This is a genomic window from Streptomyces sp. NPDC047028 (assembly GCF_040644095.1).
Taxonomy (GTDB): domain Bacteria; phylum Actinomycetota; class Actinomycetes; order Streptomycetales; family Streptomycetaceae; genus Streptomyces.
Window position 1 is genome coordinate 57,672 of record NZ_JBEYVS010000005.1, and the last position, 56,493, is coordinate 114,164.

48 protein-coding genes (2 of these 48 running past the window's edge) are annotated in these 56,493 nt (G+C 72.9%); 22 read left to right on the forward strand and 26 right to left on the reverse strand.

Going from position 1 to position 56,493, the window contains the following annotated elements; all coding sequences use genetic code 11:
• Nucleotides 1-2,210, forward strand: the 3' portion of a protein-coding gene (locus tag ABZ854_RS06685; protein WP_361205322.1) for an RICIN domain-containing protein. 34 nt of this gene lie to the left of the window's left edge; 2,210 of the gene's 2,244 nt are visible here — the last part of the coding sequence; the start codon falls outside the window, past its left edge; its stop codon occupies nucleotides 2,208-2,210.
• Nucleotides 2,211-2,226: 16 nt separating this feature from the next.
• On the opposite strand, the gene ABZ854_RS06690 is transcribed toward ABZ854_RS06685, so the two are convergent.
• Complete coding sequence (locus tag ABZ854_RS06690; protein WP_361205325.1) at nucleotides 2,227-2,814, reverse strand: DUF2087 domain-containing protein; 588 nt, start codon at nucleotides 2,812-2,814, stop codon at nucleotides 2,227-2,229.
• Nucleotides 2,815-2,848: 34 nt separating this feature from the next.
• Nucleotides 2,849-5,260 carry a SpoIIE family protein phosphatase gene (locus ABZ854_RS06695; protein WP_361205328.1) on the reverse strand — a complete coding sequence of 804 codons (2,412 nt, stop codon included), beginning with the start codon at nucleotides 5,258-5,260 and terminating at the stop codon, nucleotides 2,849-2,851.
• Nucleotides 5,261-5,751: 491 nt separating this feature from the next.
• Here ABZ854_RS06695 and ABZ854_RS06700 point away from each other — a divergent pair, with 491 nt between their 5' ends.
• A complete protein-coding gene (locus tag ABZ854_RS06700; protein ID WP_361205330.1) occupies nucleotides 5,752-6,060 on the forward strand; it encodes a chaplin in 309 nt (102 codons plus the stop codon).
• An 80-nt stretch (nucleotides 6,061-6,140) separates the two neighbouring features.
• Here the strand turns inward: ABZ854_RS06700 and ABZ854_RS06705 are convergent, their stop codons facing one another.
• From ABZ854_RS06705 to chpG, 8 genes are all read right to left on the reverse strand, one after another.
• Nucleotides 6,141-7,007 carry a tyrosinase family protein gene (locus ABZ854_RS06705; RefSeq protein WP_361205333.1) on the reverse strand — a complete coding sequence of 289 codons (867 nt, stop codon included), beginning with the start codon at nucleotides 7,005-7,007 and terminating at the stop codon, nucleotides 6,141-6,143.
• A complete protein-coding gene (locus tag ABZ854_RS06710) occupies nucleotides 6,991-7,491 on the reverse strand; it encodes a tyrosinase family oxidase copper chaperone (RefSeq protein ID WP_361205336.1) in 501 nt (166 codons plus the stop codon). Before ABZ854_RS06710 ends, ABZ854_RS06705 begins: the two co-directional genes overlap by 17 nt.
• 97 nt (nucleotides 7,492-7,588) lie before the next feature.
• Nucleotides 7,589-8,107: a hypothetical protein gene (locus ABZ854_RS06715; RefSeq protein WP_361205339.1), complete on the reverse strand. Its 519-nt coding sequence runs from the start codon at nucleotides 8,105-8,107 to the stop codon at nucleotides 7,589-7,591.
• 190 nt (nucleotides 8,108-8,297) lie between these two features.
• Nucleotides 8,298-8,882 (reverse strand): vitamin K epoxide reductase family protein, encoded by a 585-nt coding sequence (locus tag ABZ854_RS06720; protein ID WP_361205342.1) that lies wholly within the window; start codon nucleotides 8,880-8,882, stop codon nucleotides 8,298-8,300.
• On the reverse strand, nucleotides 8,882-9,373 hold the full coding sequence (locus ABZ854_RS06725; protein ID WP_361205345.1) for a DUF5949 family protein: 492 nt from the start codon (nucleotides 9,371-9,373) through the stop codon (nucleotides 8,882-8,884). The genes ABZ854_RS06720 and ABZ854_RS06725 overlap by 1 nt, the downstream gene beginning before the upstream one ends.
• Nucleotides 9,374-9,527: 154 nt before the next feature.
• A complete protein-coding gene (locus tag ABZ854_RS06730) occupies nucleotides 9,528-9,818 on the reverse strand; it encodes a hypothetical protein (protein WP_129309113.1) in 291 nt (96 codons plus the stop codon).
• A gap of 122 nt (nucleotides 9,819-9,940) precedes the next feature.
• Nucleotides 9,941-10,762 carry a hypothetical protein gene (locus ABZ854_RS06735; protein ID WP_361205349.1) on the reverse strand — a complete coding sequence of 274 codons (822 nt, stop codon included), beginning with the start codon at nucleotides 10,760-10,762 and terminating at the stop codon, nucleotides 9,941-9,943.
• A gap of 183 nt (nucleotides 10,763-10,945) precedes the next feature.
• Nucleotides 10,946-11,185: a chaplin ChpG gene (chpG, locus tag ABZ854_RS06740; protein ID WP_361205352.1), complete on the reverse strand. Its 240-nt coding sequence runs from the start codon at nucleotides 11,183-11,185 to the stop codon at nucleotides 10,946-10,948.
• A gap of 214 nt (nucleotides 11,186-11,399) precedes the next feature.
• Between chpG and ABZ854_RS06745 the strand changes: the two genes are divergently transcribed.
• The 9 genes from ABZ854_RS06745 (at nucleotide 11,400) to ABZ854_RS06785 (ending at nucleotide 21,836) form a co-directional block, all read left to right on the forward strand.
• A complete protein-coding gene (locus tag ABZ854_RS06745; protein ID WP_361205355.1) occupies nucleotides 11,400-11,921 on the forward strand; it encodes a hypothetical protein in 522 nt (173 codons plus the stop codon).
• 52 nt (nucleotides 11,922-11,973) lie between these two features.
• Nucleotides 11,974-13,140 (forward strand): glycosyltransferase, encoded by a 1,167-nt coding sequence (locus ABZ854_RS06750; protein WP_361205358.1) that lies wholly within the window; start codon nucleotides 11,974-11,976, stop codon nucleotides 13,138-13,140.
• Nucleotides 13,137-14,579, forward strand: coding sequence for a sugar transferase (locus tag ABZ854_RS06755; RefSeq protein ID WP_361205361.1), 1,443 nt, complete (start codon nucleotides 13,137-13,139; stop codon nucleotides 14,577-14,579). The genes ABZ854_RS06750 and ABZ854_RS06755 overlap by 4 nt, the downstream gene beginning before the upstream one ends.
• Nucleotides 14,580-14,582: 3 nt before the next feature.
• A complete protein-coding gene (locus ABZ854_RS06760; RefSeq protein WP_361205364.1) occupies nucleotides 14,583-15,959 on the forward strand; it encodes an O-antigen ligase family protein in 1,377 nt (458 codons plus the stop codon).
• A gap of 302 nt (nucleotides 15,960-16,261) precedes the next feature.
• The gene (locus ABZ854_RS06765; RefSeq protein ID WP_361205723.1) at nucleotides 16,262-17,872 is read left to right on the forward strand and encodes a lipid II flippase MurJ; all 1,611 of its coding nucleotides are present in this window, start codon (nucleotides 16,262-16,264) and stop codon (nucleotides 17,870-17,872) included.
• Nucleotides 17,856-18,626 (forward strand): polysaccharide deacetylase family protein, encoded by a 771-nt coding sequence (locus tag ABZ854_RS06770; protein WP_361205367.1) that lies wholly within the window; start codon nucleotides 17,856-17,858, stop codon nucleotides 18,624-18,626. Before ABZ854_RS06765 ends, ABZ854_RS06770 begins: the two co-directional genes overlap by 17 nt.
• Nucleotides 18,623-20,026, forward strand: coding sequence for a glycosyltransferase (locus ABZ854_RS06775; RefSeq protein ID WP_361205370.1), 1,404 nt, complete (start codon nucleotides 18,623-18,625; stop codon nucleotides 20,024-20,026). The genes ABZ854_RS06770 and ABZ854_RS06775 overlap by 4 nt, the downstream gene beginning before the upstream one ends.
• Entirely contained in the window at nucleotides 20,023-20,670 is a 648-nt protein-coding gene (locus ABZ854_RS06780; RefSeq protein WP_361205372.1) for a lipopolysaccharide biosynthesis protein, read from the forward strand. Before ABZ854_RS06775 ends, ABZ854_RS06780 begins: the two co-directional genes overlap by 4 nt.
• Before the next feature lie 104 nt (nucleotides 20,671-20,774).
• Entirely contained in the window at nucleotides 20,775-21,836 is a 1,062-nt protein-coding gene (locus ABZ854_RS06785) for a GNAT family N-acetyltransferase (protein ID WP_361205726.1), read from the forward strand.
• A 185-nt stretch (nucleotides 21,837-22,021) separates the two neighbouring features.
• On the opposite strand, the gene ABZ854_RS06790 is transcribed toward ABZ854_RS06785, so the two are convergent.
• Entirely contained in the window at nucleotides 22,022-23,317 is a 1,296-nt protein-coding gene (locus tag ABZ854_RS06790; RefSeq protein WP_361205375.1) for a glycosyl hydrolase, read from the reverse strand.
• A gap of 147 nt (nucleotides 23,318-23,464) precedes the next feature.
• Between ABZ854_RS06790 and ABZ854_RS06795 the strand changes: the two genes are divergently transcribed.
• Nucleotides 23,465-24,730 (forward strand): NAD(P)-binding domain-containing protein, encoded by a 1,266-nt coding sequence (locus ABZ854_RS06795; RefSeq protein WP_361205378.1) that lies wholly within the window; start codon nucleotides 23,465-23,467, stop codon nucleotides 24,728-24,730.
• Nucleotides 24,731-24,748: 18 nt separating this feature from the next.
• Here ABZ854_RS06795 and ABZ854_RS06800 read toward each other — a convergent pair whose 3' ends face one another.
• Together ABZ854_RS06800 and ABZ854_RS06805 are read right to left on the reverse strand one after the other, a co-directional pair.
• On the reverse strand, nucleotides 24,749-25,792 hold the full coding sequence (locus ABZ854_RS06800) for a hypothetical protein (protein ID WP_361205381.1): 1,044 nt from the start codon (nucleotides 25,790-25,792) through the stop codon (nucleotides 24,749-24,751).
• A gap of 112 nt (nucleotides 25,793-25,904) precedes the next feature.
• On the reverse strand, nucleotides 25,905-26,132 hold the full coding sequence (locus ABZ854_RS06805) for a chaplin (protein WP_361205384.1): 228 nt from the start codon (nucleotides 26,130-26,132) through the stop codon (nucleotides 25,905-25,907).
• A 681-nt stretch (nucleotides 26,133-26,813) separates the two neighbouring features.
• Here ABZ854_RS06805 and ABZ854_RS06810 point away from each other — a divergent pair.
• Complete coding sequence (locus ABZ854_RS06810) at nucleotides 26,814-27,236, forward strand: rodlin (protein ID WP_361205387.1); 423 nt, start codon at nucleotides 26,814-26,816, stop codon at nucleotides 27,234-27,236.
• Between the two features lie 226 nt (nucleotides 27,237-27,462).
• Nucleotides 27,463-27,870, forward strand: coding sequence for a rodlin (locus tag ABZ854_RS06815; protein ID WP_361205390.1), 408 nt, complete (start codon nucleotides 27,463-27,465; stop codon nucleotides 27,868-27,870).
• A gap of 73 nt (nucleotides 27,871-27,943) precedes the next feature.
• Here ABZ854_RS06815 and ABZ854_RS06820 read toward each other — a convergent pair whose 3' ends face one another.
• The 3 genes from ABZ854_RS06820 to ABZ854_RS06830 all read right to left on the reverse strand — a co-directional run bounded on the left by ABZ854_RS06820 (nucleotide 27,944) and on the right by ABZ854_RS06830 (nucleotide 33,650).
• A complete protein-coding gene (locus ABZ854_RS06820; RefSeq protein WP_361205393.1) occupies nucleotides 27,944-29,887 on the reverse strand; it encodes an AMP-binding protein in 1,944 nt (647 codons plus the stop codon).
• A gap of 251 nt (nucleotides 29,888-30,138) precedes the next feature.
• The gene (locus ABZ854_RS06825) at nucleotides 30,139-31,002 is read right to left on the reverse strand and encodes an ABC transporter permease (protein ID WP_361205396.1); all 864 of its coding nucleotides are present in this window, start codon (nucleotides 31,000-31,002) and stop codon (nucleotides 30,139-30,141) included.
• The gene (locus ABZ854_RS06830) at nucleotides 30,999-33,650 is read right to left on the reverse strand and encodes an alpha/beta fold hydrolase (protein ID WP_361205399.1); all 2,652 of its coding nucleotides are present in this window, start codon (nucleotides 33,648-33,650) and stop codon (nucleotides 30,999-31,001) included. Before ABZ854_RS06830 ends, ABZ854_RS06825 begins: the two co-directional genes overlap by 4 nt.
• A 114-nt stretch (nucleotides 33,651-33,764) precedes the next feature.
• Here ABZ854_RS06830 and ABZ854_RS06835 point away from each other — a divergent pair, with 114 nt between their 5' ends.
• Entirely contained in the window at nucleotides 33,765-34,190 is a 426-nt protein-coding gene (locus tag ABZ854_RS06835) for a GNAT family N-acetyltransferase (protein ID WP_361205402.1), read from the forward strand.
• Nucleotides 34,191-34,194: 4 nt separating this feature from the next.
• On the opposite strand, the gene ABZ854_RS06840 is transcribed toward ABZ854_RS06835, so the two are convergent.
• The 6 genes from ABZ854_RS06840 to iolC all read right to left on the reverse strand — a co-directional run bounded on the left by ABZ854_RS06840 (nucleotide 34,195) and on the right by iolC (nucleotide 42,165).
• Nucleotides 34,195-35,592, reverse strand: a complete 1,398-nt coding sequence (locus ABZ854_RS06840; protein ID WP_361205405.1) for an APC family permease — start codon at nucleotides 35,590-35,592, stop codon at nucleotides 34,195-34,197.
• A 388-nt stretch (nucleotides 35,593-35,980) separates the two neighbouring features.
• On the reverse strand, nucleotides 35,981-37,483 hold the full coding sequence (gene mmsA / locus ABZ854_RS06845) for a CoA-acylating methylmalonate-semialdehyde dehydrogenase (protein WP_361205408.1): 1,503 nt from the start codon (nucleotides 37,481-37,483) through the stop codon (nucleotides 35,981-35,983).
• 17 nt (nucleotides 37,484-37,500) lie between these two features.
• Nucleotides 37,501-39,411 (reverse strand): 3D-(3,5/4)-trihydroxycyclohexane-1,2-dione acylhydrolase (decyclizing), encoded by a 1,911-nt coding sequence (gene iolD / locus ABZ854_RS06850; protein ID WP_361205411.1) that lies wholly within the window; start codon nucleotides 39,409-39,411, stop codon nucleotides 37,501-37,503.
• A complete protein-coding gene (iolB, locus tag ABZ854_RS06855; protein ID WP_361205414.1) occupies nucleotides 39,408-40,259 on the reverse strand; it encodes a 5-deoxy-glucuronate isomerase in 852 nt (283 codons plus the stop codon). The genes iolD and iolB overlap by 4 nt, the downstream gene beginning before the upstream one ends.
• Nucleotides 40,260-40,270: 11 nt before the next feature.
• The gene (locus ABZ854_RS06860; protein ID WP_361205729.1) at nucleotides 40,271-41,155 is read right to left on the reverse strand and encodes a deoxyribose-phosphate aldolase; all 885 of its coding nucleotides are present in this window, start codon (nucleotides 41,153-41,155) and stop codon (nucleotides 40,271-40,273) included.
• Between the two features lie 59 nt (nucleotides 41,156-41,214).
• On the reverse strand, nucleotides 41,215-42,165 hold the full coding sequence (iolC, locus tag ABZ854_RS06865; RefSeq protein ID WP_361205417.1) for a 5-dehydro-2-deoxygluconokinase: 951 nt from the start codon (nucleotides 42,163-42,165) through the stop codon (nucleotides 41,215-41,217).
• 125 nt (nucleotides 42,166-42,290) lie between these two features.
• Between iolC and ABZ854_RS06870 the strand changes: the two genes are divergently transcribed.
• Both ABZ854_RS06870 and ABZ854_RS06875 read left to right on the forward strand, forming a co-directional pair.
• Nucleotides 42,291-43,208 carry a sugar phosphate isomerase/epimerase gene (locus ABZ854_RS06870; RefSeq protein WP_361205420.1) on the forward strand — a complete coding sequence of 306 codons (918 nt, stop codon included), beginning with the start codon at nucleotides 42,291-42,293 and terminating at the stop codon, nucleotides 43,206-43,208.
• A gap of 261 nt (nucleotides 43,209-43,469) precedes the next feature.
• A complete protein-coding gene (locus ABZ854_RS06875) occupies nucleotides 43,470-43,664 on the forward strand; it encodes a MerR family transcriptional regulator (RefSeq protein WP_129309088.1) in 195 nt (64 codons plus the stop codon).
• A gap of 123 nt (nucleotides 43,665-43,787) precedes the next feature.
• On the opposite strand, the gene ABZ854_RS06880 is transcribed toward ABZ854_RS06875, so the two are convergent.
• Nucleotides 43,788-44,801 (reverse strand): hypothetical protein, encoded by a 1,014-nt coding sequence (locus ABZ854_RS06880; protein ID WP_361205423.1) that lies wholly within the window; start codon nucleotides 44,799-44,801, stop codon nucleotides 43,788-43,790.
• Nucleotides 44,802-45,056: 255 nt separating this feature from the next.
• On the opposite strand from ABZ854_RS06880, the gene ABZ854_RS06885 reads away from it, so the two are divergent.
• Together ABZ854_RS06885 and ABZ854_RS06890 are read left to right on the forward strand one after the other, a co-directional pair.
• Nucleotides 45,057-45,695: a papain-like cysteine protease family protein gene (locus ABZ854_RS06885; RefSeq protein WP_361205426.1), complete on the forward strand. Its 639-nt coding sequence runs from the start codon at nucleotides 45,057-45,059 to the stop codon at nucleotides 45,693-45,695.
• A gap of 5 nt (nucleotides 45,696-45,700) precedes the next feature.
• On the forward strand, nucleotides 45,701-46,615 hold the full coding sequence (locus ABZ854_RS06890; protein WP_361205732.1) for a hypothetical protein: 915 nt from the start codon (nucleotides 45,701-45,703) through the stop codon (nucleotides 46,613-46,615).
• 159 nt (nucleotides 46,616-46,774) lie between these two features.
• Here ABZ854_RS06890 and ABZ854_RS06895 read toward each other — a convergent pair whose 3' ends face one another.
• Nucleotides 46,775-48,994: an MMPL family transporter gene (locus tag ABZ854_RS06895; RefSeq protein WP_361205429.1), complete on the reverse strand. Its 2,220-nt coding sequence runs from the start codon at nucleotides 48,992-48,994 to the stop codon at nucleotides 46,775-46,777.
• 179 nt (nucleotides 48,995-49,173) lie between these two features.
• Between ABZ854_RS06895 and ABZ854_RS06900 the strand changes: the two genes are divergently transcribed.
• From ABZ854_RS06900 to ABZ854_RS06910, 3 genes are all read left to right on the forward strand, one after another.
• On the forward strand, nucleotides 49,174-49,812 hold the full coding sequence (locus tag ABZ854_RS06900; protein WP_129309084.1) for a TetR family transcriptional regulator: 639 nt from the start codon (nucleotides 49,174-49,176) through the stop codon (nucleotides 49,810-49,812).
• Nucleotides 49,813-49,972: 160 nt separating this feature from the next.
• On the forward strand, nucleotides 49,973-50,212 hold the full coding sequence (locus ABZ854_RS06905) for a heavy-metal-associated domain-containing protein (RefSeq protein ID WP_361205433.1): 240 nt from the start codon (nucleotides 49,973-49,975) through the stop codon (nucleotides 50,210-50,212).
• 128 nt (nucleotides 50,213-50,340) lie between these two features.
• Nucleotides 50,341-52,617, forward strand: a complete 2,277-nt coding sequence (locus ABZ854_RS06910; RefSeq protein WP_361205435.1) for a heavy metal translocating P-type ATPase — start codon at nucleotides 50,341-50,343, stop codon at nucleotides 52,615-52,617.
• A gap of 596 nt (nucleotides 52,618-53,213) precedes the next feature.
• Here ABZ854_RS06910 and ABZ854_RS06915 read toward each other — a convergent pair.
• Entirely contained in the window at nucleotides 53,214-54,503 is a 1,290-nt protein-coding gene (locus tag ABZ854_RS06915) for a citrate synthase (protein ID WP_129309081.1), read from the reverse strand.
• A gap of 133 nt (nucleotides 54,504-54,636) precedes the next feature.
• Nucleotides 54,637-56,493: the 3' portion of an ATP-dependent RecD-like DNA helicase gene (locus ABZ854_RS06920; RefSeq protein WP_361205438.1), read on the reverse strand. It continues 465 nt past the right edge of the window; 1,857 of the gene's 2,322 nt are visible here — the last part of the coding sequence; its start codon lies off the right edge, out of view — the gene reads right to left on this strand; it ends in the stop codon at nucleotides 54,637-54,639.

The window sequence follows — 56,493 nt, forward strand, 5'->3', positions numbered from 1 at the left end:
CCGGCGCGGTCGTCGCCACGGCACTCGCCGTGACCGTCGGCAGCGCCCTGGCCGCCCCCGCCTCATCCGCGGCCGCCGCGAGCGGCCCCACCTACACGGTCGGCGTCGGGGCGAAGGGCTCCTGGACGCACCCCGACGACACGCCGGCCTCGCCGTACATCGACAAGGACGGCACGTTCCACTTCGCGCAGGCCCACTCCCTGTACGGCGCGAGCGACAGCCGGCAGTGGACGTTCTTCACCGGCACCACCATGGACGACGCCACCCGCACGCCGGCCATCAGCGACGCGGTGAACCCGGCCAACCCCGACGACAAGAACAACGACACCACCTGGCGGTGCGACAACAGCCCCACCGGCCGCTCGGCGACGTACGCCCCCACGGGCTCGAACTACGCGCGGCGGAACTACTGCGACCTGACCAACGTGTGGGTGGACCCGGACTCCGGCGACTGGTACGGACTGGTGCACAACGAGTTCACCCCGCAGCCCTTCGGCGACGGCCTCCACTTCGACGCCATCGATTACGCCGTCTCCACCGACCAGGGCAGGACGTGGACCATCAGGAACCACGTCATCACCTCGCCGTACAGCACGAAGCGCGGTGACACGACGGCCTTCCCGCAGCAGACGTTCGACTACGGCGACGGCGACCCCCGGCTGTTCGTGGACACCGCGTCGGGCTACTTCTACGTCTTCTACGGCTCCCGCATCGTGGACAAGAACGGCGGCTGGAAGGCGTTCCACGAGCACGCGGCCCGCGCCCCGATCTCCGGGAAGATGGCGCCGGGCACCTGGCAGAAGTGGTACGACGGCGCCTGGACCCAGCCCGGTGTCGGCGGCAGGGAAAGCAACATGGTGCCGGTCGACGCGACCCACCCCACCGGCTACACCCCCGCCGCCGACGAATACGACCCGGCGAACACCGGGACCGCCGCCCAGCAGATCGCGGCCGGCAAGATGCCGCCGACCTCGCCGCTGTTCGTCATGGACGTCACCTACGACGCCTACCTGGGCCTGTACATCGGTGAGCCGCAGGGCGTGGACCAGAGCGGCGACGCACCGCAGCGGTTCTACGCCACGGACGACCTGGCCACGCAGAAGTGGAAGCTGCTCGGGGACACGGGCAACGGCTACGGCACGGCGTCCTGGTACCGCTGGTTCCTGGACAGCGCGAACAGGACCGCCACGAGCATCGTCGGCAAGTCGTTCCGCTCGTACTGCTCCTTCGGCTGCTCGGGCGGCTCCTCCGGCGAGTACGTCGACGTCAGCATCGGCACCTCCGCGCCGGCCGCTCCGGTCGACACGAGCAAGGCGTACCGGATCGCGAGCGGCGACGACCGGGTCCTCGCCCAGGTCTCCGGCAGCACCGCGACCACGTCGTCGGCGACCGCGTCCGGCTCGGACCTGCAGTCGTGGATCTTCGCCTCCAACGGCGACGGCTCGTACCGCATCGCCAACGCCGCCACGGGTGACCTGCTCGGCGTCGACTCCACCAGCACGGCGCAGCGCGCCTGGGGTGCCCGACCGACGGTGACCGCCGCCGGTTCCGGCGGCCCGAGTGTGGGCCGGCAGTGGTGGGTGATCCCCGGCACCACGGCCGGCGGCGCCGCCACCGGCGCCTACCGGCTCGTCAACCGCTACAGCGGCCTGGTGATCGGGCTGTCCGCCGACTCCGGCCGGCTCGCCGAGACCACCCCGGCCCGCTTCTGGACCGACACCAGCGGCAGTTCCGTCGGGGACGCGCGCACCGCGGCCGAGCAGACCCTGACGCTCACCGCCACGGGCCCGGCGCCGTCGTCGCTCGACGGCACCCACACCCTGGTGACGGGCGGCAAGGCACTGGACGACCCGGGCCACAGCACCACCGCCGGCACCCAACTCATCACCTGGACCGCGAACGGCGGCGCCAATCAGCAGTGGCGGTTCACCCGGCAGTCCGACGGCTCCTACGAGCTGAGGAACACCGAGTCGGGACTCTGCGCCGACGTCGAGGGCGGTTCGACGAGCCCCGGGGCCAAGGTCATCCAGTGGACCTGCACCGGAGGCGGCAACCAGCACTGGCGGGTCGAGCGCCTGCCGAACGGCGCCTGGACCGTGGCCTCGGTGCACAGCGGACTGCTCCTGACCACCGCTTCGACGTCCGACGGCGCCGCGGTGACCCAGGAGGCGGACAGCGGTTCCGCGCGTCAGCAGTGGACGATCGGCTGACCACCGGGCCGTGTCGTCAGGCGGCCTCGGGGCGCCGGTAGACGCCCTCGCTCCGGTGCAGATGGTGCAGGTCCACCAGATAGCGCCGGAGCGTCACATGGTCGATGTCGTCGGACTCGTCGCACCAGGCGCGCAGCCGCTCGTTGACGACCCGCTCCGGGTACTCCACGCCCGGTTCGAAGGTCTCCTCGGCGATGTACCGCAGCACCAGCTTCTTACGGGTCCACTGTGCCGGCAGCCGGACCAGCCGGCCGCCCCGGACGAAGGTGTTCAGCACGGCGTCCCTCCCGTCGGCCGGCCGGTCCTCGGCGGAGCGCGCCGGCCGGGCCAGCTCGCGGAAGAGGCCGTAACCGACGGCCAGCCCCCCGTCGGCGCCGTCCGTGCCGGTCACGGCGCCCTGTTCGCGCAGCCGGAGCAGCGCCAGTGCGGTGTCCTTCGCACCGAGCCCGGCCGCCTCGGCGACCCGCGCCGCGCTGTCCGCGCCCAGCGCCACCGCGGCGAGGGCGCGCAGCCTGCGCTCGTCGGCGAGCAGCCCGATCACCTGCCGGGACCGCTCGGCCACGTCCGCACCGGTTTCCGTAAGCCTGTCCGTATCGGCGTCCATGGCGCGGGAGTCTAGGACGGCGGGCCCGGAGATCTCACGGCATTTTCCGGGCGGTGCCGGTGGGTCGACGGCGCTGCCCGAGGCCCGCGCCGAGGGCCTGCTCGGTCCAGATGGTCTTGCCGTGGACGCCGTAGCGGCTGCCCCAGCGGTCGGCGATCTGGGCGACCAGGAAGAGGCCGCGCCCGCCCTCGTCGGTGCTTTTGGCGCGGCGCAGCCGGGGCTGGGTGTTGCTGGGGTCGGACACCTCGCAGACGAGGACGCGCTCGCGGATCAGCCGGAGGGTGACGGGCTCGCCGGCGTAGCGGATGGCGTTGGTGACGAGTTCGCTGACGATGAGTTCGGTGGCGAACACGTGCTCTTCGAGCCCCCAGGCGCCGAGTTGGGCGCGGATGTCGTCGCGGGCGTCGTGCACGGCCGCCGGGTCGGCGGTGTACCGCCATTGGGCGGTGTCCTCGTCGGGTACGGCGCGGGTGCGGGCGAGGAGGAGGGTGATGTCGTCGTCGGACTCGCGGGCGGGCGGCTGGTGCTCGATGATCCGGGTGCCGATCTCCTTGAGGCCGAGGCCGTCGGCGCACAGGGTCCCGAGGCTCCGTCTCAGCCGTTCCGGGCCCTCGGCCAGTCCCCGGCCGACCAGTCCGTCGGTGTAGAGGGCGAGCACGCTGCCGGGCGGCAGGGTGACGCTGCACACCTCGAAGGGGTTGTCGCCGACGCCGAGGGGCGGGCCCGGCACCAGGTCGGCGAACTCGGCGTCGTGGCCGGGCCGGACGATGGCGGGCGCGGGGTGTCCGGCGGACGCCATCTGGCAGACCCTGCTGACGGGGTCGTAGACGAGGAAGAGGCAGGAGGCGCCCACGGTGTCGGGTTCCTCGGCCTCGGCGCCGATGCGGATGACCAGGTCGTCGAGGTGGGTGAGGAGTTCGTCGGGGGCGAGGTCGAGGTCGGCGAGGGTCTGCACGGCGGTCCGCAGGCGGGCCATGGTGGCCGTGGCCCGCAGCCCGTGGCCGATCACGTCTCCCACGACCAGGGCGAGGCGCAGCGAGGACATGGGGAAGGTGTCGAACCAGTCGCCGCCGACGCTCGCCGTGCCGCTCGCCGGCAGGTAGGTGCCGTCGGTCTCGGCGGCCGCGCTCTCGCCGGCCGACGGCGGCAGCAGGCTGCGCTGGAGGACGACGGCGGTGTGGTGTTCCCGGGTGAAGCGCAGCGCGTGGTCGATGGCCAGGGCGGTGCGCGCGCACAGGTCCTTCAGCAGCTGGGTGTCGCCCGCGTCGAAGGGCTCCGGGTCGGTCGTGCGGTAGACCAGGACGTATCCGAGGATGCGGCCGCGCCGGTAGACCGGGCAGCCGAGGGAGGAGCGCATGCCGTCCGGCATCAACTTGGCGAGCAGGTGCGGGTCGTCGCCGAGCAGCCGGCGGGTGGTCGCGGCATCGGAGACGACGACCTCCTCGCCGACGGCGACCCCCTGGAACTCCGGGCGGTCCGGGATCTCCGGCAGGAACTCGCCGACCTGGACCATCGCGCCCGGCCACTCGCCGTCGGCGGCCCGTACGGCGACCCTGCGCAACTGGTCCGCCTGCGGTCCCTGGTACCCGGCCAGCGGCTCCCAGCCCTCCAGGACGTCCTTCCTGAGGTCCACGGAGGCGTAGTCGCCGAGGGCGGGCACCAGCAGGGACGCCAGGTCTCGGGCGCAGTGCACGACGTCGAGGGCGCCCCCGATGCCGACGGCGCCCTCGTAGGCCAGGCTGAGCCGGCGGTGGGCGCGGTACTGCTCGGTGAGCTCTGTGGCGACGACCACGACGCCCGAGGGCCTGCCCCTGGCGTCGGTGATGCGCAGGCAGGTGAGGGACACCATCCGCTCGGAGTCCGGCGGGCCGATCCGGTACTCGGCGCCGACGACCGGGGCGCCGCCGGCCAGGGCGCGGCGGACGAGGTAGCGGGCGCTCGCGCCCCCGCTGGCGTCCCGCAGCTCCTCCAGCCAGTCGGTCCCGGCGGGCCACAGGGCCTCGAAGGTGCCGTTGGTACGGACCGTGCGCAGTCCGGTGTCGAGGAACGCGGCGCCCATGTGCTCCTGGTCGAGCAGGGCACGCGCCAGGGCGGAGTCCTCGTCGAGGGGGGCCGGTGAGTCCGGCGGTACGGCGACGAGGAACGCGCTGCCCCCTTCGGGCCCCCGCTCGACGCGTACGTCGGCCTCGACCAGCTCACCGGAACGGTGCCGCAGCCGGCGCGTACGGGGGTGGTGGTACGGCGCCGGGGCCGGGGCGGGGGCGCGGGTTCCCGGTGGTGCCAGGAGGTCACGGGCGGGGGTTCCGGTGATCTCGGCCTCGGGCCAGCCCAGGAGTTCCGCCGCGGAGCGTGACCACCAGACGATCCTGCCGCGCCCGTCGACGAGCGCCGCCGGCACACCGTCGAAGGCCGTCGCCCCCCGGCCGGCGTCCGCGGGCCGCGTCACATCGCGCCCCCTCGCCCGATGAGGCACACGCGTCCAAAAGCGCGCGAGCGGGACCGCACCCGATTCAGCTCCACCTGCCCAGGATGCGCCATACCGAGCCACCGGGCACGCGGAGCCCGACGGCCTCCGACGGTCCCGGCGCGTCCGGCGATTCCACCCCGGCCGGCCCCGCGACCTGCAACGAGCCCGACCCCAGCAAGCGCGTGGAGTCCGCCCGGCCGGCCCGGTGACCTCCAACGATCCCGACCCCGTCGAGTCCGCCCCGGCCAGCCCGGTGGCCCCGGCAAGCGGGGCCTCGTCGATTCCGCCCCGCCTGGCCCCGGCACGGCGGCGAATCACCGGTCCGTGCCCGCCGCACGGGGGACACCCCGGCCCGTTGAAAGGGTGATGCGCGGCTGATCACCCGTGACCACGCCCGCTCGGAGCCGTTGAAGGGGAAGTGCGGTGGCTGGATTCGCCCCCGCGCTTTCCAGCTACTGAAGGAGAACGTGATGTCTCGCATCGCGAAGGCAACCGCCGTTGCTCTCGGCACCGGTGCCGTGGTGATCAGCGGGGCCGGTCTGGCGATGGCCGACGCGGGCGCCCACGGCCTGGCCGCCGGCTCGCCCGGTGTCGCGTCCGGCAACCTGGTCCAGGTTCCGGTGCACGTCCCGGTCAACGTCTGCGGGAACACCGTGGACGTCATCGGTGCGCTGAACCCGGCGTTCGGCAACGTCTGCGCCAACGTCAGCGGCGACGACGAGGGCGGCATGCCCGGCACCCCCGGTACCCCCGGCGCCCCCGGCGGCTACGGCAACTGACCCTGTCGTACGGACAGGCGCGCAGCAGAGCCCCGGCACCTTCAGGTGCCGGGGCTCTCGCGTCGCCCGGGACGGACGGTTCACGCGTAGCGGTAGATCCGGCTCAGGTCCTCCAGTTCGTCCGGGGTGATGTTCCACGGCGGGAGTTTCTCGTGCCGGGCGACGACCCGTCCGTGCTGCTTGTCGTGGACGCCGGGCGGTTCGGCCGGCAGGTAGCGGTGCTCACGGTGCGCGTGCTGCCAGCGCTGCCACTGCAGGTCGATGAAGGCGTGGTGCAGCCAGAACGCGGGGTCGTTGACGGAGGCGCCGCTCACCATGGCGCCGCCCACCCAGCGGTGCACGAGGTTGTGGTTGCGCCACGAGACGCTGCCGTGGCCGGTCCCCCAGCCCTCCAGCGTGTTGCGGAAGCCCCGGGTGACGGTGGAGTCCCAGGGCGAGACGTCGTAGGCGCTCTGGTCGAGCGCCTTTTGCAGTTCGCGCCGGGTGGGCAGTTGGAGGGGGGCGGCGGCGCGGCCCAGGTCCCGGGTGAGGAACTTGCCGTCGGTGAGGCCCACCTTGATGGGCCAGTGGCCGGCCGAGTAGGCGAACGGGCCGCTCATCACCTGCCGGTCCGAGCGCCGCCCGTTGCCGCCGAGCAGGTCGTTCGTCCAGGGCACGGAGGTCGTCGTGCGGTCCCGGGTCCAGTCCCAGTACGGCACGGTCACCGAGTCGTCGACCCTGCGCAGGGCCTGCTCCAGGTCGAGCAGGAACTTGCGGTGCCAGGGCAGGAAGGAGGGCGCCATGTGGGCGGCGCGCAGGCCGGTCTCGCCGTCGGCGGTGTAGTAGTCGATGTGCGTCCGCACGAACTCGTCGTACTGCCCGCGCTTCTTGAGCTCCAGCAGCGCGTTGACGAAGCGCCGGCGTTCGCCGCCGGTGAGGTTGCGGACGTTCTTACGCACGTACGCCATGGTCACCCCCCATGTGCATGCGGCCCGGCGCTCCGCCCATCGGGCCGGGCGCGAGGTCGCGCAGCCGCCGGCCGCGCAGTTCGTCGACGGCCGCGCGGGTCGCCGCCAGCGGGGTGGGGTACGAGCTGTAGTGGTCGATCATGCTCAGCCAGCTGCCGTCGGCGCGCCGCATCAGGTGCAGGGGGCGGTCGTCGACGGTGACCTGCCAGTCGGCGTCCGCCGCCGGCCCTCCCGCCGCCGGCCCTCCCGCCACCGGGACGGGCACGCCCCGGATGCGGCGGCCCCGGTACGTCTCCTCGAAGGAGCCGCCGGGGAGGCCGCCCGGTGGGGGTGCGGGGCGGGAGGCGGCGACGACCGGGGCCAGCGCCAGGGCGGCGAGCGAGGCGAACAGCCCCCGTGCCGCGTCTCTGCGCGAGGGCTTCCCCGCCCTGGCTCCGCCCCGTTGCTGGGCACCCACCGGCACGCCACCGACACCGACGACCATCGCTCACTCCTCGTCCGGGTTCAGCTGTCACCAGCGCTAACCGGATCAAGGGCGCCGGGGTCACCGGGGGACGGCCATCCGGTGGGTGGTCGTCCCGCTACAGTCCCGGGCCCAGGCCCAGGTCGGCGCCCGGGACCGTCTGCAGGACGGGGGCGATGACACCGAGGTCGGGCATCTTGAGGGCGGGGAGGCCGGCGTTGTCGGGGTCGGGCGGGGTCAGCGGGGCGTCCGCGGCCAGGCCGGGGCTGACGGCGCGCAGCGCGGAGGCGGGGGCGTCGAGGCTGAGGTGGTCGAAGCCCTGGCCGACGAGGTGCGGCAGCGGGGTGCGCAGGTTCGCGCCGGGCAGCGCGCCGTTGAGGGGCACCTGCGGCAGCACCTGCTCGGGCAGGAGCCGGCCCTGGACGTAGCGGGGGCCCTCCGGCGCGCCGGGGATGATCAGCGGCATCTCCAGGCCCAGTTGGGGCACCTCCGTGTGGAGGGACTTCGAGACACCGTCCAGCGGTACCGGAACGGGGACCGTGGGCACCGCGGCGGCGGCGGGCGTGGCCGTGGCGCCCACGGCGGCCGCGATGCCCGTGACGACGGCGGCAAGGGTTCCTCGGGTGGTCGACTTCATGTCAGGTACGGTGCCTTTCGGGATGCTGGGCAGGATGCTGGGTTCGACGTCCGTACCGCGTAACGAGCCGGAATTCGGCTTCAGTTCACAATTCCCCCGAGTGCAGCAACAGTCGTCTCGTCACTCATCGGCTCGTCACTCTTCACCTCGTCACCTCTTCCTCTCGTCACCTCTTCGGCTTTCGTCATCGTCAGCTCGTCCAGAAGTCCCACCAGCGGGTGAGCACGAGCATGCCGACGACTCCGGCGTGCAGCAGCACGAGCACCCAGGTGAACTCGGCGAAGAAGGTCCGCAGCCAGTCGGGCGCGGGCAGGAAGCCGTGGCGTACGACGGCGGAGGTGACGTACCAGAAGATCAGGATGGTCGCGGCCCAGGCCAGGCAGCACCACAGGCACAGCGCGTTGATCCGGTACAGCGACTCGAACTGCAGCCAGGAGACGAACCCGATCCCGAACAGGCAGCCGGCCCAGAACAGCAGCCAGTACCAGCCGGGGAAGCGGGCACCGGCGAGCAGGCTCATGCCGACGCAGACGACGATGCCGTAGGCGACCAGGCCCAGCATCGGGTTGGGGAACCCGAACACCGAGGCCTGGTCGCTCTTCATGACGCTGCCGCAGGACACCACCGGGTTGAGGCTGCAGCCGGGGACGAAGCGCGGGTTCTTCAGCAGCTTGAACTCGTCCAGGGTGATGACCCAGGAGGCGAGCAGCCCGGCCGCCCCCGAGAGCACCAGCAGCGGGCCGAGCCGTCTGCCGCCGGCCGGGGTCCCGGTCATCAGCCGCGCAGGCTGCGGGCCGGCAGGACGACGTGCGCGGCGGCGGTCAGGGTCTCCTCGGCGTCGGCGAACGCGGCGAGCGCGGCGGGCTCCACGGGCTTGCCGGGCTCGCCCTCGGGCCAGGCGCGGGTGGTGAAAACCAGGTAGGCGTAGCCGCGTTCCTTGACGGCGGCGAGCCACTCCGGCGGGGCGTCGCACTGGGCGACGAGCTGCGGCATGTTGAGGACGGCCTGGCCGGCCTCGACGAGCAGGGAGACGGGCAGGCCGGGCTTGCCGGTGCCGTCGACCAGGTCGCCGCCGACGGGCAGGCCGTTGCGGTCGAGCAGCTGCCGTACGGCGGCGGAGGTCGCCTCCGGGCCGCCCTCGGCGTCCCCGAGGGAGTAGGCCAGCAGGTACGGCATGTCGGATCCGTCGGGGGCCTCGCCGCTCCAGGCCAGCACGACGAGCGTGCCGGCTTCGGCGGGGCGCTTCTCGGTGGGGGTTGAGGTCACCGCGCGACCCTATCGACGGCGGCCGTCCGGCCCCGGCGGCTTCTCACCCGTGTGGACCAGCGCCCGGCGCGGCTCCACACGATCGGGCGACGCACCCCGCAAACACCGGAGCCGGTGCCGCGGGTGCGGTACCGGCCCGGTGGGTGAGGCGTCGTCAGCTCTGCAGGGGCAGGCCGCCGAGCAGCGGGTTGTGCTGGTTGAGCGCGGTGGTGGCGCCCTTGACCGTGTTGAGCACGGAACCCTTGTTCTCGGTGTCCAGGGCGTCCGACTGGTGCTGCAGCGGCATCACGTCGTGCACGGTGAGGGGGCCCTCGGTGATCCGGTTGACGGCGCCGTTCAGGCTGGTGGGCGTCACATCGGTGGCGCTCTGGGCGAACGCGGGCGCGGCGACGCCGGCGAGGGCCACGGATCCGGCAACGACAGCGGCGGCCTTCAGGGACTTCATCGTGTTCCTTTCTTCGGCAACTCACGTCACCGCAGGGCGTTCTGACGCCGTGCCCAACGAGTTCCGGGCGGGCGGGAAACCCCACTGCCGACAAGACATATGAAATCCCTGAGGTCCTCGCGTCACCCCGTCGGCAGCGCCGGCAGGGAGGGCAGGGTGGTGGGGGCGGTGGCGGGCAGCGTGGACGGCAGACTGCTGGTCAGGCCGCCGAGGAGTCCGCCGGTCAGCGAACCGAGGGCCGAGGTGAGCAGGCCGACGACGCCGCCGATCAGGCCGGTGACCGCGGACGGCAGCCCGCCGAGATCGCCGGAGGTGAGCGCGCCGAGCAGGTTGTTCAGCGCGTCCTGGAGCGAGCCGAGGAGGTCGGAGCCGGTGTCGCGGGGGGTGCGCGCGGTGCGGCTGTCGCCGTTCTTGCCGGGCACGGTCAGGGTCGCGGTGCCGGAGGCCGTGGACGTCGTGTTGCCCGTGGCGCCCGCCGTGTCCGTCGCGTCCGTCGAGTCGGTGGCGTCCGGGATCGACGCGGTGATCTTGCCGATGGCGGCGTTCAGGTCGTCGACGAACGCCTGCGTCTGGGCGTCGCTCAGGTCACCGTTCTTCAGGGCCTGGGCGACCAGGTTGTCGACCTTGGTGCCGAGTTGGTCGAGGAAGGTGTCCAGGTCGTCCAGTGGTCCCGCCTTGGTCACGGCCGTGCCGCGGGCCCTCGCGGTGGCCGCCGCCTTCGCCCGGAGCACCGCGGCCCGGACCTTGGCCTGGCCCAGCTGTGCGGCGAGATGGGCTCTGACCTGGGCGAGCAGCGCGTCCGCGCCGTGAGCGGGCGCGCGGGATACGGCATGGTCGCGCTCCCGGGCCGAGTCGGCGGCGAGGGCGGCAGGGCCGGTGATGCCGACCAGGAGGGCGGCGCTGAGGGCGCTGGACGCGAGACGCCGCGCGGGCAGACCACGCATGGGGTGTTCCTTTCGATGAGCACAGGGGACCTGAGCCCACCGTGGGATCACCAGCGGTCGACCGCAATCGGCGTGATCCATCCGGGGGGAGGGCCTGGGCCGGACAGGCCCTCGCATGCGACCGGCCGCCCGTCCGCAGCAGTGGCGCGGACGGGCGGCCGGTGGAAGGGGCGCGTCCCGACGTCAGTCGTTGACGCAGGTGTTGCCGAACGCCGGGTTCAGCAGACCGATGACGTCGACGGTGTTGCCGCAGACGTTGACCGGAACGTGGACCGGGACCTGAACGACGTTGCCCGACAGCACGCCCGGCGAGTGGGCGGCGGCGCCGCTCGCGCCGGCGTCGGCGGCGGCGACGCCGGCGGCGCCGGCGACGGCCGCGACAGCGGCGGAGGTCAGGACCAGGCCCTTCGCGATACGCGACATGGAGAGGTGCTCCTTGGGATCGACACAAACATCCGGGCGGGGTGCCCGGCGCTGTGTCAACGCGTGGAGCGCTCCGGGGTTGTGCCGCCAACGGGGTGAACCGTGAATCGACCTCTTCACCGATCCGACACACTTGCCCGGTTTCTCCGGATTGGTCCATATAGCCACTAGAGTTGCCGACCTCTCCAGCCCCGTGCGAAAGGGCAGCCCGGTCATGCGCACTCCCCCTGGTCCGCTTCCCCGCAGGACGACGCGCACCGACCCCGCCCCGGCCCGCCCCGCGCTTCACTCCCGCGCCCGGAACGGCGCCCGTAACGGCACGCGGACCGGCGCTCGTACCGGCTCCCGGACCACCCCCGGGCGCGCCCCGGTGTCGTACGACGGCGAACGCGCCCTGACGGACGCCCCGTTCGCCCTCCCGCCGGTTCCCGTCCCCCTGAGCGCCGCCACCGCTACGCCGGACGGCGTACCCGGCCCCCCGATCATCGCACCGGCCCCGGCACCCGTACGGCGGATGCCGTACTACGCCGGACGGGTCGGCCACCGGCGCACGGCCCGCGTTCACCCGTCCGGTCCCGCGCCCACGGCCCGCGACGGCCGCCTCCGCCGCACGTGTGACGTGTTCGATCTCCAGTCGGCCCCGCGGACCGGTGGTGACCAGCCGGGCCCACGGCTCGTTTCCCACCGGGACGCGGCGTGGGCCGGCGCGCTCTTCGCCGCCGGGGACGCCCGGTAGCAGCGCGTCCCGACCGCCGTCCCGTGCGCCCCGTGAGCGAGGTAATCCGCGAATGCACCAGTCAGCACCCGACCCCCGGCCACGGGTCCTGCACCTCGCACAACCGGTCGACGGCGGTGTCGCCCGGGTCGTCCTGGACCTGACGGAGGCCCAGCTCGCGGCCGGATTCCGGGTCACGGCGGCCTGCCCCGGGGGCGACCTGGCCGCGGACCTGCGGGACCGGGGCGCCGAGGTACGCCTGTGGCGGGCCGGCCGGTCACCGGGGCCGGGCCTGCCGGGCGAGGTCCGGCGGCTGGGCCGGCTGATCGAGGACGTACGGCCCGAACTGGTGCACGCCCACAGCGCGAAGGCGGGACTCGCCGCCCGGCTCGCCGTACGCGGGCGTATCCCGACCGTGTTCCAGCCGCACGCCTGGTCGTTCGAGGCGGTCGGCGGAGCCACCGCGGCGCTCGCCCTGCGCTGGGAACGGTGGGGGGCGCGCTGGGCCGACCGGGTGGTGTGCGTCAGCGAGGCGGAGCGCGCGACCGGTGTCTGCGCCGGGGTGCGCGCCTCCTACGCCGTGATCCCCAACGGCATCGACCCCGAACGCTTCTCCCCCGCGGCCGCCGCCCCCGTCCGGTCCGTGCTGCTGCCGGACCTCGACCCGGCCGCCCCGCTCGTCGTCTGCGTCGGCCGGCTGTGCCGGCAGAAGGGCCAGGACGTGCTGCTGCGGGCCTGGCCGCGGGTGCTCGCCGACGTGCCGGACGCCCGGCTGGTGCTGGTCGGCGACGGCCCGGACCACGACGCGCTGCGCGCCCACGCCCACCCCTCCGTGCTGTTCGCGGGGGCCGTCGCCAACACCGTGCCCTGGTACCGGGCGGCCGATCTGGTGGTGCTGCCCTCGCGGTGGGAGGGCATGGCCCTCGCCCCGCTGGAGGCGCTGGCCTGCGAGCGGCCCGTCGTCCTCACCGACGTCGACGGCGCCCGGGAGAGCCTGCCGTCCGCCCTCGCCACGCGCTGCCTGGTCCCGCCCGGCGATCCGGCGGCGCTGACCGCGGCCGTCACCGGGCTGCTGCCCGACGCGGCGCTGCGCGCCTCGCTCGCCGGCCAGGGCCGCCGGCACGTCCTGTCCACGCACGACGTGCGGCACACCGCCCAGCGGGTCGCGGACCTCTACCGCGAACTCCTCGGCGCCCGGCCGTCCGTGCCCACCGAGCGCAGGGAGTCCATCCACTCGTGACTGCGGAAAGCATCCCCTCCCCCGGCACGCCCGGCGCCCACCCCTGGGACCACGGACTCTCGCCCGTCTCGGTCATGCCGACCCGCCCCGCCCGCGGCTTCCGGCTCCCCCTGCGGCGCCCGCCCGCGCGGCCCGCCTCACCACTGCCGCTGCTCGCCGCCGACCTGCTGGCCGCGGCGGCCGCCCTGGCCGGCGCCGCGGCGGCCGACACCGCCGTACGCCACCCGCTGCCGGCCGCCGTCCTGGTGGCCGGGGTGCTGCTGCTGCGCCCGCGCGGCGCGCGGCCGGTGTCCGGCGTGCTCGACGAACTGCCGTCCGTCTGCGGCCGGATCGCGGTCGTCTGGCTGGCCGTGGCCGCCCTGCTCGGCGCCTACGACCCCGGGCGCGCGCTGTCCGCCCGGACCCTGCTGCTCGGCTGGACCCTGCACGCCGTGGCGGCCTCGGCCGGTCGGGGCGTGCTGCACTGGCGGCGCCGCCTCGCGCTGCTGCGCCGGCCGCGCACCGCCCTGGTCATCGGCCCGGCCGCGACCGCGCAGCGGGTCGGCGCCGCCCTGCTGCGGCACCCGCGCTGCGGGGTACGGCCGGTCGGGGTCGTCGCCGAGCACCCCACCAGCCTGGACGACCTCGGGCTGCCCGTGCTCACCAGCGGCGAGGAGGTGGAGCGGGCGCTCATCCAGAACGGGGTGCGCGTGGTGCTCACCGTGGACCCGGCCGTGCGGAGCGAGAGGGCGCCGCTGCTGCGGGCGCTCGCCGAGTCGGGGTGCACGCTGTGGGAGGTCGACCCGGAGTGCCCGGCGTACGAGACGCACCACCAGCTCGCCGGGTTCTCGGTGCGCCGCGTCGACCTGGGCGCCCGGCGGTACGGCAGCGCAGGGAAGCGGCTACTGGACGTCCTGGTGTCCGGGACGCTGCTGATGCTGGTCAGCCCGGTGCTGCTGGTCTGCGCGGCGGCCCTGCGGATCATCGACGGCCCCGGGGTGGTGTTCCGGCAGGAGCGCATCGGCAGGGGCGGGCGCCCCTTCACGCTGCTGAAGTTCCGCACGCACCGCCCGGTCGACGAGCACGAGTCGGCGACCCGGTGGAGCGTGGCGGGCGAGCACCGGATGGGCCGCTTCTGCCGGTTCCTGCGCACGACGTCGCTGGACGAGCTGCCGCAGCTGTGGAACGTCCTGTCGGGTGACATGAGCCTGGTCGGCCCGCGCCCCGAACGGCCCTACTTCGTCGGCCAGTTCAGTCAGGCCTACCCGGGATACGCGGCCCGCCACCGGATGCGGACCGGCATCACCGGGCTCGCCCAGATCCACGGGCTGCGCGGGGACACCTCGATCGAGGACCGGGCGCGGTTCGACAATGCCTACATCGACAACTGGTCCCTCTGGCAGGACGTCTGCATCCTGCTGCGCACCGCGACCGCGCTCGTGCGCTCGACGGGGAGCTGACCGATGAGCCTCGTCCCGCCCCCGTCACCGCCCCTGCGCCTCCCCCCGCGCCTCTCCCCCGTCCTGGCGGCGGTGGCCGTGCTCGTGCTGCCGGCGCTGCCCGTCGCGCCCGCCGGCGAGGGCGGCGCGGGTCCCGCCGACGCGCTGTCCGCGCTGGTGGTCGCCTTCACCGTCGTACGGCTGCTGCGGGCGCGGCGGCGTCCGCTGACCCGGACCGCCGCCGTCGTGCTGGGCCTCCCGGTGGCCGGACTCGCGCTCGCCGCCATGGACGCGGTCTCGCCGGGGGCCGGGATCAACGGCCTGGGCCGCTATCTGCAGATCTTCGTCCTCGTGCCCGCCGCCGTCGTGCTCCTCATCCGCGACCGGCGCGACTTCCGGCTGCTGGCCTGGGCGTTCGTCGCGCTCGCCGGCTGGGAGGGGGCGGTCGGCGTGCACCAGTACCTCACCGGCACCGGCGCCTCCTACCAGGGCGAGGACATCCGGGCGGTCGGCACGTTCGGCGCGCAGGACGTGATGGGCATGGCGACCGTCGTGTCGTTCGGCCTGGTGTGCGCGGTCGGCCTGGCGCTGGGCCGTACCCCGGTGCGGGAACGGACGATCGCTGCGGTCTGCGCGGTCGCGCTGCTGCTGCCGCTGGCCCTGTCCTTCAGCCGGGGCGCCTGGATCGCCACCGCCGCGACCCTCGCCGTCCAGCTGGTGCTGGCCGGGGTACGGCGGGCGCTGAAGATCGGGGCGGCCGTCGTCGCGGCCGGGGTGCTGCTGGTGGGCGGCCTCGGGGTGGGCACGGCGATGCTGCAGGAGCGGATCGACAGCATCACCCAGGTCACCGACGCGCCCGACCAGTCCGTCACCGACCGGTACACCATGTGGGCGGCGGCGACCGACATGTGGCGGCAGCACCCGCTCACCGGGGTGGGCCTCAAGGGCTTCCCCGAGTACCGGGACGGGCACGCCTCGCTCGCGCTGTCCTCCGGCAGCGACACGGGGGGCGCGGGCGCGGCCTTCCGCAAGCAGCCGCTGCTCTCCCCGCACAACATGTACCTGCTGGTCCTCAGCGAGCAGGGACTGATCGGCCTCCTCTGCCTCGGGGGCTCCTGGCTGGCCCTCCTGGTGTGCGCGCTGCGCGGCCTGTGGCGCACGCGGCGGTCCCGCGTCCCCGCCCTGGACTGCGCGCTGGCGGCCTGCGGCCTGCTCACCTGGCAGCTGATCGACTTCGTCTACGCCGACATCGGCGGCCCCTCCACCGTCCTCACCGCGGTCTGCTTCGGCCTGATCGCCTGGTGGTCCCTGATCGGCGGCACCCACGCCGACCCGCCCGGCCCGGACACCGCCCCCGTCCCCGTCGCCGGCCCCGGCCCCGGGAAGGCCGTGGCCCGATGAAGGTGAGGCCCTCCCGGAACCAACGCGACCCAGTCCCCGAACCCCGTCCCGGACCGGTTTCCGGCACCGGCACGGAAGGGGCGGCCACACCGGCCCGCACCGAACCGACCCCGCCGCCCGGAGAGGCGCTGCCCGGTCCGCGGGGGGACGCGCTGACGGGTCCGACCGGAGACACGCGGACCGGTCCGCGGGATGCGGCGCCCGGTCACACGACCGTGTGTGCGTCCGGGCCGGCGTCCGCCGGCGGGCTCGTCGCGCCCACGCCCGCCCGGCCGCCTCTCGCCGCCCCCGCGGTGCCGTCGCTGCCCCCGGCCCCCGCGCCACCGGAATCGGCCGGGCCCGAACACGAGCCGCTCACCCGGGGTTTCCTCGCCAGGGCGACGCTTGTCACGGCCGCGTTGTCGGTCGCGGGGGCGGTGCTGGGGCTGGTGCGGGACCAGTCGCTGGCCCGGTTGTTCGGGGCCGGGGAGGACACCGACGCGTTCCTGGTGGCCTGGACCGTGCCGGAGTTCGCGGCGACGCTGCTGATCGAGGACGGGCTGGCGTTCGCGCTGATCCCCGCGTTCAGCGGGGCGCTGGCCCGGCGGGCCCAGGGCGCACCCGGCGACCCCGTGCGTTCCCTGGTGGCCGGCATCCTGCCCCGCCTCGCGCTCGCCTTCGCCGCGGTGGGCGCGCTGCTCGCCGTCTGCGCCCGGCAGGTGGTCGAGGTGCTGGCGCCGGGCCTGCCCGACCCGGGCCTCGCGGTCGACTGCACCCGGCTCACCGCGACCTGCGTCCTCAGCTTCGGCCTCGCCGGCTTCTGCAGCGCGGCCCTGCGCGCCCACCGCCGCTTCCTGGCGCCGGCCGCGATCTACGTCGCCTACAACGTCGGCATCGTCACCGCGATGTTCACCCTCCGCGGCCACTGGGGCGTGCGCTCGGCGGCGTTCGGAGTGGCGGCGGGGGGTGTGCTGATGGTCGCCGTACAGCTGCCGTCGCTCGTACGGCAGTTGCGGCGCAAGGGCGCCGAAGGGATGGCTGCCGGCGGCGCCGGGACACGGCCCGTGAACGTCAGCCTGCTCGCGACCGTGCTGCTGTTCGCGCTGTGCCGGCAGTCGCAGGTGCTCATCGAGCGGTTCCTCGCCTCCCACCTGCCCTCCGGGGCCATCTCGCACCTCAACTACGCCCAGAAGATCGCCCAGATCCCGATGACGCTGTCGATGATGCTGTGCACCGTCACCTTCCCGGTGGTGGCCCGCGCGCTGGCCGACGGCGACACCGAGCGGGCCCGCGGCCGGGTGGAGCGCGACCTGGCGCTGGCCTCCTGCCTGGTGCTGCTCGGCACGGCGGCGGTCGTGGCCTGCGCCCCGCAGCTCGTCGAACTCCTCTTCCAGCGGGGTGAGTTCACCGCACGGGACACCGCGGCGACGGCCGGGGTCATGCGGGTGTACGCCCTCGGTCTGCTGGGCCAGACCCTGACGGGCGTGCTGGTCCGCTCCTACTTCTCGGCCGGCCGCGCCACCTGGTACCCGGTCGGCGCGATGACCGTCGGCATCATCGTGACCTCCTGGATCGGCGCCTGGACGATCGGCCCCTGGGGGGTCACCGGGGTCGCCGCCGCCAACGCCGCCGGCATCACCGTCACCGCCGGTCTGCTGCTGGCCGGCATGGGCCCGCGCAGCGTGCCGGTCCGGGTCCGGGGCGTGCTGCGCGAGCTGAGCCGGCCGCTGCGGGCCGCCGCCGTGGCCGGCCTCGCCGGGGCGTTCGTGGCGGGCCGGTTCACGGCACCCCTCGCGGGCCTGGCCGCCGGGACCGCCACCGTGACCGTCGTGTTCGTCCTCCTCGGCCTGGCGCTGGGCGCCCACGGCTTCGCTCCCGCACTCCGATTCGTCCGCACCCGCACCCGAAGGCTCGCCCATGCCGTCCTCCGTTGAGTCCGCCTCGTGCGCCGGCTCCGCGCCCCTGACGCGGCCCGGCCCCGCCCCGTGGATCGCCATGTACCACTCGGTGGGCGACCGCACCGAAGACCCGTACCGCATCACGGTCACGCCCGGCCGGCTGGAGCGGCAGTTGCGGTGGCTGCGGACGCGGGGCCTCAGGGGCGTGTCGGTGGCCGAACTGCTCGCCGCCCGGGGCCGGGGCGAGGGACGCGGACTGGTGGGGCTCACCTTCGACGACGGCTACGCCGACTTCCTCGGCAACGCCCTGCCTCTGCTGTCCCGTTGGCAGTGCACCGCGACCCTGTTCGTGCTGCCCGGCCGGCTCGGCGGTGCCAACGCCTGGGACCCGCTGGGCCCGCGCAAGCCGCTGCTCAGCGCTGACGGTGTCCGCCGGGTCGCGGAGGCGGGCGTGGAGATCGGGTCGCACGGCCTCACCCACGTCGACCTCACCCGCGCCGACGAGGCCACCCTCAAGGCCGAGACAGCCGAGAGCCGGGCGCTGCTCACCGAGTTGACGGGTGCCCCGGTGACGGGCTTCTGCTATCCCTACGGCACCCTCGACCCGCGCGCGATGACCGCCGTACGGGCGGCCGGCTACCGGTACGCCTGCGCCATCGACCCCGGCCCGCTGACCGGCCCGTACGCCCTGCCCCGGGTGCACGTCGGGCAGAGCGACACCACCCTGCGCCTGTTCCTGAAGTACCGGCTCCACCGGTTGCGCCGACGTCCAGTCGAGGGGCTGCGGTGAAGGCGCTGCACATCATCACCGGGCTGGGCATCGGCGGTGCCGAGCAGCAACTACGGCTGCTGCTGCGGCACTTGCCGGTCGACTGTGACGTGGTGACGCTGACCAACCCGGGGCCGGTGGCGGACGGGCTCGCCGCCGACGGGGTACGGGTGACACACCTCGGCATGGCCGGCAACCGGGACCTGGCCGCGCTGCCCCGCCTGGTCCGGATCATCCGGCGGGGCCGCTACGACCTCGTGCACACCCACCTCTACCGGGCCTGCCTGTACGGCAGGATCGCCGCCCGGATCGCCGGGGTCCGGGCGGTCGTCGCCACCGAACACTCCCTCGGCGACTCGCAGATGGAGGGCCGGCCGCTCACCGCCGGGGTGCGGGCGCTGTACCTGGCCGGTGAGCGGCTGGGCCGGGCCACGGTCGCCGTCTCACCCACGGTCGCCGCCCGCCTCGGCCGCTGGGGCGTGCCCGCACCGCGCATCGAGGTGGTGCCCAACGGCATCGACCTGGACCGGTTCCGGCACGACCCCGGGCGCAGGCGGCGCGCCCGTGCCGCCCTCGGGCTGCCCGACGACGCCTTCGTCATCGGCGGCATCGGCCGCCTCGCCCCCGGCAAACGCTTCGACGTCCTGATCCGCGCTCTCGCCCAACTCCCCTACGACAGCTACCTGCTGCTGGTCGGCGGGGGCCCCGAGGAGCCCGCCCTGCGCCGCATCGCACGCGAGGCGGGCGTCACCGACCGCGTGCTGTTCGCGGGCGAGCGCCCCTACTTCACGGAGGCGGCCCCGGCGGACGCCGGACCTGAGGGTGCCCAGGGAGCCGTCGTCGGCAACGGCTGCGCCGGCGGCATCGAGGGCGCCGGGACTTCCCCGGGCCCGGACCACCCGGACCGGCTCGGCGCCCTGCGCGACCGAGCCGCCACCACGCGCGGCCGTGCCGACGCCACACCCGGCCGGGCCCCCGAACCCCTCGCACCCGGCGCCCCGGAGCAGCCCACCGGCTCCCCCGCCCCGCACGCCCCCTCCTTCGCCCCCCACCTCGATCTGCCCGCGCTGACCTCCGCCATGGACGTCCTCGCCTCGCCCTCCGCGGAGGAGGCCTTCGGGCTGGCGGTGGTCGAAGGGCTCGCGGCGGGGCTGCCGGTGCGGTACGCGTGCTGCCCCGCCATCGAGGATCTGCCGCCCGCGGCCACCCCGCACGCCGTACGGGTGCGGGGCGGGGCCGACGCCTACGCCCGCGCACTCGCCGCCGTCCGGGCCGCCGGTCCGGGCCCGCGCGCCGTGCCCGAGGCGGCCCGCCACTACAGCATCGCCACCAGCGCCGCCCGGCTCATGGACGTCTACGCGACGGCGCTCGCCCGCCCGGTCCCTTCGTCCCGATCCTCCGAGGGAGTCAGTCCGTCATGACCGACAACAAGCACCACCACAGCACCCGTTTCGCCCGTCTCCGCGCGCTGCCTCCCTGGTCGCTGGTCGCGGCCGGCGTCCTCGCGGGCGGGCTGCTCGGCGGCGGGTACGGGGTGCTCAAGCCCCCGGCGTACACGGCCACCAGCTATGTCGTCGTCGTACCCACCGAGAAGTCCGACACGGCCACCGCGCTCGGCTTCGCGCAGGCGTACGGCCGGGTCGCCACCCAGCTCGCGGTGCTCGACGACGCACAGGTGCGGGCCGGGGTACCGGTCGCCACGCTGCGCGAAAGCGTGCGCACCGCGACCTCGCCGGACGCGCCGATGGTCTCCGTCACCGCCACCTCCGCCCACCCCTCGCAGGCCGCCGCCATGGCCAACGCGGTCGCCCGGGCGCTCACCGAGCACGCCAACGACACCAAGGCCGACACCCACGTCGAACTCCTGCAGTTCTCCCGCGCGGTGAAGCCGACCGAGCCGGCCTCGGCCTCGCCCACGGTGACGGGGCTCGTCGGGGCGAGCGCGGGCGGGCTGCTCGGCGGCCTGGTGCTGCTGGTCCGGCCCCGGCGGCCCGAGGAGGAGCCGGTGCGGGCCGCCTCCGTGCCCGGCCCGGCCATCGCCGCCGACAGCCACGGTCAGCTGTGACGGCCACCCACCCGGCGCGCCCTTCGCACCTCGCGCCGCCCGCGCCGCCCCGCACCACCGAACTCGTCACCGAACTCGTCACTGACGAGACCGAATTCGCCGCGCTGGCTCCGCAGTGGGCCCGTCTGTACGGGCGGTGTGCCGCCGCGACCCCGTTCCAGAGCCACTCCTGGCTGCACTCGTGGTGGCTGTCGTACGGCAGGCCGGGCCGGCTGCGGCTGCTGCTGGTCCGCTCCGGCGGTGAACTGCTCGCCGCCGCGCCCCTGATGCTGGTCCGGCGTCCGCTGCCCGCCCTGGTGCCACTCGGCGGGGCCATCTCCGACTTCGGGGACGTCCTCGTCGACGACCGCGACGCCGGCCGCGGCGGCCCGGCGCTCGCCGCGCTCACCGGGGCCCTCGCGGAGGCGGCGCGCACGGCGCTGATCGACTTCCGCGAGGTGCGGCCGGGCGCCGCGGTCGAACGGGTCTACGACACCTGGCACGGCCCCCGCCACACCCTGCCGGACTCGCTGTGCCTGGAACTGCCCGCCGTGTCCATGGCCGACCTGGTCGCCCGGCTGCCGTCGAACAAGGCCCAGCGGGTGCGGGCCAAGCTGCGCAAGCTGGAGGCGCTGAGCGTCGAGCGGAGGGTGGCCGGGCCCGAGGAGGTGGAGGCGGCCCTGCGGCGGCTGCTGGAACTGCACCGGCTGCAGTGGGCGGACCGGAAGGTGACGACCGAGCACCTGCGGCCCCGGTTCCAGGAGCACCTGGTCCGTGCGGTCGGACCGATGGTCCGCGCCGGGAACGCGGTCGTCACCGAGTTCCTGATCGGCGACGAGGTGGTGGCCGTCGACCTGACCCTGCTGTCCCGGAGCCTGGCGGGCGGCTATCTGTACGGCGCCCACCCCGGGCTCCGGGAGCGCAGGGCGGACGTGGCCGTGATGCTGCTGGACGCGTGCGCCGAGAACGCGGCGCAGACCGGCGGCGGCCCGCCCCGGGTGCTGAGCCTGCTGCGCGGCGACGAGCCGTACAAGCACCACTGGCGCCCCGAACCGGTCGTGAGCCGGCGGCTGTTGCTGGCCCGGCGGCGCACCGCCCCGCTGCTGTCGGCCGCGCGGTGCGAAGCGGCCGCCCGGCAACGGGGCAAGGAGGTGCTGCACCGGTGGCGCGAACGCCGTCAGGACTAGCGCCCCGAGGAGCAGGCGCACCAGGGCCTGTCCGGCGGATCTTCGTGGAGCAGCCCGCGGCGTCTGGTGCGTGCTCTCGGCGTGCGCCCGGATCGCCCTCGTACTGGACGTACTTGGGTGATTCGAGCGTGCGGCGAGAGGGCGTGCCAGGCGTCGCGGGCCCACGAAGATCCGCCGGACAGGTCCTAGTCGTCGTGGGACCACCAGTCGACGCGGAAGCAGAGCTTGCCGCCGAGCCAGTACTCGACCCAGTCGCCGAGGTCCATCGGCGTGCAGTTCGCCGGGGGCTTCGGGGTGGGTGTCGGGGTCGGGGTGGCCGGCGCCGGCTTGGGTGTCGGCGTCGGAACGGGCGTGACCGTGACGGGCAGTTCGGTGCGGCCGTAGAGGGCGGACCGGTAGACCTGGGACGACCTGGGGTTCTGCGCGCAGGTCCAGACGCCGTGCGGGCAGTAGTCGGTCAGCGTGTTGTAGACCGGCTTGTGCGCGTCCATCCAGGCGAGCATGCGCCGCATGTACTCGGCGTTGTCACCGTTGCGGAAGAGCCCCCATTCCGGATAGGAGATGGGTTTTCCGTGGGCCTTCGCGAAGTCCACCTGCCGCTGGAGGCCGTACGGCTCTTTCACCTGTTCGTCGAACGACAGCCCCGTCGGCTGGTCGTAGGAATCCATGCCGATGATGTCGACCGTGTCGTCACCGGGGTAGCAGTCGGTCCAGGGGACGGCGTCCCGGCCCCGGCTCGGCGCGAAGTCGAACCGGAACTTCTGTCCCGGCACCGAACGCATCGTGGTGACGATCCGCCTCCAGTACGTCTTCCACGCCTCAGGGTCCGGTCCGCAGCGATGGGTGTACGTGGTGCCGTTCATCTCCCAGCCGAGCACGATCACCGTGTCCGGCACCTTCAGGTCCACCAGCCGCTGGGCCAGGGTGCGGAAGTGCTGGTCGAAGTCCCCGGCGGCGCCCTGCCCAAGCAGCATGCGGACCTGGTCGTCGGGGACGTCGTCCTCGTTGCGTTCCTGCATGGGCACGTTGAGCACCAGCATCCGGTCGGCCTTCTCGCGCCGCCAGTGCGCCCAGACGTCCAGGAAGCCGGGCGCTCCCTCGATGTCGCGCCAGCGATTGCCGGGCAGATAGGTGTGCGCGACCTTCAGCTCGGTGCCACCCAGCCAGTGGCTCAGCTGGACCATCCGGGTCACGCCGAGCGGACCGGAGTCGAGGAAGGCGCCGAAGGGCGGGAGTGCCTTCTCGGCGGGGGCCTGAGTCGTGGGAGCCTGGGTCGTCGTGGCCGCCGCGCCCGACGGCGTCGCGGCCGGTACCGGGGCGGCCTGGGCCGCCGGTGTCGGTGTCGGCGTGGGAGCGGGGCCGGTGGCCGGCTCCGCGCTCACGGCGAATCCGGGGCCGATCGCCAGCGCGGCCGTCGCGACGACCGCCGCGACCACCACCGCCGACCGCCCGGACCGGGCCCCGCGCTGTCGTGTCGCCATTCCCGCTCCCTTCTCCACTCACCTTTCGACATTCCGGTTCATACCGGCTACTGACACTCAGTCATATCAATATGAATTCCGCCAGCGCGGTTGCCGCTTTCGGGTCCCCCGAGGGCCCGCGCGAGTGAAGAGAGCGAGCAGTCGCTGATGGACGACCTGCTGGTGGTGGGGGCCGGCCCGTACGGCCTGTCCATCGCGTCGCATGCGGCAGCTGCCGGGCTGAACGCCCGTGTCTACGGGCGCCCCATGGCGACCTGGCGCGACCACATGCCCCCGGGCATGTTCCTGACGTCGGAGCCCTGGGCGTCCAACCTGTCCGACCCGGAGAGCCGTTGGCGGCTCGACGTGTTCTGCGCGTTCCGGGGCCTCACCGCCCGGCACGGCGAGCCGCTCCCGCTGGAGGTGTTCGCCGAGTACGGCACGTGGTTCGCCCGGAACGCGGTACCGGTGCTCGACGAGCGGACCGTGACCCGGGTGTCGCCCCGCGCGGGCGGCTTCGAGGTCGTCACCGAGGACGGGCGGTCACGGGCCGCGCGGACGGTCGCGCTGGCCGTGGGCGTGCTGCCGTTCGCTCAGATCCCGGCGGCGCTGAAGGGCCTGCCGCCCGCGCTGGTCTCGCACAGCGGTGATCATGCCCGCCTCGGCTGCTTCCGCGGCCAGGACGTCACGGTGGTCGGCGCCGGTCAGTCGGCCCTGGAGACGGCCGCGCTCCTCGCCGAACAGGGCACCCGGGTACGGCTGCTGGCGCGGGCCGGCCGCTTGCGCTGGGACGATGTGCCCGCGCCTCTGGAACGCCCCTGGTGGCGCGCGGCCCGCTCCCCGCACAGCGCACTGGGCCCCGGCTGGCTGAACCGGTTCCACGCGGAGCATCCCGGTCTCTACCGGCGCCTGCCCGAAGGGGCCCGCTCCCGTCTCGCGGCCACCACCTCCGGGCCGAGTGGCGCCTGGTGGCTTCGCGAGCGGGTGGAGCGGCGGGTGGAGGTGCTGCTCGGCCACGACGTCCTCGCCGCGTACGAGGTTCCGGGCGGCCTGCGCCTGAAGACGGCGTCCCGGAACGGGGGCGTACGCGTCCTGGACACCGGGCACGTCATCGCCGCGACCGGCTTCCGCGTCACCCGGGACCGGCTAGGGCCGCTCTCCCCCGGCCTGCGCGCACTGCTGGCCACGGCGGCCGACGGCGCGCCCGAGGCCGGCCCCGACTTCGAGTCGTCCTACCCCGGCCTGTTCCTGGCCGGTCCCGTCACGTGCGCCGGCTTCGGCCCGGCGATGCGCTCGGTCCAGGGCGCCGCGTTCACGGCGGCCACCCTGGTTCGAGGAGTACGCCGTCGCCTCCATACGGGGCCGGCGGGATGGCCCGTCCCACCGGCCCGGACGCGTGCGGCGCGGGACGTCCCGCACGCGGTGGAGGGCTGAGTGTGCGGCGTGGACCGGCTAGTGACGGGTGGCCCGCCGGCCCCGGCGGAACAGCATCACGCCGCCGGCGATCAGCGCGGCGCTCACCGCCGTGGTCGCCAGCATGGCCGGCCCCTGCCCACCGGTGTGCGCCATGCTCGGCGGCCGGGTGTGCTCGCCCCCACCGGGCGGCGGGGTGGTCTCTTCACCGCCGTAGGGAGGCGGGGTCTCCTCGCCGCCGTAGGGGGGCGGGGGCGTCTCCTCACCGCCGTACGGGGGCGGGCTGGTCTCCTCACCTCCGTACGGGGGCGGGGTGGTCACCTCACCGCCATAGGGGGGCGGCGGTGTGGACTCCTCGCCGCCGTACGGGGGCGGGGTCGTCTCCTCGCCGCCGTAGGGAGGCGGTGTGTCAGTGGCGCCACGCGAAGGCGGCGTCTGGGCGCCGGTTTCGTGGTGGTCGCCGTGTTCCGACTCGTCGGCGGAGCGAACGGGGCCACCGAGTCGGTCATGGTGCGCGCGGTCGCCACCGTTGTCACGCGGGCCCGCGGGTGCGTGGTAGCCGCCGTTCTCAGGCTCACCGGCCGGGGCGCGGTCGCCACCGTTCACCCGCCCGTCACCCTGGGCGCGGCCGCCCGTGGTCTCGGGCCGCTCACCCTGCGCCCGATCGGCAGTGGTGCCGCGGTCGCCGCCCTGCGCCAGGTCGCCACCACTCTGCGCACGGTCGCCGCTCTGCGCGTTGTCACCACCCTGCGCATTGTCACCACCCTGGGCGTTGTCCGCGACAGGCTCCCGCCGGTCGGGGGCGCGGCCGGTGCCATTCTCCGCCGAACCGGGCCGGTCTGCGGCGGAGTTGCCGCTGGCCGGGTTCGGCGCGGTGTTGGCGGCGGCGGAGTTGGTGCCGGTGTTCGCCGGCGCGACGGCCGGGGCAGGGGCCTGGGCGGCGGTGCCGGACACGGCGGCGGCCGGCGCCTGGGCGGCCCTGTGCGCGTCCGAGTCGGCGAGCGCGGGGTTGGCGTACAGGGACAGCACACCGGTCGCGGCAGCGGCGGCCGCGACCATGCCCCTTCTGAGGGTCTGTCGCATCGTTGTCTTCCTGCTCGGAGAAGTGGAAAGGCCGGCCCTGGAACACGGGATCGGGGGGATCGTCGGTCCAGGGCCGGCCGTCAGCCGGTGGGCTGGTGGTACAGCCGCGTCGTCAGTCGTTGACGCAGGGGTTGCCGAACGCCGGGTTCAGCGCGGCGATGACGTTGACCGTGTTGCCGCAGACGTTGACGGGGATGTGGACCGGGACCTGGACCACGTTGCCCGAGACGACACCCGGGGAGTTGACGGCGGCACCGTCGGCCCCGGCGTCGGCGAAGGCCGGGAGGGCCCCGCCCAGGGCGAGGATGGCGCCGGCGACGACAGCAGCGCTCTTCTTCATGAAAGTTCCCTTCTCCGCGGTCATGCCCCTATGACGGCCGAAACCGAGCGAGCACAGCTGGAACGGCTCGCACCATGACCGGCAGGCTGTAAAACGAGGGATAGACAAACGAAGAAACTGAGGAACGCGCGTCGCCTTGGAATTCACTCGAACGCCATCAGAGAATTGACATGATGGCGGAGTTTGCAAAGAAACGGTTCTGCGGAGACAAAGGTAAGCCGCCCGGACGGCGGTGCGTGTACCGGCACGCCGCCCGGACGGTGCTTCTGACGTCAGCTCAGCTGCTGACCTGGGCCTCCCCGTTGCCCGCCAGGACGGAGATACCTTCCAGGGCGTGGGGGTCAGCGAACCGACGCAGAGTTTGGTCGGCAACTCTGCACCAGCACGTGTCGCGAGCCCATTTTCCCCTTGATCACACTATTGCCACACACTTCCTGCTCGGCTCGTTGCCAAGCCGCACGATCCTTCTCCGCATCAACCCGGGATGCGCCGATTGGTTTCGGGGCGTCACCCGATCGGATCGTTGGGCGCCACGAGAAAGGTGGAAGGAAGGGACCGTCGCCGCCATCAGTTCCGCACCCCGTGTGGGCTGTTGGAGTGAATGCCAGCAACCCTTCCGGGTACGGGACAGTTGATCCGTGCGCTCCGAGGAACGGGGTTTCTCCAGAAAGGGAATTACACGTGATCAAGAAGGTTCTGGCCTCCGCAGCGGTAGCCGCCTGCGTCGTCGGCGTCTCGGCCGCGGCCGCCACGCCGGCCCTGGCCCTCGGTAACGACGGCGGCACGGCCACGATGAACGAGGGTGCCATCAAGGATGTGATGGGCAACTCCGCCACCTACGGCAACATGAGCCCGCAGCTGGCGCTCATCCAGGGCTCGTTCAACAAGCCGTGCATCGGCCTGCCCGCCAAGCTCAACGCCCAGTCGATTCTGGCGCTCGTCAACGTCGGTGTGCAGGACATCCCGATCATGTCCTCGCCGCAGAACCAGCAGTGCACCGAGAACTCCACCCAGGCCAAGGGCGACGACTCGCTCGCCCACGTCCTGGAGGACGTCTCCGCGCTGTCCACCGGCGCCGTCACCGAACCCGCCCCCGCCGAGTAACCAATCGGCCCTTCAAGCTCCGAGCTCCTCGGGCTCATGTCGACGGGCCGCCGACTTCTCGGCGGCCCGTCGGCCCGTCCCGATCGCCTCGTTACACCCCGGGACTCAGTGCACTGATCACACTGCACTGAGCCAAACGGGACAAAGGACGCAACCCGCACGATCCGCGGGTCGTTGACGATCACGCAACTCCTCCCCGGAGTCCGCCTTTCGAAAGGGAACGAACATGAAGAAGCTGTGGGCAACCGCGGCTGTCGCCGCCTCCGTTGCCGGCCTCGCTGGCGTGGCCGCCCCCCAGGCGCTTGCCATCGGAAACGACGGTGCCACGAACGCGCTCAACACCGGCGAGATCTCGGAGGCGTTCGGCAACTCGACCACGAGCGGCGATCTGTCCCCACAGCTCGGGGCGATCCAGGGTTCGCTGAACAAGCCGTGCGTGGGTCTGCCCGCAAAGGTCAACGGGCAGTCGATCCTGGCCGGCCTCAACGTCGGTGTGCAGGACATCCCGATCGCCTCCTCGCCGCAGAACCAGCAGTGCACCGAGAACTCCACCCAGGCCAAGGGCGACGACTCGCTGGCGGACGCCCTGAACGACCTCTCCCTGCTGTCCCGCACCGGGGTGGACAAGCTCTGAACGGAGCACTCCGCGGCGGCGGGGCACCGGTTCCTCCGGTGACCCGCCGCCGTCGTGTGTGCGCCTTTCGCGCTCAGCGCCGGTACAGCGCCTCGATGCGGTCCGCGTAGGCGGCGGTCACCGCGTGCCGCTTCACCTTCAGGGACGGTGTGAGCAAGCCGTTGTCCTCGGTGAACTCCCCCTCGACGAGAGCGAAGGCGCGGATGGACTCGGCGCGCGAGACGGCCTGGTTGGCGTAGTCGACGGCCTTCTGTACGGCGGCCCGCAGCCGGTCGTCCCGCACCAGCTCGGACATGGGCGTAGCGGCGGGCAGCCGGTGGACGGCGAGCCAGTGGGCGACGGCCTCCGGGTCGAGGGTGATCAGGGCTGCGACGAAGGGCCGGTTGTCGCCGACCACCACGCACTGGCCGATGGGCGCGCGGCTGCGCAACCGGTCCTCCAGCACGGCCGGGGAGACGTTCTTGCCGCCGGACGTGACGAGGATGTCCTTCTTGCGGCCGGTGATGGTGAGGTAGCCGTCGTCGTCGAGGGCGCCGAGGTCGCCGGTGGCGAACCAGCCGTCGGTGTGGACGGCCTTCGTGGCGGCCGGGTTCTTCCAGTACGACTCGAAGAGGATGCCGCCCTTGATCAGGACCTCGCCGTCGTCGGCGATGCGTACGGCGGCGCCGGGAACGGGCCGGCCGACCGTGCCGGGCCGGGGGCGGAGCGGGGGTACGACGGTGGCCGCGGCGGTGGTCTCGGTCAGGCCGTAGCCCTCGTAGACGAGGATGCCCGCGGCGTAGAAGAACAGGTTGAGGTCGCGGTCGAGCGGGGAGCCGCCGCTGACGGCGTACCGCATGCGGCCGCCCAGTTCCTTGCGGATGCGCCGGTAGACCAGCAGGTCGTACAGCGCCCAGGCCGCGTACAGGCCGGGACCGGGGCCCTTGCCGGTGCCGAGGAACTTCCTCAGGTGCGCCTCGCCGAAGCGGACGGCGATCCGCTCGGCGCGGTCGAAGGAGGCGCCGCGGCCGATCTTCTCGGCGGTCGCCCGCCCGGTGTCGTGGATCTTCTCGAAGAGGTACGGCACCCCGACGAGGAAGGTGGGCCGGAACTCCTTGAGCGCGGGCCGCAGTTCGTCGGGCTTGAGGCTGGGGAAGTGGCCGGTCTCGATGCGGGCCATCAGGCAGGCGATCTGCAGGGCGCGGCCGAGGATGTGGGCGAGCGGCAGGAACAGCAGGGTGGAGGCGGCCTGGCTGGTGACCGCCTGGAACACCGGGTGCAGCAGTTCGACGGTGTTGGCGGCCTCGGTGTGCAGGTTGGCGTGGGTGAGAACGCAGCCCTTGGGCTGTCCGGTGGTGCCGGAGGTGTAGCAGACGGTGGCGATGGTGCCCGGAGTGAGGGCGGCGCGGCGTTCGGTCACCTCCTCGTCGGTGAGGTGGCGGCCGAGCGCGGCCAGTTCGGCGAGGGCGCCCTCCGAACCCGGGGCGCCCGGTGCCGGTGTGATCTGCCACAGGCGGGGCGGTTCCGGGTGGCCGGCGGTGCCGGTGATGACGGTGGCGGCGTTCTCCGCGGTCTCGGTGACGACGTGGCGGGCGCCGGAGTCGCGGACGATCCACTCCACCTGCTCGGCGGAGGAGGTGGGGTAGACGGGCACGGTCTGGCCGCCGGCCGCCCAGATGGCGAAGTCCAGGACGGTCCACTCGTAGCGGGTGCGGCACATCACGGCGACCCGGCCGCCCGGTTGGAGTCCGGCGGCGATGAGCCCCTTGGCCACGGCGGTGACCTCGGCGGCGAAGGCGGCCGCGGTGACCGGGCGCCAGCCGTCCGCGGTGCGGCGGCGCAGCAGTACGGCGTCCGGGGTCTCGGCGGCGTGCGCGAACGGCAGGTCGGCCAGGGAGCCGGTGGTGAGGGGCTGCGCCAGGGGCGCGGCGCGCACCTCGCGCACGGTGCCGCCGGTGTCCCGGAGGATCTCGGGCGCGCCCCGGTCAGCCAGGTCCGTGCGCCTTCGTGCCCGTTTGAGGTCCTTGCGTACGCCCATGACGGCTCCCCGTGCGGCTGAGGCGAAGGTGCTTACCGCCGGGTCAACTTACTCGCAAGTAAGGAGACGTCAATGGGGCATGACGGCTAGGGCCTGTCCGGCGGATCTTCGTGGAGCAGCCCGCGGCGTCCGGTGCGTGCTCTCGGCGTGCGCCCGGATCGCCCTCGTAGTGGACGTACTCGGGTGATTCGGGCGTGCGGCGAGAGGGCGTGCCAGGCGTCGCGGGCCCACGAAGATCCGCCGGACAGGCCCTAGGAGACGATGTCCTTGCGGGCGAAGCCCCGGAACGCCAGGGCGATCAGGACGACGGCGTACGTCACCGAGACCGCCGTGCCCTGGATCATGCCGGACCACTCGGGGTGCGGCTGGACGGCGTCGGCCCAGGCGAACTGCCAGTGCGCGGGCAGGAAGTCGCGCCAGTGGCCGAGGGCGGTGACGGCATCGAGGACGTTGCCGACGATGGTCAGGCCGACCGCGCCGCCGACCGCGCCGAGCGGGGCGTCCGTCCTCGTGGACAGCCAGAACGCGAAGCCGGCGGTGACCAGTTGGGACACGAAGACGTACGCCACCACGACCAGCAACCGCTGGGCCGCCGTACCGGAGTCGAGCGCACCGCCGGTGGGGATCTGCAGCGGCCCCCAGCCGTAGGCGGCCGTGCCGACGGCGAGGGCCACCACGGGGAGCAGGACCATCGCGGCGAGGCTGAGCCCGAGGCCGACGAGCAGCTTGGAGGCCAGCAGCCGGGCGCGGGGGACGGGCGCGGCGAGCAGGTAGCGCAGCGAGGACCAGCTCGCCTCGGAGGCGACGGTGTCCCCGCAGAAGAGGGCGACCGGGATCACCAGCAGGAAGCCGGCGGAGACGAACAGGTTCACGGCGGCGAAGTTGGCGCCGGACGCGGTGGCCGTGTCCATCAGCGTGACCTGGCCGTTGCGCGAGCCGGGGTCGCCGCCGACGGCGAAGGCGATCAGCAGCACGAAGGGCAGGGCGGCGAGGACGGCGCCCATGACCAGGGTGCGGCGCCGCTTGAGCTGCCGGACCAGCTCCACGCGGGGCGGCAGGGTGTGGCCGGCGCGGTAGCCGGAGGCGCCGGCGGTGTGCTCGGTGAGCGTGCTCATGCGGAGCCTCCGATCAGGGTGAGGAAGGCGTCCTCCAGGCGGCGGTGGGGGCCGACCGAGACGACGGGGACGTCGAGCCGGACGAGTTCGGCGACCAGGCGGGCGGCGCCGGTACCGGTGTCGAGGCGGACGAGGAGCCCGTCCTCGGCGCGCACGGCGGAGGCGACGCCGGGCAGCGCGGCCACCTTCTCCACGACCGGGTCGTCGACGGGGGTGCCGGTGCCGACGAGCAGGGTGTCGCCGGAGCCGATGATCTCTCCGACCGGTCCGGCCTGGACCAGCCGGCCGCGGTCCATGACGACGAGGTGGGTGCAGGACTGTTCGACCTCGGCGAGGAGGTGGCTGGAGACGATGACCGTACGGCCGCAGGCCGCGTAGCGGATCATCACCTCGCGCATCTCGCGGATCTGCGGCGGGTCGAGGCCGTTGGTGGGCTCGTCCAGTATGAGCAGGTCGGGCAGGCCCAGCATGGCCTGGGCGAGGGCGAGGCGCTGGCGCATGCCCTGGGAGTAGGTGCGCACCGCGCGGGCGAGCGCGTCGCCGAGGCCGGCGATCTCCAGGGCCTCGTCGAGGTGGGCGTCCTCGGCCGGGCGGCCGGTGGCCTTCCAGTACAGCTCCAGGTTCTCCCGGCCGGTCAGGTGCGGCAGGAAGCCGGCGCCCTCCACGAAGGCGCCCACGCGCGACAGGACGGGGGCACCGGGCCGGATCGCGTGCCCGAAGACGCGGATCTCGCCGTCGTCCGGGGTGATCAGGCCCATGAGCATGCGCAGGGTGGTGGTCTTGCCGGCGCCGTTGGGTCCGAGCAGGCCGAGGACCTGGCCCTTGTCCACACGGAAGGACAGCTCGCGCACCGCGTACCGGTCGCCGGTACGGGCGTAGCGCTTGCTGAGGCCGCTTATCCGCAGCGGGACGTCGGCGAGGCCGGCGTCGGGTGCGGGTGCCGCCGTGCGGCGGCGGCCGGTGACCAGCAGGGCGAGCGCGAGGACGGCGCCGCCGCCGGGCAGCCACCAGATCCAGGCGGGCAGCGGGGCGGCGGCGGTGCGGACGTTCGGGGCCGTCGGGACGCGCAGGTCGCCCTTGAGGGTGACGGTGTACGTCGCCGGGGCGGCCGGGGAGGCGTAGCCGAGGTCGGTGGAGGCGAGGACCAGGCGGAGCCGGTGGCCCTTCTGCACGTCGTGGTCGATCGCCGGGAGGGTGACGGTGACGTCCTTGCCGGACTGGGCGCCGGTGACCCGCAGGGGTGCGACGAGCTGCGAGGGCAGGACCTGCCGGGTGCCGCCGGGGCCGACGTCGTAGACCTTGCCGAAGAGGACGGCGTCGGCGGCGGTGGAGGTGAGGTGGACGGTGGCGGTCGGTGAGCCGGTGATCCGCAGGCCGTGGGTGAGAGGTGCGGAGTCGAACCTGGCGTACTGCCCGGGGAAGTCCAGGGAGACGCCGATGCCGAGGGCGGAGAGCTGGGTGAGCCCGCCGGAGCCGCCGAGGCCGGGCAGCGCGGAGACGGCGGGCGGGCTGGCGCCGGCCGGGTTGGTGATGTGCTGGGTGCCGCCGGACAGGACGATGGACTTCTGGTGGCCGGACAGGCCGGGGTAGCGGTCTGCGCTCGCGCCGCGCAGCTGGGCGGCGCCGTCGGTGGAGTCGACGCCTCCGGTGCGGGTGATGCGGAAGGCGGGGCCGGTGTCGGCGCTCCTGTCGCCCTTGAGGTAGCGGTCGAACCAGGCCGCCGTCCGGGCCCGTACGCGGCCGGTCTCCAGGTCGCCGCCGTCGTGTCCGCCGGCGATCCAGTCGACGTCGACGGGGGCTCCGTTCGCGTGGATCGCCTTCTCGGCGGCGTCCGACTGGGCGAGGGGGAACAGGGAGTCGGTCTGGCCCTGCAGCAGCAGGGTGGGCACCTTGATGCGGTCGGCGACGGCGGACGGCGAGCGCTCCTGAAGGAGTTTCCGGGCGGCGGCGTCCGGCTTCCCGGACTCGGCGACCCGGTCGTACATCCGGCACAGCGCGGGCTCGAAGCGGGCGCAGCCGCCGCCGTTGTTGAAGAAGATCCCGGCCCACAGTTTCTTGAACACGCCGTTCGGGAAGAGGGCGTCGGCCAGGTTCCAGTAGGTGATGGCCGGGGCGATGGCGTCAATCCGATGATCGTATCCGGCGGCCAGCAGGGAGATCGCGCCGCCGTAGGAGCCTCCGGCGACGCCCACGCGCGGGTCGCCGGGCTTGTCGAGGCGGACCTGGGGCTGCTGGGCCAGCCAGTCGATGAGGCGGGAGACGTCGGCGACCTCGTGCTTCGGGTCGTTGAGGCCGATCTTCCCCGTCGACCTGCCGAAGCCGCGCGCGGACCAGGTCAGCACCGCGTATCCGTCGCGGGCGAGGTCCTCGGCCTGCTGCCGCATGTCGTCCTTGCTGCCGCCGAAGCCGTGCGCCAGCAGGACGGCGGGGCGGCGGCCGGCCGTGGGGGTGGTGAAGTACGAGGTGTCGACGCGCGCGCCGTCCATGGCCATCACCCGGTCGGTGCGGTGGACGGGAGGCGGGTCGTCGGAGGCGACGGCGGCCGTCCAGGTTCCGGCGCCGGCGAGCACCACGACGGCGGCCGCAGCGGTCAGCAGCCGCCGCGGCCCCCTCAGCAGGCCCCGCGGCACGCGCACTCGAAGATCCATGCATCAACGGTACGGGCAGCCACCGACACCGCATGCGGCCCGGGGGTGAACCCCCGGCCCTCCCTCGGCGGTAAGGGCGCGCTCCGGCCTGTCCAAGGGTGGTATCAAGGCGCGATGGGCTCTCATGACATCCGCCGCGCCGCGACCGTCGCCGAACTCGTCGCGGCCGGACACCTCTTCGATCATCCGGTCCGCCCGGAGTGGGCCGAACGCTTCCTGACGACGGCCGGGCACCATCTGTTCCTCGCCCACGCGGCGGAGACGGACGGCCCGGTCGGATTCGTGAGCGGTGTGGAGACCCTTCACCCCGACAAGGGCGCAGAGATGTTCCTGTACGAACTCGCGGTCGCGGAGCCGTACCGTCGCCGGGGGATCGGGCGGGCGCTGGTGCTGGAGCTCGCCCGGCTGGCCCGCGAGCGGGGCTGCTACGGGATGTGGGTGGGTGTGGAGCACGGGAACGACGTCGCCCTTGCCGCCTATCGCAGTGCGGGCGGCAAGGACGACGGACCGTGCTCGGTGCTGGTGTGGGAGTTCGAGTGAACCCTCAGGCCTGGGCGTCCTCCGGGATGGAGACCAGCCAGCGGGTTTCGCGGCGGGGGCGGAGGTAGAGCGCCCAGTAGAGGGTGGCTACCGCGGTGATGCCGCCGGTCCACCAGAGGTAGGTGGCCTCCTGCTGGGTGAGGATGTAGGTGAGGACGACGATCAGCAGGATCGGCATCGCGGGCCACAGGGGCATCCGCCAGGCGGGCGTGCGCTTGTGGGAGCCGCGGCGGCACAGCAGGGCGGCGATCGCGACCAGCAGGTACATGCCGGTCACCGAGACGCCCGTGACGCCGTACAGGGTGTCCAGGTTGACGAAGCAGAGCAGCGCGCCGGGGACGCCGACGGCGAGGGTGGCGACCCAGGGGGAGCCGAAGCGGCCGAGCTTGGAGAAGACGTTGTTGACCGGCTCGGGCCAGGCCTTGTCGCGGGCGGAGGCGAACAGCACGCGGGAGTTCTGGATGACCATGACGATGCCCGCGTTGATGATCGCGAGGGCCACGCAGAGGCTGACGAACGTGCCGACCGCGCTGTTGGACCAGGCGGTGACCATGGAGCTGAGGTCGCCGTTGGTCAGCTCCTTGATGTCGGAGGCGCCCATGGTGATGGCGACGACCGGCACGAGGATGACCACGGAGGAGATCGCGAGGGTGGCGAGGACCGTGCGGGCGACGTTGCGGCGCGGGTTCTCCAGCTCCTCGGAGAGGTAGACGGCGGTCGAGAAGCCCTGGGTGGCGAAGAGGGCGATGGCGAGGCCGGAGATGACGAGCATGGCGGTCACGGTGTCCGTGTGGCCGTGCGCGCCGCTCACCTGCATGGAGACCAGACTGCCGGCGCCGCGGTGGCTGTGCGTGAAGCCCAGCAGGGCGACGACACCGGCGGCGATGACCTCCAGGACCAGAAAGATGCCGGTGATCCAGGCGTTGGCGCGCAGGTCGAGCAGGCCGGCGAGGGTGGCGAGCAGCATCACGCCGGCGCCGGTCGCCGCCGGATCGAGGTGCACGAGGGGCGCCAGGTAGTCGGCCGTGCCCATCGCGATCACCGGCGGCACGATCATGACGACCAGCAGGGAGAGTACGAAGACCAGCCAGCCCGCGAGCCGCCCGGCCATCGTGGAGACCATGGCGTACTCGCCGCCGGCGCTGGGGATGAGCGTGCCCAGTTCCGAGTAGCAGAACGCCACGGCTATACAGAGGAGGGAGCCGATGGCGATCGTGAGGGCGGTCGCGGTGCCGAGGGAGCCGAACAGGTCGGGGACCACCACGAAGAGGGTGGAGGCCGGGGTGACGCAGGACAGCGTGAGCAGGGTGCCGCCGACGACGCCGATGGAGCGCTTGAGCGTCTTGGGACTGCCGGGGGCCTCGGTGAGCCCGGTCTCGACAGGGCAGAGCGTGTCGGTCATGCGTCAGGGTCCGATCGGCTGGTGAGGGTGAGGATGGGGTCGGGAGCGCTATCGCCTCCGGCGGCTCGTCGTACGTTCGTGTCGTCCGCTCCCGGCAGCCTTAGGGAACCCCGACGAAAACCATCGCGTCAATGGCCGTTTACCTTCGAAATCCGCAGCTTGCCCACCCTGTCGAGCGCAGCACTTTCCCAGGCGTCCCAATCCAATTTGCGCATCCACCAATCCGTTGCGAGAACTGACCTTGCTTTCAAAGGCAAGGCGAGCGCATCGCCTTCGTCATCCGTTTCATCCCCCAAAACGGGAACCGCAGGCGGGTCCGCCAAAAAATCTCAGGCCGTCCGGAATCCGGACGGCCTGAGGGGGAGGCGCGCGGGTACTGCGGGGCGGCTCAGTGGTTGCGCGGGAAGCCCAGGTCGACGCCCGCCGGGGCGTCCGCCGGGTCGGGCCAGCGGGTCGTGACGACCTTGCCGCGGGTGTAGAAGTGCGTGCCGTCGTTGCCGTAGATGTGGTGGTCGCCGAAGAGGGAGTCCTTCCAGCCGCCGAAGGAGTGGTAGCCCACCGGCACCGGGATCGGGACGTTCACGCCGACCATGCCGGCCTCGATCTCCAGCTGGAAGCGGCGGGCGGCGCCGCCGTCCCGGGTGAAGATCGCGGTGCCGTTGCCGAACGGCGAGGCGTTCATCAGCGCCACGCCCTCCTCGTACGTGTCCACGCGCAGCACGCACAGCACCGGGCCGAAGATCTCGTCCTGGTAGGCCTTCGCGGTGACCGGCACCCGGTCCAGCAGGGACAGGCCGATCCAGTGGCCGTCCCCGTAGCCCTCCACCGTGTAGCCGGTGCCGTCCAGGACCACCTCGCAGCCCTCGTCGGCCGCGCCCTTCACATAGGAGGCGACCTTGTCGCGGTGGGCCGCGGTGATCAGCGGGCCCATCTCGGAGGCCGGGTCGCTGCCGGGGCCGATCTTGATCTTCTCGGCCCGCTCGCGGATCTTCTCCACCAGCGTGTCGCCGATGGAGCCGACCGCCACGATCGCCGAGATCGCCATACAGCGCTCGCCGGCCGAGCCGTAGGCCGCGCTCACGGCCGCGTCGGCCGCCGCGTCCAGGTCGGCGTCCGGCAGGACCAGCATGTGGTTCTTGGCGCCGCCGAGCGCCTGCACCCGCTTGCCGTGCGCGGAGGCGGTGGTGTGGATGTAGCGGGCGATCGGCGTGGAGCCGACGAAGGAGACCGCCTTGACGTCCGGGTGCTCCAGCAGCCGGTCGACAGCCACCTTGTCGCCCTGGACGACGTTGAACACACCGTCGGGCAGCCCGGCCTCGCTCAGCAGCTCACCGAGCTTCACCGAGGCCGACGGGTCCTTCTCGCTCGGCTTCAGCACGAAGGTGTTGCCGCACGCGATGGCGATCGGGAACATCCACAGCGGGACCATCGCCGGGAAGTTGAACGGCGTGATGCCGGCGACGACACCGAGCGGCTGCCGGATGGAGGAGACGTCCACACGCGTGGCGACCTCCGTGGACAGCTCGCCCTTGAGCTGCACGTTGATGCCGCACGCGAGGTCGACGATCTCCAGGCCGCGCGCGACCTCGCCGAGGGCGTCGGAGTGCACCTTGCCGTGCTCGGCGGTGATCAGCTCGGCGATCTCGTCACGGTGGGCGTCCAGCAGCGCGCGGAAGCGGAACAGCACCTCCGTGCGCCTGGCCAGCGAGGTCCGGCTCCAGGAGGCGTAGGCGTCCTTGGCGGAGGCGACCGCTGTGTCCACCTCCTCGACGGAGGCGAAGGCGACCTTCGTGGTGACCGCGCCGGTCGCCGGGTCCGTGACCGGCCCGTACGAACCCGACGCGCCTTCGGCGGTCTTGCCGCCGATCCAGTGGTTGACGATCTTCGTCATGCCCAGATACTCCTTGCTCACAGATGGCGGCGTCGGGTCGAGACGTGCCGTTCGTACAGCTCACGGGCCTTGACCGCGGACGACCGTGTCGCGGTCTCGGCCACAGGAACATCCCACCAGGCCTGCGCTTCGGGCGCGCCCGACACAGTGTCGGACGTTTCGGTCTCCACGTAGACACATGTGGGAGTGTCGGCGGCCCGCGCCTCGGCGAGTGCCGCGCGCAGGTCCCCGACGGTCTTCGCGCGCAGCACGCGCATGCCGAGGCTGGCCGCGTTGGCGGCCAGGTCGACGGGCAGCGTTGCCCCGGTGAAGGTGCCGTCCGCCGAGGTGTAGCGGTACGCCGTGCCGAACCGCTCGCCGCCGACCGACTCCGACAGTCCGCCGATGGAGGCGTACCCGTGGTTCTGCACCAGCAGGACCTTGATCGCGACGCCCTCCTGTACGGCGGTCACGATCTCCGTCGGCATCATCAGGTACGTGCCGTCGCCGACCAGCGCCCACACGGGCCGGTCCGGCGCGGCGAGCTTCACTCCGACGGCGGCCGGGATCTCGTAGCCCATGCAGGAGTAGCCGTACTCCAGGTGGTACTGGTCCCGGGAGCGGGCCCGCCACAGCTTGTGCAGGTCGCCGGGGAGGGAGCCGGCCGCGTTGACGATGATGTCGGAGTCGTCCACGATCGCGTCGAGGGCGCCGAGGACCTGCGGCTGGGAGGGCCGGACGTCGGGCTCGGCGGCCTCATAGCAAGCGTCCACGCGCTGCTCCCAGCGCTCCTTGTCCTCGGTGTACTCGCCGACGTAGGCGTCGGCGGCCCGGTGGCCGTGCGCCGCCAGGGCCTCGGTGAGCCGGTCCAGGCCGCTGCGAGCGTCGGCGACCAGCGGGAGCCCGGCCAGTTTGTGGCCGTCGTGGGGCGCGATGTTGAGGTTGAGGAAGCGGACGTCCGGGTTCTGGAAGAGGGTGCCGGAGGCGGTGGTGAAGTCGGTGTAGCGGGTGCCGACGCCGATCACCAGGTCGGCGGTGCGGGCCAGCTCGTCGGCGGTGGCGGTGCCGGTGTGGCCGATGCCGCCGATGTCCTGGGGGTGGTCGTGGCGCAGGGAGCCCTTGCCGGCCTGGGTGGAGGCGACCGGGATGCCGGTGGCGCCGGCGAACTCGGCGAGGGCCTGTTCGGCGCGGCTGTGGTGGACGCCGCCGCCGGCGATGACGAGGGGGCGGCGGGCGGCCCGGACCGCCCGGACGGCCTCGGCGAGTTCGGCGGGGTCCGCGCCCGGCCGCCGTACGGTCCACACGCGCGGAGCGAAGAACTCCTCGGGCCAGTCGTACGCCTCGGCCTGCACGTCCTGCGGGAGCGCGAGGGTGACGGCGCCGGTCTCGACGGGGTCGGTGAGCACGCGCATCGCCTGGAGCGCGCCCGGGATCAGCGCCTCGGGGCGGGTGATCCGGTCGAAGTACCTCGACACCGGGCGCAGGGTGTCGTTCACGGAGACGTCGCCCGCATACGGCACCTCCAGCTGCTGGAGCACCGGGTCGGCGGGGCGGGTCGCGAACACGTCGCCGGGCAGCAGCAGGACCGGGAGGTGGTTGACGGTGGCCAGGGCGGCGCCGGTGACCAGGTTGGTGGCGCCGGGGCCGATGGAGGTGGTCACCGCGTGCGTGGACAGGCGGTTCGACTGGCGGGCGTAGCCGACCGCCGCGTGCACCATGGCCTGTTCGTTGCGGCCCTGGTGGTACGGCATGAGGGGGGGTGTGGGGGGTGTCCCCCCACTGGGCGCGGTGGCGTACTCGACGAGGGCCTGGCCGAGTCCGGCGACGTTGCCGTGTCCGAAGATGCCCCAGGTGGCGCTGATCAGCCGCTGCCGTTCGCCGTCGCGTTCGGTGTGCTGGACGGTGAGGAAGCGCAGCAGTGCCTGGGCGACGGTCAGCCGGATCGTCATCGGTAGCCCCCTGTGGTCTCGGTGTGGTCGGGGTGGAAGCGGATCCGCCACTCCCGGGTCTGCCCGGGGCCGGCCATGACGTTCAGGTAGTACATGGCGTGTCCGGGCTGGGCGATGGACGGGCCGTGCCAGCCGTCGGGGACGAGGACGGCGTCGCCGGAACGGACCTCGGCGAGGATGTCGGTGCCGCCCTCCCGCGAGGGGAACACCCGCTGGTAGCCGAGGCCGTTCGGGCCCTCGATCTCGAAGTAGTAGATCTCCTCCAGCTCGGACTCCTCGCCCGGCCGGTGCTCGTCGTGCTTGTGCGGCGGGTACGAGGACCAGTTGCCGCCGGGGGTGATCACCTCGACGGCGATCAGCTTGTCGCAGTCGAAGGCGTCGGCGGAGGCGAAGTTGCGCACCCGGCGGGCGCAGTTGCCGCTGCCGCGCTGCTCGACGGGAACCTCCGGCGCGGGGCCGTAGCGGGCGGGGAGTCGTCGCTCGCACTTCGCTCCTGCCAGGGCGAAGCGGCCTCCCGCGCCGGAGGCGATCTGGACCCGGGCGTCCCGGGGGGCGTACGCGAAGTCGGTCGCGGATGCGAACACGCTGGTGCGGCCCCGGAGTTGGAACTCTCCCGGCGGCGGTGACTGCCCTTCCTCCGTTCCGTCGACTCGCACGGTACATGCGCCTTCGAGCGGAAGCACGATCCACTCGCTGTCACCGGTGGCGAACGTATGAGTACCCCCGGGAGCCAACTCCACGACGCGCAGGCTGCTGTGGGTCCAGCCGGCCCGCTCGGGGCCGATGTCGACGGCGTACCGCTCGTTCGCGGTGGCGCCGCGGGGCAGGTACGGGTGGGTGGTGGTCATACGGGCGGCCCTCACAGCAGTCCTACGGCGGTGTCCACGGCGGCGGCCACGTCGCCGTCCGCCGGGTACAGCAGCGAGCGGCCGACGACCAGGCCGCGCACGGTGGGGAGTCGGAGCGCTCCACGCCACTTCTCGTAGGCGGCGTCCTGGTCCTCGGGGGAGTCCCCTATGTCGCCGCCGAGCAGCACGGCCGGCAGGGTGGAGGTCTCCATCACCCGGGCCATGTCGTCGGGGTTCTCGGTGACCGGCACCTTCAGCCAGGTGTAGGCGGAGGAGCCGCCGAGTCCGGAGGCGATGGCGATGGACGTGGTGACGGCCTCGGCGGACAGGTCGTTGCGCAGCTTCCCGTCGGGGCCGCGGTGGCTGAGGAACGGTTCGACGAAGACGGGCAGCCGGCGCGCGGCCATGTCGTCGATGGCGCGGGCGGTGGACTCCAGGGTGGTCAGGGAACCGGGGTCGTCGTAGTCGACGCGGAGCAGCAGTTTCCCCGCGTCGAAGCCGAGGCGCTGGAGGTCGGCGGGGCGGTGGCCGGTGAAGCGGTCGTCCAGTTCGAAGCGGGCGCCCCGCAGTCCGCCGCGGTTCATGGAGCCCATGACGACCTTGTGGTCGAGGGCGCCGAGGAGCAGCAGGTCGTCGAGGATGTCGGCGGTGGCGAGGACGCCGTCGACGCCGGACCGGGACAGTGCCAGGCACAGCCGCTCCAGCAGGCCGGCCCGGTTGGCCATGGCGAACCCGCGGTCGCCGACGCCAAGGGCGCCGCGGGCGGGGTGGTCGGCGGCGACGATCATCAGGCGACCGCTCGCGCCGAGCAGCGGCCGACGCGTTCGGCGGGCGGCGGCCTCGGCGATGGCCTCGGGGTGGTGGGTGCGGATGCGGACGAGTTCGGCGACGTCCACGCGCGCGTGCCGGACGCCGTCCCCGCCCTGGCGGTGCGTGCCCGCGACCTTGCCGGCCCTCACCGGACCGCTCCGGCGTCGAGCGCGGCGGCCACCTCGTCGGGGGTGGGCATCGCGGAGGAGCACTCCAGCCGGGAGGCGACGATGGCGCCGGCCGCGTTGGCGTGCCGCATGACGGTCTCCAGGTCCCAGCCCGCCAGCAGGCCGTGGCAGAGGGAGCCGCCGAAGGCGTCGCCCGCGCCGAGCCCGTTGAGGACGGTGACGGGCAGCGGGGGGACCTCTGCCGAGTCGCCGTCCCGGTGGACGGCGAGGACGCCCTTGGGTCCCTGTTTGACGACGGCGAGTTCGACGCCGGCGTCCAGCAGCGCGCGGGCCGCCGCGTGCGGCTCGCGGACCCCGGTGGCGACCTCCACCTCGTCGAGGTTGCCGACGGCGACGGTGGTGTGGCGCAGGGCCTCGGCGTAGAAGGGGCGGGCCTCGTCCGGGTCGGACCAGAACATGGCACGCCAGTCGAGGTCGAAGACCGTGATTCCGGCCTTGGGGCGGTGGGCGAGGGCGGCGAGGGTCGCCGTCCGGCTGGGCTCCTCGCTCAGGCCGGTACCGGTGACCCAGAAGACACCGGCCTCGCGGACGGCGTCCAGGTCCAGGTCGCCGACGTCGATCTCCAGGTCGGGCGCCTTGGGCTGCCGGTAGAAGTACAGCGGGAAGTCGTCCGGCGGGAAGACCTCGCAGACGGTGACCGGGGTGGGCAGTCCGGGGACCGGGGTGACCCAGCGGTCGTCGACGCCGAAGCCGCGCAGGGCCTCGTGCAGATAGTCACCGAAGGCGTCGGCCCCGGTGCGGGTGATCACGGCGGTGCTCCGGCCCAGGCGGGCGGCGGCCACCGCGACGTTCGTGGCCGACCCTCCCAGGAACTTGCCGAAGGTCGACACCTGCGCGAGTGGGACGCCGGTCTGCAGCGGGTACAGGTCCACTCCGATCCGCCCCATGGTGATCAGGTCGTACGCCATCGGCTTCCCTTCGTTATGGCTCTCCCCCGGTTTCTAGTCCTGCCCTCACCACCCTGTCAATATTTTGTCCAGACATTCGGACCAGCCCTTGACACCGTTCTCCGCCGGACCGCACGCTGACGGCCATGACGTCGATGCCGCCTTCCTCCTCACTGTCCCGTATCCGGATCGGATCGGCGCCCGACTCCTGGGGCGTCTGGTTCCCCGACGATCTCCGCCAGGTGCCGTGGCAGCGCTTCCTCGACGAGGTGGCCGCCTCGGGCTACGAGTGGATCGAGCTCGGCCCGTACGGCTACCTCCCGAGCGATCCGGCCGTCCTGGCCGACGAGACCGCCCGCCGGGGCCTGAAGGTGTCGGCCGGCACGGTGTTCACGGGCCTGCACCACGGTCCGGCCGTCTGGGAGGAGACCTGGGCGCATGTCAGTGACATCGCCGCGCTGACGCAGGCGATGGGCGCCCGCCACCTCGTCGTCATCCCGTCCTTCTGGCGGGACGACAAGACCGGCCGGGTGCTGGAGCCCTCCGAACTGACCGCCGCGCAGTGGCGCGACCTCACCTCGCAGACCGAACGCCTCGGCCGTGAGGTGCGCGAGCGCTACGGCCTGACGATCGTCGTCCACCCGCACGCCGACACCCACATCGACAGCGAGGAGAACGTCACCCGCTTCCTCGACGGCACCGACTCCGAGTCGGTCTCGCTGTGCCTGGACACGGGGCACTACGCCTACTGCGGCGGCGACAGCGTCAAGCTGATCGAGACCTACGGCGAGCGGATCGGCTATCTGCACCTCAAGCAGGTCGACCCGGAGATCCTGGCCGACGTGCGGGCCAACGGCACCCCGTTCGGGCCGGCGGTCGCACAGGGCGTGATGTGCGAGCCGCCCGGCGGCGTGCCCGCGCTGGGCCCTGTCCTGGAGGCGGCGCAGCGGCTGGACACCGACCTGTTCGCGATCGTCGAGCAGGACATGTACCCGTGCGAGCCGGACAGGCCGCTGCCGATCGCCCGGCGCACGCGCGCGTTCCTGCGGTCCTGCGGGGCGTAGGCCCTGTAGTCGCCGCAAGTCGGCTTTCGGCTTTCGGCTTTCGGCTTTCGGCTTTTCGGCAGCGGCGTCACAAAATCGCCCCTCCTGTCACAGGTGTCACGTATACGCGGCTCCTGCGTCACACCCGGTCAACAGCCGCTTCCCGACGGTCACTCAGCGTCGTTCACCGGGCAACAGCGTGGTGATCGCCAGCGCAGCGCCCGGCCCCCCGACGGCCACCCCCCCGGCCGCCGCCGCGGCGCGCGCGGGGAGGTGCAACCGATGACCGACCGAAGGCTCTGGTCGTACAAGGAGATCGCGGCACACATCAAGGTGCAGCCGGACACCGTTCGGTCCTACCGCAAGCACGGCCTGCTGCCCCCACCCGACCACGTCGAATCCGGCAAGCCGTACTGGTACGCCGACACGGTCCGAGCGTGGGTGGCCTCCCGGCCGGGCAACAGGGGGCGCAGATAGCCATGGCCGAGTCTCCGCGCCCCTTTTGGGGGGCGCGGGGCTCTGTCGATATGCGGCTCCGCCGCGCGGGCACGAGAACCCCCACCGGCCGGCACTCGACACACTCGCCGAGCCCGCCCTCCCCTACTCCCAGTCCCACCCCACCCCCACATGCCCGGGCCGAACCGCAGGTTCCATCACGTGCACCGTCCCGTACGCGTTCAGCGTCAGGTCGGCGACGTACTCCGGCGGCACCTGCGCAGAAGGCCGACCGAACCGCCGGCACCGCACCGGCAGGGCCGCCCGGTCGAAGGCGATCTGCAGCGCGTAACTGCCCCCGGCGTACGTGAACCCGCGGAAGTACTCGTTGCTCGGCTCGCCCGTGCCGTCCTCGAAGCGGTACCGCAGCACCGCCGTCTCCCCCACCGCCAGCCGCGCGTCGAACAGCAGCTCCGCCACGACCACCCCGGCGTCCGGCGCCCGCCGCACCCGGCCGACCCGGCAGCTGTCCAGGCCCAGCACGCGGACCGCCCCGGTGTCGGAGCCCCGTTCGCCGCAGTGGATCGCCACGTACCGGTCGATGCCGTCCCGGTGGGCCCGTACCACGTGCTGGGCCTCCCGCGCGGCGAGCCGTCGCCGGGCGTCGATCTCCACCCGCTCGTACTGCAGCACGGTGTGCAGCCCGACGTCGCGGGGTGCCTCCAGCTCGGCGAGCAGCCGCTCCACGGCCGAGCCCGGACCGACGAGCACACGGAACGGCCGGCCCACCGGGTGGTCGGCGGCGGCGCGCGGGCCGAGCAGCCGGGTCAGGGAGTGCTCCGGCAGCTCCAGCACCTCCTCCAGGGCGCTCACCGCGCGCAGCGACTCGGGCCGGTCCGGCCGGCGGATACCGCGCTGCCAGTAGCTGAGGCTGGTCACACCGACGTGGATGCCGCGCTGGGCCAGCCGGTGCCGCACCCGGTGCAGAGCCAGACCGCGGGCGGCGAGCCCGGCCCGCAGCGCCTCCGGGAACGGGCCGGTACGCAGCGCCTCGGCGAGCCGCGCCTCGGCCGCCGCGCGGGAACCGGCGGCCGGGACGGGATGGGGCGCCCCGGTCCGGGGAACGGGTACGGCGGCGGGGCGGGAGGCGTCCCGTCCGTCGCTCGGCGTCTGCGCCATGCGCGCCCTACCCTCCGCGGCGTCACGCGTTCCGGCGCGACGTGAATGTTCACTTCCGGTACTGCGGCCGGGCTTGCCGCGGCGTGTCGCTACCAGCGGTAAAGCCTGTGCCGTTCACACCCGTACGCCCCTTGTTCACACCGGCGCCGAGCCCAGGATGGCGGACGTTGACCGTACACCGCCACTGGTTGAATGCTCATCCTCAAGCGTCCGGACGCGCTCCTCCGCCGAACCCCTCACAGGGAGGACCGCCCCATGTCTTCCACCACCCCACACCCGCCGCACCGCGGCCGCAGACGCGGGCTCGCCCTGGCCGGCTGCCTGCTCGCCGCCGCCCTGTCACTCGCCACGGGGAGCACGGCTTCCGCCGCCCCCGCCCCGCCCGCCGGCACCACCACCGCGTACGCCAGCGGCGGTGCCCAGCAGCTCGACATCAGCATGCAGTCGCAGCAGAAGACCAACTGGTGCTGGGCGGCCAGCGGCGCCACCATCGCCTCGTGGTTCGGCCACGACTACAGCCAGAACTCCTTCTGCGACGCGGCGTTCGGCTACAGCCAGGGCGTGAACTGCCCCAACAACCAGGCCACCCTCGGCGACGACCAGACGGCGTACGACTGGATGGGCCTGAACCCCGGCCGCTACATCCAGGGCCGGATCAGCTACAGCGGCCTGCAGAACGAGATCAACGCCGGCCGCCCGGTGCAGACCCGCATCCAGTGGAGCTCCGGCGGCGGCCACATGGAGGTGCTGTACGGCTACGACACCTCCAAGAGCTGGGTGTACTGGGGCGACCCGTGGCCCGACGACTACCGCTACAACTGGGCGACGTACAGCTACTACGCCGGCAACTCCGACTTCTCCTGGACCCACACGCTCTACGGAATAGGGGCGTGAGCGCCATGCAGCAGAACCGGACCCGCACCCTGATCCGCCCGGCCGCCGTCGGGACGCTGGCCGCCGCCGCGCTCGTGCTGACCGGCGCCACCACGGCCACGGCCGCCCCCACGCCCCCGGCCGTCCCGCACGCCTACAGCGCCGGCCAGCTCGCCTCCGCCCGCGCCGTCGCCGGTGACGACACCACGCTCGGCGTGCTCAAGCGGTTCTTCGCCCACGACCCGGACCACGGCAGCCACACCGCCACCCCGGACCTGGTCGGCGGCAAGCCGGCCGCGCCAAGGCTCACCGGCGCGGGCACCACCGTGTACACGCTGAACGCCGACTTCGTCGCGGGCCACGCGAACGCACCGGTCGCCAAGCCGGCGTTCGTCGCCACGGAGGCGGTCTCGGCGACCGGCCAGCGGGCCTCGGTGTGGAGCGTCCACACCGCGAAGGGCTGGCAGGTCGTCAACATCGCCAGCGGCGCCGACGAGACCTCGTACGCCGCCAAGGCGCACGGCGACGGCACCGTCTTCCGCGAACCACAGGTCAACGCCTGGTACGTGCTGCGCGGCAACCGGGTGCTGCCGCTCAACACCGAGGCGCGGGCCGCGATCGGCGCCCACGGCACCTCCGTGACGGGGTACCGGCACCACGTCCAGAAGGCGTACGGCTCCCGGCTGGCCGGCTCGGCGTACGACCGCGGCGGCTACGCGGGCGGCTTCGGCAAGGCGTCCGGCCGGGCCGCCGCACGGGCGGCCGGCGCGCAGACGTCCACCGTGGCCTCGGGCACGCCGGGCACGCCGGGCACGTCCGCCGGCGGCACCGGCACCGTGGCGGGCCTGGGTGCGGCGGGTGCCGCGCTCGCCCTGGCGCTCGGCTTCGCCGCACGCCGCCGCCTCGGCCCGCGCCTGCGGCAAGGTCCCGGATCGCGATGACCTGACCGGTCGCGATCCGACGGGGGGGTTGTGCGATCGGCGGTGACCCCACACACCGCCCGCACGCCGGCGGGGAGAGGTCCCAGAAGTCCGGGCCGGTCCGGGGAGGTCCGAGACCGGCCCGGCACCTTCCGGGACCTCTCCCCTGACCCACCGGCGTCACACCCCCGCGGGCTCCCGTTCCTTCACCTCAGCCGCCGCCGGCTTCTCGCCCTCGCTGAGGCCGAAGCGCTGGTGGAAGCGGCGCAGGGGGGCCGGCGCCCACCAGGTGGCGCGGCCGGTGAGCCGCATGATCGCCGGGACCAGCAGGCTCCGTACGACCATCGCGTCCATCAGCACCGCGAGCGCGATGCCGAGTCCGAGCATCTTGGTGTTGGTGACCCTGGAGGTGCCGATGGCCACCATCACCACCGCGAGGATGACCGCCGCGGCGGTGATCAGCCCGCCCGTGCGCTGCAGACCGTGGCGCACCGCCTCGGTGTGGTCGCCCGTGCGGTCGTACTCCTCCTTGATGCGGGACAGCAGGAACACGCCGTAGTCCATGGAGAGGCCGAAGGCCACGCAGAACATCAGCACGGGCAGGGTGGTCTCGATGGAGCCGGGACTGGTGAAGCCGAGGGCGCTGGAGAAGTGGCCGTCCTGGAAGACCCAGACCACCGCGCCGAACATGGCCGTCAGGCTGAGCGCGTTGAGCACGACGGCCTGCAGGGGTATCACCACGCTGCCCGTGAGCAGGAAGACCAGCAGCAGGGTGACCACCGCGATGAACGCCCCGGCCCACGGCAGGTGTTCGGCTATGGCGTGTTTGGAGTCGACCAGGACGGCCGCCGTACCGGTCACCTTGGTGTCGAACGGGGCGTCCAGCGCGCGCAGCTCGCCGACCAGGCGCTGGGCGGGGCCGTCCACGAACTCGCCCCTCGGCTGCACGGTGAAGTAGGCGGAGTCGCCCCTGACCAGCGGGCCGTCGACGCGGACCACCTCGGGCAGGGCGGCCACCCGCTGCTTGTAGGCGGCGTACTGCGCCTTCGTCGCCCGGCCCTCGGCGAGGACTTCGAGGCCGCCGCCGGGGCTGCCCGGGAAGTCCTGGCGCAGATGCTGCTGCACCACGTGCGACTCGGCTCCCGCGGGCAGCTGGCGGTCGTCGGCGGTACCGAACTTCACGCCCAGGAAGGGCAGTCCGAGGAGGACGAGCAGGGCGGTGGTGCCGAGGGCGAAGAGCGGGGCGCGGCGCATCACCAGGGAGGCGGCTCCCGCCCAGGCCGTGCCCTCGGCGCCGGAGGGTCTCGGGGCGCGACCGCGACGGAACAGACGCCGCAGATCGAGGGAGTTGACCCGGTGGCCGAGCAGGATCAGGGCGGCCGGCAGGAGGATCAGGGCGGCCGCGGCCGCGAGCAGCACCACCGCGATGCCCGCGTAGGCGAACGAGCGCAGGAAGTACTGCGGGAAGACCATCATCGCGGCCAGGGACACGGCGACGGTGAGGGCGGAGAACAGCACGGTGCGCCCCGCCGTGCGCAGGGTCGTGCCGACGGCGGTCAGCGGGTCGGCGCCGGTGGCCAGTTCCTCGCGGTGGCGGCGGACGATGAACAGGGCGTAGTCGATGGCGAGGCCGAGGCCGAGGGCCGTGGTGAGGTTGAGCGCGAAGACGGAGACGTCGGTGAACGCCGTCAGGCCGCGCAGCACCGCGTTGGTGCCGAGGATCGCGACGATGCCGATGCCCAGGGGCAGCAGTGCCGCGACGGCGCTGCCGAAGACCATCACCAGCAGGACGAGGGTGATCGGCAGGGCGATCATCTCGGCGCGGGTCAGGTCCTCCTTGATGGTCGTCTGCATCTCGTGCCGTACCGCGACGATGCCGCCGACCCTCACCCGCACCGGCCCGTGGACGCCCCGGAGACGCGGGGCGACGCGGTCCAGGGTCCGGCCGGTCGCGTTGTCGTCGCCGGTGATGCGGGCGGCGATCAGCGCCTCGTGGCCGTCCTCGGCCCGCAGGGCGGGCGAGTGCCTCTGCCAGTAGGAGCCGACGCCGGTCACGCCCTTCTCCTTCGCCAGCCGCCCGGCGAGAGCGCGGCCCTCGGCGGCCACCGCCGGGTCGTCGACCGAGGCCCCACCGGAGTCGACGAGGAGGACGAGGTTGGGCTGGGAGTCGGGGAACTGGCGCTCCAGCGCCTTGGTCGCGTAGGTCGACTCGGCGGCCGGGTCCTCCCAGCCGCCGCTGCCCAGATGGTCGGCGACACCGCTGCCGGCCAGCACCGCGAGAGCGGTGAGCACCAGGGCGACGAGCAGTGACAGCCGGGGCCGGGCGGTCACGAACCGGGTCCAGCCACGGGGCGGCGGGGGGCCCTCCCCGGCGGGCTGTGCCTTGTTGACTTCGGTCATCGTGCGGTGTCCCCTTCACCGTGACCAGTGCGATCGCCGTACGCGCGCACGGCGGCGCAGGGCAGCATGGGTCGTCCATTGCCACATAGACTGGCAAACACGAGTGATCGCTCGCGTTTCTCAAGAATGCGAGTGGGCACTCGCATTTGTCAATCGCGTTCGGAGAGCTGGGGACAAACGTGTCCGACACCTCGGAGAAGGAGCAGCCGCGCCGCCGCCAGGCCCGCGGCGAGCGGCGCATCGCCCAGTTGCTGGAGGCCGCCGCGTCCGTCTTCTGCACGACCGGCTACACGGCCGCCAGCACCAACGCGATCGCCCGCGAGGCGGGAGTCTCGCCGGGCACGCTCTACCAGTTCTTCCCGAACAAGGAGGCGATCGCGGTCGAGCTGGGCGACCGGCTCATGCACGAGATGCGGGACGCCTACGGCGAGGCGCTCGCCCCGGTCGACCCCGTCACCCCGCTGGAGGAGGCCGTCGGCGCGGCCGTCGACCGGTTCATGGCCTTCAACACGGAGCACCCGGTGTTCTTCGCGCTGATGCACGGCCCCGACATCCCGGGCCGGATCGCCGAGGCCCACGACCAGCTGCACGCGACGCTGGTGGGCCGCGTCGAGGCCCTGCTCACCTCGCTCCTGCCCGACGCGCCCCCCGCCGACATCACCCGTACGGCCCATGTCTGTCTCGGCATCTACAAGGCCGGCCTGGAGCTGGTCGTCCGCCACGAGGGAGCCGAGCGCGAGGCGTACGTCCAGGAGATCAAGGACGTCCTGGTCCGCTACCTCGACCCCCTCGTCGGCGACCGCCTCAGCCAGGGCTGAGCGATGGCGGGCGCGTCCGCCCGCCCCCGGTACGGCTCGCCGAGCACCGGGGACCACTCTTTGAGAAATACCCCCTAGGGGTATAACCTGAGGAGCGTGGGGTTCCCTCGCGGACCCCGGCAGCCCCATCGGCTCCACCTGCCTCGACGAGGAGAACGACATGAGCGCCCAGACCGACACCCCCGGCTCCGTCACCGCCGTCTACAAAGTGAGCGGCATGAGCTGCGGCCACTGCGAGGGCTCCGTGTCCGGCGAGATCTCCCAGCTCCCCGGCGTCACCTCCGTCCAGGCCGTGGCCGCGAGCGGCGAGGTCACCGTCGTGTCCGAGGCCCCGCTCGACGAGGAGGCCGTCCGCGCCGCCGTCGACGAGGCCGGCTTCCAGCTCGTCGGCACGGTCTGAGAGCAGGCCCCGCGCTTCCCGGGGCCGGTCCGCGACCGGTCCCGGACGGAAACCTTTCCCCGACCGGGCCGTACCGACCAGCTCATACTGGACTCCGTACGGCCCGGTCCGATGTCTGGAGTCCGGACATGCCCAGCACCACCACCCAGCCGGCCACCCCGCCGGCCGCCGAGAGCGCGATAACCCCCTCGTCCGAGGTGGAGCTGCTCATCGGCGGGATGACCTGCGCCTCCTGTGCCGCGCGCGTGGAGAAGAAGCTCAACCGCATGGACGGTGTGAGCGCCACCGTGAACTACGCGACGGAGAAGGCGAGGGTCAGCTACGGCGACGGCGTCCAGGTCGCCGACCTGATCGCCACCGTGGTGAAGACCGGCTACACGGCCGAGGAGCCCCCGCCGCCGGAGCCCGAACCCGAACCGGAGGCCCCCGGCGACCGAACAACGGCCGAGGACCCCGAACTGGGCGCCCTGCGGCATCGGCTGCTCGTCTCCGCCCTGCTCGCCGTCCCCGTGGTGCTGCTCGCCATGGTGCCCGCGCTGCAGTTCGACAACTGGCAGTGGCTGTCGCTGACCCTGGCCGCGCCGGTGGTGGTCTGGGGCGGGGCGCCGTTCCACCGGGCCGCCTGGACCAACGCCCGGCACGGCGCCGCGACCATGGACACGCTGGTCTCCGTGGGCACGCTGGCCGCGTTCGGCTGGTCGCTGTGGGCGCTGTTCTTCGGCGACGCGGGCCGGCCAGGGCTGCACGACGAGTTCCGCTTCACCGTCTCGCGCATGGACGGCTCGTCCACCGTCTACCTGGAGGTCGCCGCCGGAGTCGTCGCGCTGATCCTGCTCGGCCGCTTCCTGGAGGCCCGCTCCAAGCGCCGCGCGGGCGCCGCGCTCAGGGCCCTGATGGAGCTGGGCGCCAAGGACGTCGCCGTGCTGCGGGACGAACGCGAGGTGCGGGTGCCGGTGTCCTCGCTGGCCGTGGGCGACCGGTTCGTCGTACGGCCCGGCGAGAAGATCGCCACCGACGGCACCGTCGTCGAGGGCGTCTCCGCCGTGGACGCCTCCATGCTGACCGGCGAGTCCGTCCCCGTGGACGTCGGCCCGGACGCGAAGGTCACCGGCGCCACGGTCAACGCCGGCGGCCGGCTCGTCGTCGAGGCGACGCGGGTCGGCGCCGACACCCAGCTGGCCCGGATGGCACGGCTGGTGGAGGACGCGCAGAACGGCAAGGCCGAGGTGCAGCGGCTCGCCGACCGGATCTCCGCCGTGTTCGTGCCCGTGGTCATCCTGATCGCGCTCGGCACGTTCGGGGTGCGGCTGGGCGTCACCGGTGACACCGTCGCCGCCTTCACCGCCGCCGTCGCCGTACTGATCATCGCCTGCCCCTGCGCGCTGGGTCTGGCCACGCCGACCGCGCTCATGGTCGGCACCGGACGGGGCGCCCAGCTGGGCATCCTCATCAAGGGCCCGGAGGTGCTGGAGTCCACGCGCCGCGTCGACACCGTCGTCCTGGACAAGACCGGCACCGTCACCACCGGCCGCATGACCCTCCAGGACGTGTACGCCGCCGACGGCACCGACGAGACCGAGGTGCTGCGGCTCGCGGGCGCCCTGGAGCACGCCTCCGAGCACCCCGTGGCCCGCGCGATCGCGGCCGGCGCCGAGGAGCGCACCGGGAGCCTGACGCCGGTCGAGCACTTCGAGAACGTCCCCGGGCGGGGCGTACGCGGGCGCGTGGGCGGGCGCGAGGTGGCCGTGGGACGCGGTCTGTACGACGAACTGCCGCCCGAGCTGGCCCGCGCCGCCGAGGAGGCCGAGCGGAACGGCCGTACGGCTGTCGTCGCCGGCTGGGACGGGCGGGCGCGCGGGGTGCTCGGCGTCGCCGACGCGGTCAAGGAGACCAGCGCCGAGGCGGTGCGCGAGCTGCGCGCCCTCGGGCTCACGCCGGTGCTGCTGACCGGGGACAACCGGACGGTCGCCGAGGCGGTCGCCCGGGCCGTCGGCATCGACGAGGTGATCGCCGAGGTCCTTCCCGAGGACAAGGTGGACGTCGTACGGCGGCTGCAGGACGAGGGGCGGACCGTGGCCATGGTCGGCGACGGCGTGAACGACGCCGCGGCGCTGGCCGGCGCCGATCTGGGGCTGGCCATGGGGACCGGCACGGACGCGGCGATCGAGGCCGGCGACCTGACGCTGGTGCGCGGGGACCTGCGGGTGGCGGCGGACGCCATCCGGCTCTCCCGGCGCACGCTCGGCACCATCAAGGGGAACCTGGCCTGGGCGTTCGGCTACAACGTGGCCGCGCTGCCGCTGGCCGCCGCGGGGCTGCTGAACCCGATGATCGCGGGGGCGGCGATGGCCTTCTCCTCGGTGTTCGTGGTGTCGAACAGCCTGCGGCTGCGCACGTTCCGCTGAAATCGCCCGAATCGCCCGGAGGACTTCCCGAGTTCGTCCCACGCGATGTAAGAGTCCCCCTAGAGTCCTGCGCGCGCCTCACATAAGCTCTTCACAAGGCTCGCGCATCATCCTTACGCTGGGAGCCCTGATCGCCGTATCGGGGCTCTTGCGTATCTAACGGACACATGCAAGAGATGCAGATCACAGTGATGCGAACGTAACCATCGAAGGGGTTCGAAGGTCTAAGTTGGCGATGTCAGTTCGGCGTCTTGGGGGGCGCTGACTGGCATCTGGGGATGTCTTGGGGGACTTCCTCAGAGATGCGTTGCCGGGGCACGTACACCGGGAAGCTTTGAGCGGCCCTCCCTGCGTGCGCTGTCCCGGCACCTCGCACCGCATCACTGGAGCACGGCGGGTTCGCCCGTCGTGCTCAGACAGCGAATTCAGGCGCTGTCCTCTCCGAGCGCCCGGCCGGATCCCGTGGGGGGAATCCGTACCGGGACATGGGAAGGCGCCCCTGCCGTCGGCCCGTGGGGGGACTGGCGACCGGGGCGCCTTCTTCTTTTCCGCTGTGTGCGCCGACCGGTTGGTCAGCGGGCCTCGACCGGCAACGGTCAGCGGGCCTCGACCGGCACGAAGTCGCGCTCGACGACGCCCGTGTAGATCTGGCGGGGGCGGCCGATGCGGGAACCCGGCTCCTTGATCATCTCGTGCCACTGGGCGATCCAGCCCGGCAGCCGGCCGAGGGCGAACAGGACCGTGAACATCTCGGTCGGGAAGCCCATGGCCCGGTAGATCAGGCCGGTGTAGAAGTCCACGTTCGGGTAGAGGCTGCGCGAGACGAAGTAGTCGTCGGAGAGCGCGTGCTCCTCCAGCTTCAGCGCGATGTCCAGCAGCTCGTCGGACTTGCCGAGGGCGGACAGCACGTCGTGCGCGGCGGCCTTGATGATCTTGGCGCGGGGGTCGAAGTTCTTGTAGACCCGGTGGCCGAAGCCCATCAGACGGACGCCGTCCTCCTTGTTCTTCACCTTGCGGATGAAGGAGTCGACGTCGCCGCCGGAGTCGCGGATGCCCTCCAGCATCTCCAGCACGGACTGGTTGGCGCCGCCGTGCAGCGGGCCCCACAGGGCGTTGATGCCGGCGGAGATCGAGGCGAACATGTTGGCCTGGGAGGAGCCGACCAGGCGGACCGTCGACGTCGAGCAGTTCTGCTCGTGGTCGGCGTGCAGGATCAGCAGCTTGTCCAGGGCCGAGACCACGATCGGGTCCAGCTCGAAGTCGTCCGCGGGGACCGAGAACGTCATGCGCAGGAAGTTCTCGACGTAACCGAGGTCGTTGCGCGGGTAGACGAACGGGTGACCGATCGACTTCTTGTACGCGTACGCCGCGATCGTCGGAAGCTTGGCGAGCAGGCGGATCGTGGAGAGGTTCCGCTGCTTCTCGTCGAAGGGGTTGTGGCTGTCCTGGTAGAAGGTGGACAGCGCGGAGACGACCGAGGACAGCATGGCCATCGGGTGGGCGTCGCGCGGGAAGCCCTTGTAGAAGTTCTTGACGTCCTCGTGCAGCAGGGTGTGCCGCGTGATCTCGCCCTTGAACGTGGAGAGCTCGTCGACGGTGGGCAGCTCACCGTTGATCAGCAGGTAGGCCACCTCCAGGAAGGTGGAGCGCTCGGCCAGCTGCTCGATCGGGTAGCCGCGGTAGCGGAGGATGCCCGCCTCGCCGTCGAGGTAGGTGACGGCGGATTTATAGGCGGCCGTGTTGCCGTAACCGCTGTCCAGCGTCACCAGACCGGTCTGGGCGCGGAGCTTCCCGATGTCGAAGCCCTTGTCACCGACGGTGCTGTCGACCACCGGGTAGGTGTACTCGCCGTCGCCGTACCGCAGTACTACAGAGTTGTCGCTCACGTCTTCCCTCACCGACGTAGTGCCTCATCTTCGAGGTGCCCTGACTGTCTCTACCATCCCCCATTTGGCTCAGGAGAGTGCACTCGGGGTCGACCATTGGGCCTATTGGCGGCACTCAGTGCCGCCAACCTGCTCATCCTGCCCCCTTTGCGGGGCTACCGGAAGTGCTCTGTGACCTTCGTGACTCATTTGATCGATCATTTTTCGCGATGAGCCTGAAGTCGAGGGCCGTGCAGCGCCGTCCGGCCGACACCGTGCGCACCGCCTGCCCGATCGCCTTGCGCGAACCGACGAGCACGACGAGCTGTTTCGCCCGGGTGACCGCCGTGTACAGCAGGTTCCGCTGCAGCATCATCCAGGCGCCCGTGGTGACCGGGATGACCACCGCCGGGTACTCGCTGCCCTGCGAGCGGTGGATGGTCACCGCGTACGCGTGCGCCAGTTCGTCCAGTTCATCGAACTCGTACGGCACCTCCTCGTCCTCGTCCGTCAGCACGGTCAGGCGCTGCTCGACCTGGTCGAGCGAGGTGACCACGCCCACGGTGCCGTTGAAGACACCGTTCTTCCCTTTCTCGTAATTGTTACGGATCTGGGTGACCTTGTCGCCGACACGGAAGACGCGCCCGCCGAACCGCTTCTCCGGGACGTCCGGCCGGCCCGGGGTGATGGCCTGCTGGAGCAGGCCGTTGAGGGTACCGGCGCCGGCCGGGCCGCGGTGCATGGGCGCGAGTACCTGCACGTCGCGGCGCGGGTCGAGCCCGAACCGGGCGGGCAGCCGCCGCGCGGCCACGTCCACGGTGAGTCGGCCGGCCTCCTCGGTGTCGTCCTCGACGAAGAGGAAGAAGTCCTTCAGGCCGTCCGTGAGCGGATGGTGACCGGCGTTGATCCGGTGCGCGTTGGTGACCACCCCCGACTGCTGGGCCTGCCGGAACACCCGCGTCAGCCGCACCGCCGGCACCGGGCCGCCCTCGGCCAGCAGGTCCCGCAGCACCTCCCCGGCGCCGACGCTGGGCAGCTGGTCCACGTCCCCCACGAACAGCAGGTGCGCGCCCGGCGGCACGGCCTTCACCAGCTTGTTGGCGAGCAGCAGGTCCAGCATGGACGCCTCGTCGACGACCACCAGGTCGGCGTCCAGCGGCCGGTCCCGGTCGTAGGCCGCGTCCCCGCCGGGCTTCAGCTCCAGCAGCCGGTGCACGGTGGACGCCTCGGCGCCGGTCAGCTCGGCCAGCCGCTTGGCGGCGCGGCCGGTGGGGGCGGCGAGCAGCACCTTGGCCCGCTTGGCGCGGGCCAGCTCCACGATGGAGCGCACGGTGAAGGACTTGCCGCAGCCGGGCCCGCCGGTCAGCACGGCCACCTTCTCGCTCAGCGCCAGCCGTACGGCCGCCTCCTGCTCCGGGGCGAGGTCGGCGCCGGTACGGGACTTCAGCCAGCCGAGCGCCTTGCTCCAGTCCACGTCGCGGAAGGCGGGCATCCGGTCCTCGCCGGTGCGCAGCAGCCGCAGCACCTGCCCGGCCAGGGACAGCTCGGCGCGGTGGAACGGCACGAGGTACACGGCCGTGACCGGCTCTCCCCCGTCGCCGCCCGGCACCTTCTCCCGTACGACCCCCGGCTCCTCCCCCTCCTCCCCCGGTTCGGCCAGCGCGGCGAGGCACTCGATGACCAGCCCGGTGTCGACCTGGAGCAGCTTCACCGCGTCGGCGATCAGCCGCTCCTCGGGGAGGTAGCAGTGCCCCTGGTCGGTGGACTGCGACAGGGCGTACTGGAGCCCGGCCTTGACCCGCTCCGGGCTGTCATGGGGGATCCCGACCGACTGGGCGATCTTGTCAGCGGTGAGGAAGCCGATGCCCCAGACGTCGGCGGCGAGCCGGTACGGCTGGTTCTTCACGACGGAGATGGAGGCGTCCCCGTACTTCTTGTAGATGCGCACGGCGATGGAGGTCGACACCTCCACGGTCTGCAGGAAGAGCATGACTTCCTTGATCGCCTTCTG

Bases quoted from the DNA above. Each gene is read 5' to 3' on its own strand.
- ABZ854_RS06690 (WP_361205325.1), bottom strand. From the start codon at position 2,814: ATGGACGCCGATACGGACAGGCTTACGGAAACCGGTGCGGACGTGGCC.
- ABZ854_RS06700 (WP_361205330.1), top strand. From the start codon at position 5,752: ATGTCTCGCATCGCGAAGGCAACCGCCGTTGCTCTCGGCACCGGTGCC.
- ABZ854_RS06705 (WP_361205333.1), bottom strand. From the start codon at position 7,007: ATGGCGTACGTGCGTAAGAACGTCCGCAACCTCACCGGCGGCGAACGC.
- ABZ854_RS06710 (WP_361205336.1), bottom strand. From the start codon at position 7,491: ATGGTCGTCGGTGTCGGTGGCGTGCCGGTGGGTGCCCAGCAACGGGGC.
- ABZ854_RS06715 (WP_361205339.1), bottom strand. From the start codon at position 8,107: ATGAAGTCGACCACCCGAGGAACCCTTGCCGCCGTCGTCACGGGCATC.
- ABZ854_RS06720 (WP_361205342.1), bottom strand. From the start codon at position 8,882: ATGACCGGGACCCCGGCCGGCGGCAGACGGCTCGGCCCGCTGCTGGTG.
- ABZ854_RS06730 (WP_129309113.1), bottom strand. From the start codon at position 9,818: ATGAAGTCCCTGAAGGCCGCCGCTGTCGTTGCCGGATCCGTGGCCCTC.
- ABZ854_RS06735 (WP_361205349.1), bottom strand. From the start codon at position 10,762: ATGCGTGGTCTGCCCGCGCGGCGTCTCGCGTCCAGCGCCCTCAGCGCC.
- chpG (WP_361205352.1), bottom strand. From the start codon at position 11,185: ATGTCGCGTATCGCGAAGGGCCTGGTCCTGACCTCCGCCGCTGTCGCG.
- ABZ854_RS06745 (WP_361205355.1), top strand. From the start codon at position 11,400: ATGCGCACTCCCCCTGGTCCGCTTCCCCGCAGGACGACGCGCACCGAC.
- ABZ854_RS06750 (WP_361205358.1), top strand. From the start codon at position 11,974: ATGCACCAGTCAGCACCCGACCCCCGGCCACGGGTCCTGCACCTCGCA.
- ABZ854_RS06760 (WP_361205364.1), top strand. From the start codon at position 14,583: ATGAGCCTCGTCCCGCCCCCGTCACCGCCCCTGCGCCTCCCCCCGCGC.
- ABZ854_RS06770 (WP_361205367.1), top strand. From the start codon at position 17,856: ATGCCGTCCTCCGTTGAGTCCGCCTCGTGCGCCGGCTCCGCGCCCCTG.
- ABZ854_RS06780 (WP_361205372.1), top strand. From the start codon at position 20,023: ATGACCGACAACAAGCACCACCACAGCACCCGTTTCGCCCGTCTCCGC.
- ABZ854_RS06790 (WP_361205375.1), bottom strand. From the start codon at position 23,317: ATGGCGACACGACAGCGCGGGGCCCGGTCCGGGCGGTCGGCGGTGGTG.
- ABZ854_RS06795 (WP_361205378.1), top strand. From the start codon at position 23,465: ATGGACGACCTGCTGGTGGTGGGGGCCGGCCCGTACGGCCTGTCCATC.
- ABZ854_RS06800 (WP_361205381.1), bottom strand. From the start codon at position 25,792: ATGCGACAGACCCTCAGAAGGGGCATGGTCGCGGCCGCCGCTGCCGCG.
- ABZ854_RS06805 (WP_361205384.1), bottom strand. From the start codon at position 26,132: ATGAAGAAGAGCGCTGCTGTCGTCGCCGGCGCCATCCTCGCCCTGGGC.
- ABZ854_RS06815 (WP_361205390.1), top strand. From the start codon at position 27,463: ATGAAGAAGCTGTGGGCAACCGCGGCTGTCGCCGCCTCCGTTGCCGGC.
- ABZ854_RS06820 (WP_361205393.1), bottom strand. From the start codon at position 29,887: ATGGGCGTACGCAAGGACCTCAAACGGGCACGAAGGCGCACGGACCTG.
- ABZ854_RS06825 (WP_361205396.1), bottom strand. From the start codon at position 31,002: ATGAGCACGCTCACCGAGCACACCGCCGGCGCCTCCGGCTACCGCGCC.
- ABZ854_RS06830 (WP_361205399.1), bottom strand. From the start codon at position 33,650: ATGGATCTTCGAGTGCGCGTGCCGCGGGGCCTGCTGAGGGGGCCGCGG.
- ABZ854_RS06835 (WP_361205402.1), top strand. From the start codon at position 33,765: ATGGGCTCTCATGACATCCGCCGCGCCGCGACCGTCGCCGAACTCGTC.
- ABZ854_RS06840 (WP_361205405.1), bottom strand. From the start codon at position 35,592: ATGACCGACACGCTCTGCCCTGTCGAGACCGGGCTCACCGAGGCCCCC.
- mmsA (WP_361205408.1), bottom strand. From the start codon at position 37,483: ATGACGAAGATCGTCAACCACTGGATCGGCGGCAAGACCGCCGAAGGC.
- iolD (WP_361205411.1), bottom strand. From the start codon at position 39,411: ATGACGATCCGGCTGACCGTCGCCCAGGCACTGCTGCGCTTCCTCACC.
- iolB (WP_361205414.1), bottom strand. From the start codon at position 40,259: ATGACCACCACCCACCCGTACCTGCCCCGCGGCGCCACCGCGAACGAG.
- iolC (WP_361205417.1), bottom strand. From the start codon at position 42,165: ATGGCGTACGACCTGATCACCATGGGGCGGATCGGAGTGGACCTGTAC.
- ABZ854_RS06870 (WP_361205420.1), top strand. From the start codon at position 42,291: ATGACGTCGATGCCGCCTTCCTCCTCACTGTCCCGTATCCGGATCGGA.
- ABZ854_RS06875 (WP_129309088.1), top strand. From the start codon at position 43,470: ATGACCGACCGAAGGCTCTGGTCGTACAAGGAGATCGCGGCACACATC.
- ABZ854_RS06880 (WP_361205423.1), bottom strand. From the start codon at position 44,801: ATGGCGCAGACGCCGAGCGACGGACGGGACGCCTCCCGCCCCGCCGCC.
- ABZ854_RS06885 (WP_361205426.1), top strand. From the start codon at position 45,057: ATGTCTTCCACCACCCCACACCCGCCGCACCGCGGCCGCAGACGCGGG.
- ABZ854_RS06890 (WP_361205732.1), top strand. From the start codon at position 45,701: ATGCAGCAGAACCGGACCCGCACCCTGATCCGCCCGGCCGCCGTCGGG.
- ABZ854_RS06895 (WP_361205429.1), bottom strand. From the start codon at position 48,994: ATGACCGAAGTCAACAAGGCACAGCCCGCCGGGGAGGGCCCCCCGCCG.
- ABZ854_RS06905 (WP_361205433.1), top strand. From the start codon at position 49,973: ATGAGCGCCCAGACCGACACCCCCGGCTCCGTCACCGCCGTCTACAAA.
- ABZ854_RS06910 (WP_361205435.1), top strand. From the start codon at position 50,341: ATGCCCAGCACCACCACCCAGCCGGCCACCCCGCCGGCCGCCGAGAGC.